Origin of the sequence: Aliterella atlantica CENA595 (assembly GCF_000952155.1) — a bacterium.
In the GTDB taxonomy this organism is placed as follows: Bacteria; Cyanobacteriota; Cyanobacteriia; order Cyanobacteriales; family Chroococcidiopsidaceae; genus Aliterella; species Aliterella atlantica.
In genome coordinates, this window is record NZ_JYON01000033.1 from 1 (window position 1) to 55,969 (window position 55,969).

The window sequence follows — 55,969 nt, forward strand, 5'->3', positions numbered from 1 at the left end:
GATATTGGTAAGACTTACCTTTAACTTTAAACTCGTAGACTATCATGGTTATCGACCTATCACCATTTTTATGCTAACACGAACAGCACAAAAAAGATTCGCTATCGCGATAGTTTATTTTGTTGGTGCGCCACGTTTGCGGGAGCGAGCTTTCGGGGAGCGAGCTTTCGGGAGAGAGGACTCTCTCCCGAAACGTCGCGTCAAAGAATCCTCTTTCCCGAAACGTCGCGTCAGGGAGTATTCCCGCCGCAAAGCTGGCTTCGCAATTCATCATCCCGTTAATCCTGTCAGATGTAACGGGAGTCTTCTTGCTTCATTGAGATAAAGCAAGTAATTTAAACTTGACTATTTTCTTCATAATGCCCAAATTTTATACATTTTTTTAGCTAGAATAAGCCTCCATCGGCAAGCAAGAACAGACAAAATTGCGATCGCCAAAGGCATTATCTATTCTTCCCACCGCAGCCCAAAACTTATGTTCTCGCGTCCAAGGTGCGGGATAAGCAGCTTGCTTGCGGCTATAAGGATGCTCCCATTCGTCAGCAGTTAATACTTCTGCCGTGTGCGGTGCATTTTTCAAGACATTATCTTTCATGTCTGCGTTTCCTGCTTCAATTTCCGCTATTTCGCGGCGAATTGAACTCATCGCCTCGCAAAAACGGTCTAATTCTGCCTTAGACTCGCTTTCTGTTGGTTCTACCATCATAGTTCCAGCTACGGGCCAAGAAACAGTAGGCGCATGAAAGCCGTAATCCATCAGCCGCTTGGCAATATCATCTACTTCAATGCCTGCACTTTTTTTCAAACCGCGCAAATCTAAAATACACTCGTGGGCAACTAATCCGGTTTTGCCTTTATACAACACAGGGTAATCAGCATTGAGCTTGTGGGCAATGTAGTTAGCATTGAGAATTGCAACTTTGGTAGCTTCCGTTAAGCCCATAGCGCCCATCATGGCAATATACATCCAAGAAATAGTTAAAATGCTCGCACTACCCCAAGGAGCAGCCGCTACAGCCCCGATCGCTTGTTCGTCGCCTATTGAAACTACCGAGTGTCCTGGCAAAAACGGCACGAGATGAGACATCACCCCAATTGGTCCCATTCCTGGACCGCCGCCACCATGAGGAATGCAGAAAGTTTTGTGCAAGTTCAAGTGACAAACATCCGCACCAAAGTCGCCTGGACGGCATAAACCTACTTGGGCGTTCATATTTGCCCCGTCCATATACACTTGTCCGCCTTGGGCGTGAACGATCGCGCATATATCCTTTATCTGCTCCTCAAATACGCCGTGAGTAGAAGGATAAGTCACCATCAAAGCCGCAAGTTCGTGGCTGTGCTTTTGGGCTTTAGCTTGGAGGTCATTTACATCTACATTACCTTGCTCATCGCAAGCAACTGGTACTACTTTCATCCCACACATTACCGCACTCGCCGGATTTGTACCGTGAGCAGAAGTAGGAATCAAGCAAACATTGCGGTGTCCTTCGCCTCTTTGTTCGTGGTATTGGCGAATTACCAATAAGCCTGTATATTCACCTTGAGATCCGGCATTTGGTTGCAAAGAAACACCTGCAAAACCAGTAATTTCAGCTAACCATTGCTCAAGTTGGGCAAATAAGATTTGGTAGCCCTTAGTTTGCGATCGCGGCGCAAACGGATGAATATTGCCAAATTCTGCCCAAGTTACAGGCATCATTTCGGCTGTGGCATTGAGCTTCATCGTACACGAACCCAAGGGAATCATTGATGTTGTCAATGACAAGTCCTTAGCTTGCAAGCGATAAATGTAGCGCAAAAGCTCAGTTTCCGAGTGGTAGGAGTTAAATACAGGATGAGTGAGATAGCTGCTAGAACGGGCGAGGAAAGGAACGTTATTACCTGCTAACTCAGTAGCTAATTGCTCAACTGCAAAAGGTAAATTGCGATCGCCTGCAAAAATTGCTAATAAGTCCTCCACGTCTTGTAATGTAGTAGTCTCATCTAAAGAGATGCCTACAGTTGTCTCATTCACAACGCGCAGATTAATTTCTCGCGCTTGGGCAGCTTTAAGAATGTCTACTAAATTATCTTTGCCCAACTCTACGCCCACAGTATCAAAAAACTGTTCGGAAATAATGCTGTAACCTAACTGCTTTAACCCTGTTGCCAAAACTTGCGTCAACAAGTAGATATTTTCCGCAATTTGTTTTAGTCCTTGCGGTCCGTGATAGACAGCGTACATACTAGCCATTACAGCTAGTAACACTTGGGCTGTACAAATATTACTGGTGGCTTTATCGCGTCTAATATGTTGTTCGCGGGTTTGCAGTGCCAAACGCAGCGCAGTTTTACCGCTGACATCTTTGGAAACGCCCACAATTCGCCCTGGTACTTGACGCTTGTATTCTTCCTTGGTGGCAAAGTAAGCTGCATGAGGTCCCCCATAGCCTAGAGGTACGCCAAAGCGCTGAGTGCTTCCTACAGCTATATCTGCCCCAAATTCGCCTGGGGGTGTAAGTAAGGTTAAGCTCAAAATATCAGCCGCTACAGTGACTAATGCCCCTGCTTGATGAGCTTGTTCGACAAAAGCGCGATAGTCATAAATTACGCCATTGCTAGCTGGATATTGGAGTAAAACGCCAAAAACTGGTTGCTCGAAGTTAAACTTGTGGCGATCGCCGATAATTATTTCAATCCCTAAAGCTTTCGCGCGAGTTTGCACTACTTCAATTGTCTGGGGATGGCAATCATCACTAACAAAGAATGCTTTGGCTTTATTTTTGCTGATGCCGTAGCTCATTGTCATTGCTTCGGCGGCGGCGGTAGCTTCATCTAACAAAGAAGCATTGGCAATTTCTAGCCCTGTAAGGTCAATAATCGTTGTCTGAAAATTTAACAGCGCCTCTAACCGCCCTTGAGAAATTTCTGGCTGATAGGGAGTATAAGCAGTATACCAGCCAGGATTTTCTAAAATATTGCGTTGAATTACTGGCGGGGTAATGCAGTTGTAATAACCCATGCCAATAAACGAGCGAAATACCTGGTTTTTGGCGGCAATTGCTTTTAATTGGGCTAAAGCTGCACTTTCGCTCAAAGGTGGTAGTAGTTCTAACAGCCGTTTTTGCCGAATCGACTGCGGGACAGTTTTGGCGATCAACTCATCTAGGCTTTCTAAGCCTAATACATCAAGCATTTGTTGGACTTGGGCTGTATTCGGTCCAATATGCCTGGAAATAAATGAATTGGGCGATCGCTCTTCTTGTTGAAGCTGTTCGCCGATAATCTGAGTACGAGGGCTATCAACTACCACAAATTGCTCTCCAGACAATACTTACTAAATATTCTGCAACATTTTTTTGCAAATAGGGACTATCTTATTTAATATTTTTTAGTACAAATTTATACATCTTATAGTCCCTATTCATGAGTCAACTAACAACTGGTCACTGGTCACTGGTCACTGTTAGCTGCCTTCTACCTGAGCGCGGTACGCATCGGCTGTTAAAGTTTCCTCATCAGCTTCGCCTGCATCGCTGACGCGCACTTTGAGCAACCAACCTTCACCATACGGATCGCTAGCAACCTGTTCTGGGGCTTCTACTACCGCCTCATTGCGTTCGATTACCGTACCGCTAACTGCGGGATAAAGGTCTTCAACTGCTTTAACTGATTCTACCGAGCCAAAAGTTTCACCTTTAGTGACAACATCGCCAACTTCTGGTAATTCCAAAAACACAATATCGCCTAGTTGGTCTACAGCAAAAGCACTAATGCCAATTGTGGCAATATCGCCATCCATCCGCACGTACTCGTGAGAGTCTAGGTATTTAAGATCGTCTGGGTATTCTAAAGCCATATTATTGTTGTACCAAAGTTAAGAAACACACGAGCGGCGATCTACAGTTTACCGAGCGAGTAAGGCTTGCAAGCGCGATCGCCCTAAATAAAAATAGCAATATCGCTCTCAAATTAACAGTAGGAATCTGGCATAAAGAAAGCTAAAGGTAAGAACTTTTCGGTAACTTGCACAGATTTTGAGCAGTTTTAGGCATAGCGATCGCTGGATCGATTCGCCCTGAACTTAACCAATTGCGTTTGTTGAAAAGAAAAGTTTCTGCTACTGTCGCATCAACTGGTGGCGAGAAAAAATAGCCCTGTCCGTATTCGCAGCCTAATTTCTTCAGTTTGTGTAGTTGCTCTACTTTTTCGATGCCTTCGGCTGTAACTTGCATCCCCAAATTGTGAGCTAGGGTAATAATTGTCTGCACAATCGCTGAAGTTTCGTTGTCTAACTCCATTAAATTGATAAAAGAGCGGTCAATCTTCAACCGTTCAATCGGGAAGCGGTGCAGATAACTCAAGGAAGAATAACCCGTACCAAAGTCATCCATATACAACTGGATGTTCATGGCTTTGATTTGCTCTAAAATTGCTACTGAGCATTCAGCATTTTCCATCAGGATGCTTTCTGTCAGTTCTAGCTTCAAGCTATTGGGATCGAGTCCTGTTTCTTGCAAAACTTGGCTAATTTGGTAGCTCAAATCTGGTTGAGCAAACTGTTTCGCCGAAATATTGATGCTAATACTGAGCGGTGGATGGGAGGGAAACTGTTTTTGCCATTGACAAATTTGCTCTGCTGCTTGGCGTAGAACCCAGTTGCCAATAGGAATAATAGCTCCAGTTTCTTCTGCGATCGGAATAAAATCTACTGGCGATATTAGCCCTTTTTGCGGGTGTCGCCAGCGAATCAAAGCTTCAAAGCCATTAAGCCAACCAGTAGTTAGCGAGACAATCGGCTGATAGTACAAGCAAAATTCTTCGCGTTCGATCGCTAGGTGCAAATCGGTTTCTAACTGCAACAGCGCGATCGCCCGATTGTGCATATTGACTTTGAATACTTCGCACCGCGCCTTCCCTAAAGCTTTAGCGCGGTACATGGCAATATCGGCGTGGCGCAAGATATCTTCAGCGCGATCGCATTCTGTATCGCCAACAACAATGCCTATGCTTGCTGTCGTAAATATTTCTTGCCTACCTAGCTCAAAACTCGGTCGCAATTGGGCTTGGATGCGATCGGCAACTTGCATAGCATCATTGGTATCTTTAATGCCTTCTAGCAAAATTGTAAATTCGTCACCGCTAAAACGTGCTAGCGTGTCTCCAGGGCGCAGGCAAGGTTTGAGGCGGCTGGCAATTTCTAGGAGCAGTTGGTCGCCTAATGTGTGTCCTAGACTGTCGTTGATAACTTTAAAGCGGTCTAAATCGATAAATAAAACAGCAAATTGATAGTTTTCGTGTCGTTTGGCGTGTTCGACTGCCCGCCGCAACCGATCCATTAATAAAGCCCGATTGGGCAACCCTGTCAAGGGATCGTGAAAAGCATTATGAAGTAATTGTGCTTCGACGCGCTTGCGCTCGGTAATATCACGAGTATTAATTGCCATGCCTCTAACTGATGGATCGGCAAGTAGATTGCTTACGGTAGATTCGAGATAGCGCCAAGAACCATCTTGATGCCGAAAACGAAACTCTACACTCCAAGTATTGCTAGTATCTTGCATTGCCTGAGTAAAGACATGAAGAGCGCTGTTGACATCTTCTGGGTGAATAAAATCAAAAGCGTTTTTGCCCATCAAATAGCTAGGTGAGTAGCCCAAAATTCTTTCATGAGAGGGACTAGAATACTGCATTACCCCATCAGGTTCGAGGATGCAGATCATATCTGAGCTATTTTGAATTAGCGAACGGAATTTAGCTTCGGCGATCGCTAGTAGTTCTTCTGTACGTTTGCGTTTGGTAATGTCGTGAATTACAAATACAGCGCTAGTTTGTTGCTGCTTAAATTGAACGCAAGCCCACGATATTTCTAAAAATAACTGGCGATCGCCTTGTTTGTATTCATAAATGTCTGAGCCGTCTTTTTGCTCGTTTAGTACCCGATTGAGGGGATGAACTTCGCGAGCGATAGTTCTACCTTGTTGTTGCAAAGGTAATAATTCTAATATATCTGCTGCTAAAACTTGAAATCTTTGCCGCTCGACTAGGCGATCGAAGGTGGCATTTGACCATTGAATTTTGCCTTCACTGTCAGTCCAGGCGATCGCTTCACCAATAACTCCAAGCGCCACTTCCATTTTGCCTAAAGTAGTGCGTAACTGACTGAGCAAATTATCTAAATTACCTGTCATACAATTCTAGTCGAGCAAGGCTGCTAGGTACTATGAGTGGAGGGGACGAAGGGTAGCTGCAAATATCCATTGCCCTTGTTGTTGCTCGGCAACAATATAATGCTCTGATTCAATTTCTCTGCCATCTTTGGTTACAGCCATAAGCTTGAGAGGATGATTGAGTAGGGTTGCCTGTTCTGTCATCGCAAAACGAGAAAAACCCAGATGGTGCGAATCGTGATAACTATGAGGAATTACAGCTTCTAAGCTACGACCGAGGATTTCTTCAGCTTGCCAACCAAAAGCTAGGTTAAATGGTTCATTTACATATACAATCAAGCCCTGACAATCTGCAATCAAAACTGGTAAGTTGCTTTCAAGCTTCATCTCGTCGATTGTTTTCATATCTAAATTAATAGTTTGAGTTACTCAACTTTTTTAACTCCACTGCTACAAGACAAAGCAAATGTTTACTTTGCAAAAAATTTAATCAAAATAGCTCGGATTGCTTGCTACCAAGCATTTTGCATTTATTATTAGCAAGCATTAATAAAAGTTTACGCTGTGCGATCGCTTTACGCATAATGCTTACGGGAGAAAAGTTAACAAAAGTGAATATAAATCTAAGGTAATTTATCTTGTTAATACTTTTTGCTGTAGAAAATACGGAATCAATTGTAAATAGTTAAATAAGTTACCTAACTTGCTATATGTCGTTACCTATCATCTTGCAACCTGGAGAAGGGCAATCTGTCCAAATACGCACAAGTACCTGCACTTTCAAAGCCACAGGTAAAGATACCAAAGGACAATTTGGACTATTTGAGTTCGTAATGGAACCAGGAAGTACGGGCGCAAGTCCGCATATCCACAAGCAACTAACCGAAATGTTCTACGTGGTAGAAGGATTAGTTGAGATGGTATTAAGCGATCGCACTGTTGCAGCACAACCAGGAGCATTTATACTCGTACCAGAAAACACTCCGCATGGTTTTTCTAACCCAGGACAAACGCCAGCAAAGTTATTAATTATGTTTTGTCCAGCCGATTCTAGGGAGCAGTATTTTGAGGGTTTAGCCGAGTTAACGAAAGATGGAAGGCAACCTAGTCAGAAAGAATTACTAGAATTGATGCAGCAGTTCGATCAGTACCCCGTTCCCTAACAATCGATTGATGATATTTTAACTCACCAACAGGAATGATTTTTGCAATATCTTCATCGCAAACAGGCATTTTAGCTAGAGTTGAAGCTGAACAGTTGTCTGCTTAATTCTCCATGCATTCGCCTATTAGTACAGAAATTAAAGAATCCCTTCATCTGACTATTCCTTTAGCCAGCGCTCAAATTGCCCAAGCTGCGACAGGATTTGTTGATACGGTAATGATGGGTTGGTTAGGACAAGAAACTCTAGCAGGAGGAGGAATAGCTGCAACAACCTTTACAACGCTGCTAGTAATTGCTACAGGAATTGTAATTGGAGTTAGCCCGCTAATTGCTGAAGCGTATGGAGCAGGTAATAAACTAAAAATTCAACAGCTAACGCGCCAGGGAATCTGGTTATCTTTGCTCCTCGCAATTCCTGGAATGTTGCTACTTGGGCAAATAAATAGGCTGATGCGATTTGGACTTGCAGAAAATATTGTCATAATAGCAACGACCTTTTTGAACACAATACTATGGGGATTTTTGCCAGCTTTGATGTTTGCAATGTTCAAAAGCGTTGTGTCTTCTCTATCTCAGCCGCGAGTTATTACGCTTGTAGTTGTAATTGGTACGCTCTTTAATGCCATTGGCAATTACATTTTAGGTTTTGGTAAGTTGGGCTTTCCAGCATTGGGGGTTCAAGGTATTGCTTGGGCAAGCGTGTTGTCTAATTGGTTAATGCTGGTGCTATTAATTGTTTATGTTTGCCAGGACAAACAACTAAAAACTTACAATTTCTTCGAGCAGTTAGATGGAATCGATCTCAAAATACTTAGAGAATTAGTTTGGTTAGGAGTACCGATCGCAATTTCCTTTGCTTTTGAAATTGGCTTATTTACTACTACAACTTACCTCATGGGTATTTTGGGAACAGATATACTAGCAGCGCACCAAATTGTCTTTCAAACGATCGCTGTGATATTTATGATTCCTTTGGGGATGTCATTTGCGACAACTATTCGCGTCGGACAGTGGATGGGACAGCAAAATGTTGCAGGTGCGAAGCGGGCAGCTTATGTCAGTATGGGGATGGGAGGATTATTCATGACGGTAATGGCGATCGCTCTATTGTTATTTCCTCGCCACATAATTGCTCTGTATCTAGATATTGACAACCCTGAAAATGCACGAGCAATATCTCTTGCTACCTCGATGTTGAGTATTGCAGCTATTTCGCAAATTTTAGATGGAGTACAAACAACTGCTGCTGGTGCATTGCGTGGACTCCAAGATACTCGCGTACCTATGTTGCTTAGTTTCTTAGCATTTTGGGGAATTGGTTTAACTTGTGGTTACTTATTAGGATTTCGCTTCGGTTTTGGTGGTGTTGGTTTGTGGTGGGGACAATTAATTGGTGTAGCTGTAGCTGCATGGTTATTTGTTTGGCGTTTTCTTAGAGTAATATCCTCCTCAAGAGCAGATGCAGCAACCAGTTGAGTACATTAAATTAGATATATTGCAGTTAACTATTTTTCTGACTATAGGGCATGAATCTACCCAATCTGGAGCCTGAAGCTATCGATCGCATTGTCGAAATGGCATGGGAAGATCGTACTCCCTTTGAAGCGATCGCTTTACAATTTGGATTGCAAGAACCTCAAGTTATTGAGTTAATGCGCCAACAAATGCAAGCATCTAGTTTCAAAATGTGGCGCAAGCGAGTCAGCGGACGCAAAACTAAACACCTCAAACAGCGGGATTTTGATAATGGGCGCTTTCGTTCGCAAAATCAAAAAGGTTCGTAATTAGTAAGCCCTCTTATAGAAAGGTTTTTTGACTACCAATGCTGGGTAAGTCTTACCTCTAATTTCTACTTCTAACTGTTGACCTACTTTTGCTAATTCTGTAGGCACATAAGCAAGCGCAACTGGATAACCTAAAGTTGGCGATATCGTACCGCTAGTAATTTCTCCAACTATGCGTCCATTTGATAATACTTGGTAGCCATGACGGGCAATGTTACGCCCCTGCATTTGCAAACCAATTAGTCGTCTTGGCACTCCCTCTTGCTTTTGCTGTTCTAATACGCTGCGTCCAATAAAATCGCCTTTAGTATCTAAATGCACTAACCAGCCTAAACCAGCTTCCAAGGGTGTAGTAGTTTCATCAATATCCTGCCCGTAGAGTGCCATTGCAGCCTCTAAGCGCAGTGTATCTCTTGCACCCAATCCACAGGGAACAACACCAGCTTCAAACAGCTTTTGCCACAGTTTCACGCCTAACTCTGGCTCAACCATGACTTCAAATCCATCTTCACCTGTATAACCCGTCCGCGCTATAAAACCAGGTTCGCCTAGTACCGTCGCTTGTAAATGTCCAAATGATTTTATTTGGCTCAAATCTTCTTGTATTAGGGACTGTAAATGATGAACGGCTTTCGGTCCTTGAATAGCTAGCAAAACTCGTGCTGACAAATCTTGCAACTGGACTAAATTAGCATCGAGGTGTTGCAATAACCAAGCTTTATCTTTAGCAGTAGTTGCGGCATTGACAATAATTATCCCTTGCTGATTGCCCGTATCATCTTCACCTTGGTAATAAAAGATAATATCGTCAATAATTCCAGCGCGATCGCTTAATAGTACAGTGTACTGAGCTTGTCCTGGTTGCAGCCGACTTAAATCGGAAGGAACTAATCGTTGAAGTTGGGTAATTAATTCTTTACCCTTGCAGGCAAATTTACCCATGTGAGAAATATCAAACATTCCCGCCGCCGTTCGCACTGCTTGGTGTTCTTGCCCAATTCCGACAAATTGTACCGGCATTTCCCAACCGCCAAAGCTAGTTAGCCGAGCTTTGAGTTCTACTGCTAGTTGAAATAATGGGGTTTGCGCTAGAGGTAGGATGAATTCTTCTTTTGCCACAGGTAGTTCTTGGATTTCAGGTAAACACTACCTTATATATTCCCTCAAATATGCAAAATGAAGAGAACTCTAACTCCCCTAAGCAACCCACTCCAGCCCCGCCTTGAGTAGACTTCGCAGCATTAGTAGGCAAAGCTCTATAAATTAGCAATCCTATCTTTATCTCCCTTGTTCCCCTGTCCTCCTTGTCTCCCTTGTCCCCCTGTCTCCCTTGTCCCCCTGTCCTCCTTGTCTCCCTTGTCCGTTGAAATCATGTACTTATGCAAGAGGTCTTTCGTCTCTCCATCTATCAACTCAGATTAAGAGAGCGTTGAATTGTTCGTCGTTGTGTCTCCCACAGGCTGCTCTCCTCTGCTCGGAAATTTTCTACAACCTCAACGTTAGCCGTTTGTGGGGAGCCGCATTGAAACATAGGTGAGGGGGCGTATTCTAGCGACAATTGAATCTCTTGAGCTACCTTTTCCCCATACAATTTGGCTGCAAGCACTAAGCCGAAGTCAAGTGCTGCGGTAACTCCTGCCCCTGTAATCCGACTGCGATCGATAACAACTCGCTCTGCAACTGCCTCAACACCAAACAGTTTTAATAAATCCATAGCAAACCAGTGAGTAGTAGCGCGGTATCCTTGGAGTAAACCTGCGGCGGCTAGTAAGAGCGAACCAGTACAAACTGAAGTTACGTAAAGAGCGCGATCGCCTTGTGTTTTGAGAAAATGGAGAAATGCAGCATCTTCTATCCTGGCATTAACGCCTAAACCACCTGGAACGAACAACACATCTAAGGCTGGAGAACGTTCAAAACTCGTATTGGGCAAGAGGCAAAAACCAGACTCAGTGTAAACCGGATCGAGAGTTGGAGCTAACAGATAAACTTTGGCACTAGGTAAACGAGAAAAAACTTCATAAGCGGCTGTAAAATTCAATAAAGTCAAGTTGGGAAATAGTATCATGCCAATCGAGAACGATCTATTGCGTGGTTGAGTTATCATTTTTTATTTCTGCTTTTAATAAAGTGTGGTATTACCTGCTACCGCAACCGAATTATTCGATTTTCCTTATCTCAGTTGCTAAACTTGCCAAGCGATGCTCCTGTCTCCACGCAGAGCCTTCACTATAGCCTTGACGCTCCTGTCTTAGTTTGTGATGGAAACAATGTTTTTATGTGTTGGTTTCAAGCCGCAAGGCGGCAATTCGGATTATTTTGGTCAATATAGCGATGCCAACACTTTATCTACTGCGGCTCTAAATGCCGTTGCTGCGCCTGCACTCATATCGCGAGGCGCACAGATGCGATTTCTGACATAAGCGAGGGCGATCGCTCCCACAGCAGACGGAGACGGGAATGGTTCGAGGGCGCGTTTTGTCCCCACCTTACCCCAAGGTAAAAGAACTTTATCTCCATGCAAGAGATACGCGGCTACCAATCTGAGGTGCAAGTCAATTGCATCTTCAACAGCGGACACACCTACACTACTGAAGAGTGCTTTGATGCCAGAATTTTTGAGAATATCTGAAATCGCTGCTTCATAGTTATCGCTCAATCGTTCAGCCGCTTCGGCTCGATATTCCAGCTTTGTACTTACTGTAGGATCTAGAGGAGGTAAATTCGCGATCGGTTCTGCACCCCAAAGACGACAAAACATTAAGTTGTTGGTAATTGCATCTGACTTAACGCGATGATAAGCAGGGCGCTCGTAGATCGCGTCCAACCAAGCATTGATACGTGGAAAGCGAGGATGATTTCTAATCGAGAAGCCTTGATAAACAGGTAAGCACGATGCCAAGCGATCGAGATGCGGGCTATACATAATATCGACGAGGCTAAACGTACTTAAAAAGTAAACCCCTGGATATTTAGCGAGAGTTTGTTCGAGTTCGTCTAATTTTGCTACAAATGTAGCTTGATTATTGGCAACTTCATCAGGGTTGTCATGGCGTTGGAGTAAAAACTTGTAGCCTGCTGCTGGCAATCCGTTAGTTTCAGCTTCTTCAATCCACGATCGGGCAACAGTCTGCTCTTCTCGTTGCTTGGGCAGCAATGTTTTGCCAAAATGTTCTTCCAACTGTAGCAGGATTTCTTTAGACTCATAGACTAGCTTACCCTTAATTTTTGCCGTAGGTACAAGGGCTGTCGGTACGAGATTGGTAAACCATTTGGGTTTGTTCGCTAAGTCGATAAACTCTGTCTCAAACGGAATTTGCTTTTCTTCTAGAGCGAACCAAACTCGTTCGCAAAAAGGACACCAAGAGTTTTTATCGCGGTAAAGCAAGACAGGTACAACTACATCAGGCGGCATTTTATGCACGCTGCTAGGAATTGGTGCAGTAGAAGGCGATTTTCCTAATCTCCGCACTCGCCGAGTTGATGTGTTGTTTCTGGCAATCTCTTGCAATAGCTCCCAACTAGATACACTAGATGCAATGTCCCTTGACATATTTTACCTCTTGAATTGCTGCAAATTTTTGGAGAACTCCCGTAAGTAAGGGATTAAATCGTTTGGATGTGGTGTAAAGATGATAAATTAGCTGCCTAACGCGATCGCCAATTTATCGCCATACCTGCATAAGTTAGTAAAGCGCGTTTTTAAATTGCGACTAGCCGCTCGATGTTTCAACAAGAGATTGTTGGCAAAGAAAAACCTGACCTTCTCAAGGCTTCAAACTTGCCTCTAGAAGTGAGACACAATGCTACTTTAGGGTTAATTTTGTAATATCCCGCCAAAAATTCTAGATAGTCTGTACTAAAAAAGGTAAAGGTAGGATGACTCAAAGTCTGCACTGAAATTTCTGTTTGGGCAAGACCAAACGGAGGATTGCTTAGCAATCGCCAGAATGGTTGACGAGCATCTATGTTGTGCAGTGGGTTAAGAAAGCGATCTCTAAAGCACTGTACGATAACTTTGCCAGCAATAAAAGCTTCTCCAGCAAGACTAATAATATCACCATCGATGATGTAGTGGGTAACATCTAAATTAGCTCCTCCATGTTGGATAAATTTAGCGGCGATATCGCGGCTTGTACCAGGAGAACTAAACGTCACTACTTCTTCAATCCAATCGAGCAGTTCTGTTGCTACAATTTGAGCGATCGCACCTCCCAAACAATGTCCGATGACAACCACTTTTTGGTGAGTTATTTGTGCAGCGTGAATCAACCATGTTGCTAGCTCATTTTGATACTTGACAAAGTGGCTAAGTCCGATTGCTTTACGGCAATCGCGAGCAATGTCATCAATTGCTTTATTTGTACCGCGCAAAACGAGTATAGGCGACCTTTCTCCTCCACTCGGTAGCAGCCCAAAAGCTCGAAATTCAATATCTGGAGCGCTAAAAACTCGGTCTAACACGTACCCTATATTGCTGAAAAATTCATTTACAGGTTTGTTAAACTCAGGATTGTCAAATATGTAAGCGATTTCTTTTGCTAAAATTTCGTAAATTGAATGTTGTGCTGTCATGTTATAGTTCCCACTCTGTAGTCTCTCCTAAACTTTCGGACTAATAAGTAAACGTTTGCTCAAAAAAGATGCGGTGGAAAGTAAAAGAGACAATCTATGAAGGCAGCCGAGTATTTAATATCTGCCCACAGGGTTGAAGATGGATAAATGATGTTGGTTCGTACTAGAACGAACGCGGGTTATGAATACTGCCAACGCCAATTAATAGCACGAGGCTTTTGATAAGGTTGAGGCGGTGGAGTATTACGCTCGTAAGTATTGCCTTGATAAATTAGAGTTACTGTTTGCCAATCTGTTTACTCCTCGGCGGATACTACAGGACGTGGAATGTAGTCGAAGGTGTTACCGCGATAGATGAGTTTAAGTTTGCAACTCTCTCTAGAATCATCATTAGCAGTGTAGTTAGCTTTGCTGTAAAAGAAAGATTTCATTATGCAAACTCCTTGTAGATTTAATTTTGAGTTAGCTGCAAGGTCGAATTGATTGCTGTCAAGGAGCGATCGCTTGTTGCTTCATAATTGCTTTGTAGTAGGAGATACTGCTAGCGATTAGTTGCGAATAAACTTCCCCCAATACCGCACAACTAAAAACAACAGAACTACCAACGATCGCTATGCCCAGAAATAGCAAAAACATCTTTTTGATAGCTTGTGTGGGATTATTAACAGACATACTTTCCTCAAAAAAGCGAACAAAACCTGGATATTTCAATTGGTATCGGTCTAAAAGCTCAAAACTTAATATTCAACTTGTTTCTCATTAGCCAATAGTGGCTGCGCTTGCTGACACGAGCATCTCGTCCAAAGCCTCAACTGTAACCAATATCTCAACCGCCAAAGTTTATAAGAGTGGTTTGTCTGCCAGCCGAGACGAGAGTTTTGGCGATGGCGATCGCCACTTGTAGGCGATTCTATTGGGCTGATTTCTGGCGAATTATCCGATTGGATCTCTCGGCTGTAAAATACGCCTTGATAGTGCAATACTGGCTGCGAAACAGCTTCAGTTTGAGCTAGATGGTACTCGTACAGAACACCTCGATAGCGAAATTTCATGGCTTTTCCTCACATTAGTCAAAAGCTAAAAAGACTGCATCTTTTCCAGAGTCTTGCTAACTGCCAAAATTCCTTTAGCACCAATTCAATTGCAAGTGCGATCGCAATTTAGGTCTTCTGCTTTCTTTTGATAGCAAGCAATGCAAACCACGCAACTCCAAGTGTAGCGGCGGCACTGCTACTCGGTTCTGGCACTGGTTTAGCGCTGATACTAAGTGCGTTGATACCAAAGGCTCTGTTGTCGGCAGAAGTGCTAAATACTAATTTTGAGATATTGGCAGTATCGCTACTAATGCCTAAAAATTGTGCAGAATTGTCTAGCACCTGTGAGGAAGTTCCAGGAAATGAAAAGCGACCCAATAAATTATCGTTGTTATCAAATGCCGCGACCGAGCCGACAAAATTACGAGTGCCATTTACCGCAATTTGCGCCCCAGCACCCAACACAGGTTGCTCGAAAGCAATGGTCAAAGGTTCAGCATTACCATTGGGAGGAAACGTTCCAGGTTCATAACCTGTAAATAAGATAAAGTCACCACTAGCAAAGTTGGTCGGAATACCAGTAGCAAAGCTAACTGGAATACCAGGCGAGGCAGGCAAAGTCTGAAACACAACTGGCGGTGTAATCTGGGGACTGAGAGCCTGCGGGATTTGGACATTTAGCTTTAATCCTTGCTCGGAAGTGGTGGAGAAGTTGTTGGGCAATACCTTAAATGTGGACTCGCCTACTAGATTAGACCAGTCCACTTGGTCATTACCTTGTAGTTCAGCGCGATCGCCTATAAATGAAGCGGCTTGACTTGAAGTGGGAGCGATCGCCAGCAACGCTGTGAGTGCAATGTTGGCTACTAACAATAACTTACTGCTCGAACCTTGCCCTGCGTAAGGAACCGATTTAGGAGCTTTTCTTGAAATATTAGGCAAATAGGAAAACTGTTTCAAGCAACTCGTAGAAGAAGAGTGAAAAATCATCAAGTAAAGTCCGCCTTGCTAGCTAATACATCTAAACTAATGCGCTGCCAGCTACAAAACGCACCAGTTGCAAATAAGCAGTGAAATAAATTAGAACAATTTAGAGATTCTTCAGGTGAATGTGCTAAAGTCGTTCGCAGCCATACCTTAATCGTGAGTAACTAACCAGGATTGGATTCAAGAACTAGAAGTGAGAGATTGTCAGAGCATCAGAGTTAAAACGGTATGTAAGCAGTGAAATCCTCATAATTAGCACCAAGTTCTATTACTTAGGAGCAGTTAAAATTGCTTTGGGTCGCTTGGCATCAAATAAAGAAGCATTAAGGAGAATAACAATACTAGCGCTCTCATTTTTGCCATAATGTACCATCCCTCCTGGTTCAATCAATGAATCTCCAACTTTGAGTAGGGTTGTTTGTCCGGCTTGGAGAGTTTCCTCGCTGCGATTGGCTCTAATAATTTTGGCGGCTCCTCTCACAACAGTATAAGTAAGCGTGCCAAACTCAACTCGCCCAATCTGCATTCCTGGATGGGTATGAGGTGGAAGTTTAACTCCTGATGGGATAGTGTAACGCACCAACTCCAGAATACGACCTTGAGCATCGCTAGGATAACCGCTAGCTAAAACTTCACGGGTCACAGATTGAGTGCGAGCATTAACAGGTGGAGGTGTTGTCTGACATCTGGCTATCTCCACTGTCCCCAACAATGTCAATGTCATCAGAGGGAAGAATGAGCCGAATTTTTTTAGTAGTTGCATTGCTGTTTCTCTTGTGCTGTAAATAGAAACTCTAGCTAGCATAGTGCGCTCGTAAGAAGTACAAGTTTAAGATGTAGTCAAACTTCAGCTTTCCAACGCCAAAATGCTGTTTTCAGTTGTATCAATAAGTCTGGTTAGGTAATTCGGGACTTGTTCGGGCGAAGGTAGGAATAGTTCGGAAGGTAGCTTGGTGGCGAAGGATCGCTCTACTGAAAATGCCGATCGTTGGTCAAGACGCTCGACACTCAGGGATGCATTGTGCCATCTATACTGCTGATGACTATGCAAACCCCTCTGAACCGAATGCTACCAATAGATGCAGCAGATTTTTTAGGTCTTATTAGACAATTAGCCGCAACTATTTTCACTCAATTTTTCTTTAATAGCTTCCGCAATTAAAGGTTGCAAGGTATACATCAGCGTGGAGGGATTGGCTGAGGTGGGTTCGATTATCTCGATTAGCGATCGCCGATTGAGCGATACCAATGCATTTTGCAACTGCGCTTGAGAAATTGAGGGCAACAAATTTGCTTCTAGCTGTACCAATGTTATAGGCTGGTGATGAATAGTTATGCAGAACATTACTTGCCATTCTATCTCACTGAGACGATTCAACTGCTGTGCTAACAACTGCCCAATGTCCTTAAACAATAGAGTTTTTTGCGCTAAGAACAAGATAATATTGCTATTGAATGACTCTTTAATTAGCGTTGCCGCGATCGCTAACATTTGTGGGTTGCCTTGGTAGCGGTCAAATAATTGCTGCACCTGGGCTCGCTCAACTGGGAATAGCCCTTTGGCTGCTAAGATTTGTTCTCCTGCCTCAATCGACAAAGGTTCTAGCTGTAGTAATCGTACCGCAGCCCTTGGTGCTGACAAAGTGGCAATCTCTGGCGGCAGTTCGCGACTTGTCAGCAAAATGGTACTCTGGTGCTGCCCTTCGCCTAACTGCTGAAACAGCCACTCATAGTCTTCGTAGCCCGGTCGGTAAGTACCCACCAATTCGCTACCTTGCAGAACTGCCTCCACGCCATCGAGAATCAGTAAATAGCGATGGTAGCGCAACTGCTCTAGCAACAGACGCATCATCGCATCAGGCTGTAGCCCAGGGGACTGCCCAGGTGCGATCGCATTTAATAACTCGGTGAGAAAATTGTTGAAGGGCGGAGCTTGTCTTAGGCTCCGCCACACCACAACCTCGAATAGCTCTGTATCAGCAAGCTGCTGTGCAAACTTGGTCACTAGCATTGTTTTGCCGATGCCAACCATGCCTGCGATGGTGACTAATCGACAATGTTCTTGTATCACCCACTGCTTTAGCGTTGCTAGTTGTGCAGCTCGTCCGCTAAACTGGCAAGTATTAGGTGCTTCTCCCCAATCTAGACGCTTGTGCTGCGACAATGCAGATAGATTGGTTCTGCAACTATTTTGAATATACTGCGCTAGAGCATTGCGTAAGTTGTGTTTTCTTATTTTCATTCCTAATGCTTGCGAAAGCAGTTGCCATAGTTCTGCACCCACGTCTTTTATATACGAATACGAGTGATTCAGTTTTCTTGCAATCTTGGTGTAACTCTGCTCGTGCCAAGATCGCTGAAACACACCGATTTGCAATGGGTTTAGACGTTGTGGCGCTAAAGCTCCGGTGACAATATTCAATGCTTCTTCGTAGATCATCATTAATTTTCCTTTAGGAATAATCTATGGGGACGTTCTTCAGTAGTGGTAGTGTTAGGGATGTAAAACAGTTGGGTTGGTCAAATGCAACATGGCTTGGAAACGCGATCGCACAGTCAAACTTTTAGTACATTTTCTATTGCTGTCTCAGCGATAAAACCGCCTGTGGGTTTTATAAATTGATGTCGAGAAAAGCGCTCTAATATAATAATTGCGCCACGCTTGATTGACTTTAAACTTTTCTTGTAGATCGGCTTTAAAAGAATTAGCACAATAGATCTTAATCACCATATTTCCTTATTTCCTCTTGGATCGCTTTAAGCAAGGTACTAAATTTGGTTGGCTTAATTAAATAGCGGTTTGCTCCTAAATCAAGCGCATGTTGTTGCTGGTGGTTAAAAGCAAGTCCTGAAAGTACAATTACCGGAATGTTTTGCCATTGCGGAGCTTGTTGGCGTTGTTCGAGTAAAGCGTAGCCATCAACATCGGGCATCATGAGATCGAGTAAAATTAAATGCGGTTGGAAATCGTCTAGTGTTTTAAAAAAATAAGCTCCGCAATCTAGACCTTTTACTTGATATCCAGAAATACTCAAATAGTCAATTAGTAGTTCTCGAAGTATTCGATTGTCCTCGACTACTAAAACCCGCTTGCACTCCAACATTTAGTTTTCAGATAGATGTAATTGAAAGAAGTTTGGAGTAGCTAATTTTAAAGAATCTAGAAGAACTGCTCGGCAGCACATTCTCAAGACTCAGGTTTGTTTATGAAGAATCATTGCTGTGTTTATTGATACTCGGACAGTCGCTAGAAAGCTCGTAACTCTCTAAATTTTGAAGTATTGAAGCTGATTTGTCTACAAAAAAAGCAGGGAAATATTCCGAACATCTCACTACTTTTAACCAAAAAGTAGTGAGATTTAGTAAGGCGTGTCTACGAACCTTTTTGTCTACAAAAAAAGCAGGGAAATATTCCGAACATCTCACTACTTTTAACCAAAAAGTAGTGAGATTTAGTAAGGCGTGTCTACGAACCTTTGCTACTCTAGAAAAAATAATTATGGGTAGCTAGTTGATGAAATGGCGCGATGACAGCGGTCAAGCGATTTAACTGATAAGCAACAGCAGCAGTTTCGACTATTGTTGCCACCCCAAAAAGCTCGTACAGGTCAGCTAGCTCTCAATCGTCGTTATATTCCCAATAGGGTTATGTAGATTCGTCAGATTACTACTTTGTAGTGGGGTGTTTTAGAATGCTATGGTGTAGCCTATCAAATGACAATTACTCTGAGCGCCGCGTTAATTACTCGCCAAACGCGATCGCCTCTTCGGGAAAATGCCTAATTGAGTTTTAGCCTACGCTTCACCCAATGCAAGCTATAACTCAATACCTTTTAGGTATCAAGCAGCAGATAACTTTTGGCAACTTGTTCTGAGTCGAATATTCATTGAAACTTTGGCAAAATTTCTCTTGAAAAGCTTGATAGCCTGAAAGCCACTTAAATAAGAATTTTAGCTAACGCTCGTTCTTAGCATTACCTTCCACAACACTACCCCAATATGTTAAAGTGTCCAATAAATTCTGGAGAGTCCCTAGTTCTGAATTTATAAACTTTAGCTAGGTAAGTATTCGTGTAACTGGGATTTAAGTCACTGAACAAAATTTCTTTCAAAGGTGGCATGAAGAAGGCTATCTGGGTCTAGAGCCAGCCACTTGTCGCATTTAGGTCTGCCAACCGATCTTCCAAATCTTCCTACCTTATCCACAAAATCATAACTTCAAGCCATGACATCTATGCCACCTCTTAGTTATGAAGAAATCAGAGACGTAATAAACACAATTTTAACTAAGGATTCTCAAAAAGAGCTAGATCATATAGACCAGAACATATTAAAGGGAACATGTGACAAGCTAGAATATGAGGAAATTGCCGAAACATATCGTATCCATAATACACAAGGTTATAAGGACAACGGAAAGAAGTTATTTGATAGGATTAACAGAGCGCTCAGAAATTCCGGTTCCCGTCGTTTGAAAGTAAATAAGTCAAATGTTGTGGATAGAATTACACTGTATGCGGAGATTTTAAATTCACAAGTTCTCGATCCACAAAGGTCTACTCCTATTCTTGATCAAACGTGGGAAATACCGGAAATAGATGGAGCGACTGAAAAGCTTGTTGTAGACCTAAACACAAATTTAAAAAATATTATAGAGTATATTTTAAACTTCAACTCACATACTTCACGGCGTAGCTTAAAAATATTAGATAATTGCAAAAAATTGTTCGGAGGCGATCTTATTATTGTTGTTATTGTCCAAACAGGCAGATTTAGAATAATTTTAAGAGGTCGTGAAGAGGATATAAACCGGATTACATATAAAATGCAATCAGGTGAACTAAGGAAAATAAATGGGTTTCGTATTGAAAGTTATAAGTTAAGTGATGAAGAAACTGTAGTTCTATTTTCTCGTCAAAGGGCTTTGTTGAAATGGCTCGTCAGGCAAGTCGCTAGGATAATAAGGTTGTTAAGGCGGATTACTATTCAAGTTGCTAGGACGATAATGTATTCGCCAAGATGGCTCGTAAGTGAAGACTTTAAGAATATTCTACTGGTTACTGCGCTGGTGGTTGCAGTAGTTCTAACTTCTAGGGCAGTTCTCGCTAACTGGGATTCTATAGTATCAAAAACAAAAGAAACGATAAAGTCAACAACAGAAGAAATAAGAGAGAATCTAGATTCTCCGCCTCGTCCGATAAGTCCTCCAATAAGGCGTTTTCCGCGCCGATTCTAATTATCCTCACTATCCCAATCATATAGGCAGAAATTGCAGTAGGCAAAATTTGAGATGGTAGTATAAAAGTCTGGCGTATAGTTCTCAGATGTTGTTGACTTACCTTCTATTTATTATTTTGGAAAGTAAAATATATCATTACTTTCGAGAGTAAAATAGGGAATCTGCTGTAAACAAAAATTTTAGTAAAATCGCTAATTGCTATCTGTGTTTTAAAGTGAAGATCCCAGCATTGAGACATAAGTAAAAATATAACAATAGAAGGTAAACCTCTTGATGCGATCGCTAAAATAGTCAGCAACGGAAATTTAGATTTGAAAACTTATGTAGCAAATCTGAACTTATGAGCATTCTAAACGATACGGAAGAAGGGCTGGCAAATATCTGGAAGAAAATGTTTTTATCTGAGGAATAATTTTACTCTTTAAATTCTAAATCAAACTTTAGTGATGCAACTGTGTTTGTCGGCAGCACAGAGTGGTAAGTCATCAAGCGGGTTAACAGCCCGCAGCGTGAAACCCATGAGAGAATAGTCGCAACTTTTAAAAATCCTGTTATGATGCAATCCACCCATCGGCTGTCCATTGATCGGATCGAACAGGCTGCTAAGATCGTCGATCCAGTATTTCTCAACTCACCGCAGTTTGTGTGCGAACCTCTGAGTGAACAACTTGGCACGCGGCTGGCACTCAAAATTGAAACACTTAATCCGATCCGTTCGTTCAAAGGACGGGGAGCAGATTTCCTAGTGTCGCAGATTCGAGAGGGTGACAAGCGCTTGGTTTGTGCCAGTGCTGGTAATTTTGGTCAGGCAATGGCATATGCTTGCCGTAAGCGGGGTGTGAATCTAATCGTTTATGCTAGTACGGGTGCAAATCCATTAAAAGTTGAACGGATGCGATCGCTCGGAGCAACTGTAATTTTGCAGGGGGAAGATTTCGATGCAGCAAAACAAGCAGCAAAACGTGCTGCACTCGAACAGAATTACCGATTTATCGAGGATAGTCGTGACGTTGAAACTGCCGAAGGAGCAGGAACAATAGGCTTGGAATGGCTAAATTTCCCCGAACCCTTGGATGCTCTACTCATACCGTTGGGCAATGGGGCAATGCTCAACGGCATTGCTAGAGTAATGAAAGCCCGTAGACCCAAAACTCGAATTATCGCCATCCAGGCGGCTGGCGCACCAGCTATGATTGAGTCTTGGCGTGCCGGACGAGTAATTATGCACGAGCAAATCCACACGATCGCCGATGGGATTGGCGTGCGCGTACCTGTGCCGGAAGCACTTGAAGATATGCGCGGTTTGGTTGATGAGGCAATTTTAGTGAGTGAGGAAGCGATCGTCCAAGCGATGCGTCTAATACATTGTCATGCTGGAATTGTCGCCGAGCCTTCTGGCGCGGTCGGAGTTGCGGCAATTCTTGAGCAACCAGAACTGTTCGATCGACAGTGTATAGGCACGACTATCTGCGGTGGCAATCTAACAGTGGAGCAAATGCAAGCATGGTTATATTAGTCATAAAATGCTTAGAAAAACTGTGCTTGCAGGTTGGTAACGTAGAATAACTTCAGACTATTAGCCCAGTTATAGTAGTTAAAATAATGTCATAGCTGATTGTACTCCATATGATGCCAGCAACAGCTTGCAAGCATTCACGAGCAATATAGGGTTAACACTTATCTAGATATGGAGGATAGCGGTCTCGAACCGCTGACCTCTACAATGCCATTGTAGCGCTCTACCAACTGAGCTAATCCCCCGTAACACTTACCTAGCGATAGTTATAGTTTATTTTGAAGACTTTCTTATTGCCTTGTACGAACTTTTAATGTCATTAAAGTGCTTCGCTATTATCTTTTAACAGTTGTACTTTCGTCAAGTCCCTAAATGAGAACTATTAAAACAAAATTAAGATAAGTTCGTAAAATAACTAATACAGTTATTCATCAGAAAATAAACTACCAACGTGCCAGCCGCAGCAAAGGCAACTAAAGTTCCGGCTAGCATTAATGAGAACTCTTTCGTCTGCACTGCCGCTTCCATTAAATGCAGCGACCAAGCCACTAATGCCACATCAAAAACTAAAATAGTAAGCAGCATATGTTAAAAAATTAAATTTAATTAATTTATCTTAACATATCTACAAAAAACTGGTGGCGGCGCTCATTAAGCGATCGCGCGGATAGGGCAAGAGCGATCGCGCAAGTAGTTTTTGATTTCGGCGACACTCAAATGCCCGTAGTGTAACAATGAAGCAAGCAGAGCAGCTTCCGCCTTACCTTCAGTAAGTGCTTCGTAGATATGCTGGCAATTGCCCGCCCCACCAGAAGCAATTACAGGGATTTGCACGGAGCTTGCGATCGCTTTTGTTAATTCTAGGTCATAACCAGCTTGCGTGCCGTCGGCATCCATACTTGTAACTAACAATTCTCCAGCACCGCGTTGTTCGACTTCTTTAGCCCACGCTAAAGCATCTAAACCAGTGTTCTCGCGTCCGCCGCGTACAAATACATCCCAACCAGGATTAGTTGGATCTTGACGCTTCCTAGCATCAATAGCAACGACTATACACTGATTGCCAAAGCGATCGCTGGCTCGATTAATAAAGTCTGGTTGACGTACAGCGGAAGAATTGATACTAACTTTATCGGCTCCTGCCCTTAACAAATTTTTAATATGTTCTAATGATTGAATACCACCACCTACAGTAAGAGGAATAAACACCTGTTCGGCAGTACGGTAGACGACATCAATAATCGTGTCTCTAGCTTCGTGAGTTGCCGTAATATCCAAAAACACCAATTCATCCGCCCCAGCCTCGTTGTAGACCTTAGCTAGTTCCACAGGGTCGCCAGCATCAATTAAATTGACAAAGTTAACACCCTTGACCACTCTGCCAGCATTCACATCCAAGCAAGGTAAGATTCTTTTAGCAAGCATGATTTAAAGCTACTTAATAAAAACTCTGCTTATACTTACACAAAAATTGTCTATCTGTATCTAGTCCCTATCAACGGGAGTTAATTGAAATTTTAGTAGCTAGCAATATGGCAATTATTTCTTCTAAACAAGACCCTATTGAACCAAACGATCGACGCATCGAACCAAAAAGAAGCGATCGCCCAGCCCAATCTGAACCTCTCCTCAAGCCCGAAGTTACCCCAGACGAACAAGATAAACAAGAAGATCGCATTCGTCCCCACCGCTTTGCTGACTACATCGGGCAAAAGGATTTAAAACAGGTACTCGATATTGCCATTCAAGCGGCTAAAGCTAGAGGCGAAACGTTGGATCACTTGCTACTATATGGTCCTCCAGGATTAGGGAAAACCACAATGGCGCTAATTTTAGCCTCAGAAATGGGGGTAAACTGCAAAGTTACCAGCGCACCAGCCTTAGAACGTCCGCGAGATATTGTCGGGTTATTAAATAGCCTCAAAGTAGGAGATGTTTTATTTATTGATGAGATTCACCGCTTATCTAAGATGGCAGAAGAGATTCTGTATCCAGCAATGGAGGATTTTCGCTTAGATATTACGCTTGGTAAAGGTCAAAGTGCTAAAACTCGCTCTTTACCACTACCAAAATACACTTTAGTAGGAGCAACAACTAGGGTTGGGGCGCTATCTTCACCATTACGCGATCGCTTTGGCTTAATTCAGCAGCTACGTTTCTACGCCCAAGACGAACTCAGCCAAATTGTCCTCCGAACTGCCCAAATCTTGCAAACTGATGTATCTGAAGATGGTGCAGCAGAAATTGCTCGTCGCGCTCGCGGTACACCTAGAATTGCTAATAGACTCTTAAAAAGAGTACGCGACTACGCCCAAGTCAAAGCCGCAGGCACAATTAATCGATATATAGCCGCAGAAGCTTTAGAACTATTCCAAGTAGACCCTTGCGGACTAGATTGGACAGATAGAAGAATGTTAAGCGTGATGATTGAAAACTTCAATGGCGGTCCGGTAGGCTTGGAAACGATGGCAGCAGCGACAGGAGAAGACACGCAAACAATTGAAGAAGTATACGAACCGTATTTAATGCAAATTGGTTACTTAAACCGCACTCCTCGCGGACGGGTTGCTACCGCAGCAGCATACAAACACTTGGGTTTCACCCCACCAAATCAACAATTGTCCTTACTAAAATGAAGCGTCTAATTTTCCTATTTTTGCTGATTGCGTTGCTGATATTTAGTGCGCCAAATCCTGTCTGGGCAGAATCTCAACCTACACCAGAACAGTTACAACAGCTAGACTCCTTGGCTCAAAAAGCTATCACGGCTACTAATAAAGGAGATTTTGCCACAGCAGAAAACTACTGGACGCAGATTATTGATATATTTCCTGACAATCCAGCAGCATTAAGCAATCGCGGCAATGCGCGAGTAAGTCAGAACAAGTTAACAGAAGCGATCGCCGATTACAACCAAGCCATTGAACTTGCACCCACAGCAACCGACCCTTATCTCAATCGCGGTACGGCTTTAGAAGGCTTAGGCAAGTGGAATGAAGCGATCGCCGATTACAACACTCTCTTAGCCATCGATTCTAAAGACGCGATGGCGTATAACAACAGAGGTAATGCGGAAGCAGGATTAGGAGAATGGGAAAAAGCGATCGCCGACTACCGTACCGCCGCAGATTTAGCGCCAAACTTTGCCTTTGCGCGGGCAAATTATGCGATCGCTCTTTATGAAACAGGTCAAGTTGACGAAGCTATCCGCAACTGGCGGAACATCGCCCGCAAATATCCTAACTTCGCTGATGTGCGGGCGGCGCTGACTGCTGCATATTGGGAAGAAGGTAAGCAAGGAGAAGCCGAGAGCAATTGGGTAGCTGCTATAGGACTAGATAGGCGTTATCAAGACCTAGACTGGGTAAAAAACGTCCGCCGTTGGTCGCCTAAAATGGTAATAGCCTTAGAAAAATTCCAAAAACTCCAGTAGTTTAGACTTTAATTCGTAATTCGTAATTCGTAATTACAGGGGGATTGGTCAAATGACTACTAATTGCTCAATCTGCGCTGGAGTTAAATCTTGCACGTTATCCAACACAACTATTGCTCCCGCAGCCTTAAGAGTTGCACTATAAGCTTGACGGCGTTGGGCGGTTACTTGAACGTGCGGCGGGAGAACGCCTACACCCAGCCACATCCTCGAAGGATCGTGCGATCGCGCCCTTTCCACCGCATACATATCGCCGACTGTATCGCCTACATATAGTATTGGTGCTGTTTTTTCTAGGTTAAATTGTTGCTCTAATTGCTCGACTGCTGCCAAAAGTCCTGTCGGATCTGGCTTACCTGGCGCATCTTCCATCGCAATCAGTACAGGCGATCGCAAACCCAAACGTTTTGATAAGACGTAATTAGCCGAGGCGCGAGTCGCACCGCTAAAAAAGCCCCAAGGAATCCCCGCCTTACTCAATTGTTCGAGATAGTAAGGTTCTAGCAATAATGGTTCGTCGCAGATATAGCCTGTCCAATTTTCAGGATCTAAGCCTCGGTAACGCGATTGAAAAAAAGCAACAATTTCTTGATAATTAAGCTTAAAATCGGAGCGCCTTGTTCCTTGAGTTTCAAAATAACGATATATCAACTCTTGAGAAGCTTCCCAATCATTGTTCCAAATCCCTTCAGATTTAAGCTCGTCTATATCTACTTCTGTAGGGCGATAAGCATGATGAGTAAATTGCTCTACCGTATCTGCTAGCGCCCGTCGGTAAGAATTGCCCACATCGCGGATTACGCCATCAATATCAAAAATTACGATCGCTGAAGTCAATTTGTGTATGCACCTTGTAACTAAGATTGTTCGGCAGAAACCGTCTGTATGAGTTAAAATAAGCGATCGCATAGTTTTAAGCAAGTACCGTACATACAGGCGGAGGAAAGATTTGACGAAGTTTATCTTGAAGATTCTCTGGTTAGACGAAAACGTAGCCCTAGCAGTAGATCAAATCGTTGGCAAAGGAACTAGCCCTTTGACTCGTTACTTTTTTTGGCCGCGTAACGATGCTTGGGAAGAGTTAAAAAATGAGCTAGAAGCCAAACATTGGATTGCCGAACAAGATCGAGTCTCGATCCTCAATCAAGCCACAGAAGTAATTAACTACTGGCAAGAAGAAGGTAGAAGACGACCAATTGCTGAAGCCCAAGCCAAGTTTCCCGAAGTTGCTTTTACAGGTAGTGCTTAATCGCCGATTTGTCTAGATCGCTATTGTTATTTAGCGATCGCATCCTTCCTACTGCTAGAAAGTAGTTAGATAAAAGTGCGATCGCCTTAAATAACCAAATTTTAATTACTTTCTAGCATTTCCTTAGCTCTATTAACGTTTTGCCGCACTGCTGCGGCTGAAGTATGCAGCGCTGCCAATTCTGTATCTGTAAGTTTCAGTTCCCAAACTTTGCCAATACCACCGCAGCTTAAGCTACAAGGAACGCCGATAAATATATCTTCCAACCCATACTCGCCTTGAAGATAAGCCGCTACAGGCAATAAACGCGATTGATTGAGTAGTATTGACTCTACCATCAAACAAGTAGACGCTGCTGGGGCAAAATAGGCACTACCTGTCTGCATCAATTCTACAATTTCCGCGCCGCCGTTACGAGTTCTTGCTACCAAGCGATCGATTGCCTGTGCATCCATCAATTCAGTAATTGGCACGCCAGCAACGGTCGCATAACGCGCTACAGGAACCATCAAGTCGCCGTGACTGCCTAGTACCATCGTCTGCACGTCCATCACCGATACGCCCAGTTCCATCGCGATAAAGGCTTGAAACCTAGCAGAATCCAATACGCCAGCCATACCCATTATTCGATCGCGCGGTAAGTCTGTAGCTTGCCATGCTAAATATGTCATTACATCTAAAGGATTGGTGACAACAATCAAAATTGCTTGGGGAGATTGGGCGATCGCTTTTTTTGCCGCTTCGACAACTATTTTGGCATTCGTCTTCATCAAGTCGTCTCGACTCATGCCTGGTTTACGTGGGATTCCGGCTGTAATTACTACGACATCAGAATTAGCGGTATCGGCATAATCTGTCGTACCGCTAATCCGGCGATCGTGCAAAGAAATTCCCTTTGCTTCCAATAAATCCAGCGCCAATCCTTGAGGCATTCCTTGCACTACATCTAGCAACACTACATCAGCTAAATTTTTCTCAGCGATGCGTTGGGCTAAAGTGCTGCCAACTTTACCTGCACCAATCACGGTGACGCGGGGAGAGTGACAGACAAGGGGATTAACGTCTGTTGGCATCATAGGAAAGCGATCGCGTTTACTTAAGTAAGTAAATACTACTTAAATTCTTCCAACTGGTCTACACGCAGCCAAATATTAGGCGTAGGTACTTGCCCAAACATTACTAGCGCGTAATCGCCGCGAATATCTAATACTTGCCCTTTGGTTTCAAATATATAAGCAGGAAAGCGTACGTCACTAGCTTTTGCTTCTAGACTATTTTCTAACTTTTCGCGGACAGCACGAACCGCATCACCTTTTTTGACTGGCATAATTTATTTTATTTGACCTCTTAATCGCTATCTGAGAATTTTAAAGTGTTTGCGGGATTAGTCAAGTAGGAAATGTCACTTCCTCTATCAGCCTTTTCCCTGACTCTAAAACTAAAAATTCAATTATTTAGGGGCTATCTACCTCTAAATTTAGCTACAAAGCAAAAATTACGAATTACGCATTATCAATTACGAATTATTCTGGCACTGGGGGCAAAAGTGAGACGATCGCCCGGCTAACCTGATCCGTTCAATTGGCGTACTGCAAATTTGGCATGGTTCGCCTGTACGATTGTAGACCCAAGCTACACCACTATAGTTTCCATTTATACCTTGTATATTTACAAAATCACTAAAAGTAGTGCCACCAACAGCAATACTTGCTGCTAACACCTGAATAATCGCTGCGTGTAACTTTTCTACTTGACTAATTTGCAAGTTTGTACATAAGGTGCTTGGCAAAATATTAGCGATAAATAAAGCTTCATCAGCATAGATATTGCCAATCCCAGCCACGATCGCTTGATCCAACAATGCAGCTTTAATCGAACGGCGGCTATTTTTGAGTTTTGCGGCTAGATAATCTACCGTAAACGCGCTACTAAAAGGATCTAGCCCTAATTTGGCAAGTCCCGTAATTACTGAGGCGATCGCCATATTAGGCGGAACCCACCACATTTGTCCAAAAGTGCGCTGATCGACAAACCGCAGTTCTCGCCCTGCATCAAAAAATAATCTTACCCGCGTATGCTTGTGTAATGGCTCATTTGGGTGCATCCATAGCAATTGTCCCGTCATGCGTAAATGCACGCCCAAATAGCTGCTATCGTCCATCTGCGCTAGCAAATACTTACCGCGACGCTGCCACTGAGTAAATGCTTTACCTTTGATTCCAGCTATAAATTCGTCCACAGAAAGCGGGTAGGCGATCGTGCGACTTAATAGCACGTCCCCACCCGTAACTTTTTGGTTTAGGGTTACTCCCTCTAAACCGCACCGGACTGTTTCGACTTCAGGCAGTTCTGGCACAATTAACTAACGACTTTCCGTTCCCTGGTTAGCATCTCCGACTACAGTAGCACTACTGTCTCCAGATTCGGGCGCTGCGGCGGGGTTAGATGTCTTAGGACTAGATGGCGTACCTTGACCTGTTTTGCGGGTACGTTCGTCGAGAGTAGTTTGTTTGCCACCAGTTGCAGCGGTAGAAGCTTTTTTCGCTTTCGCTGTTGGTTTGGCAACTTCTACTAACTCGTGCAGGGCAAAGTTATTTGTATTTACGCCAGCATAGTTTAGGTTATTAAAGCGAACGATGACTGGATAGCGAATTCCACTTTGGTCAATAGAAGCAACTAATCCTGTGTCTTGAAACCAGTAGGATTCTGGTCTGAGAATCCGCACTTTAGAACCACGTTCAACCATGATTATCTTCCCTTTGATTTATTAATTGCCAACAAATAGGGCTAATTGTTCTCACTCTACAACCCGATCGCAACCCTCTGGGCTGTTTGGTCTTTAAGTTTTGTTGCGCTATTCTACCCAACGCACTGCAACAAAATGGGCTTTTTGCCCCCATTCATCGCGTCTAGCTGTAATATTTTCAATTTCTAAGTTCAAAGGCACAGCCGTTGTAATATACCTTTGGGCGAGGCTACCTACATCTGGCGCTAATTGAGATGCTGCTTGTGCTGCAATCCCAAAGCCAATTAATTGCTCAATTATTCCTCTAGGTAATAGCAGATGCATACTCACAGCAAAAGTAGCTGTCAGTAGCATTTCTACAGATACATTTGTGCCGCAACGAGGATGAATAGCTAAATTGTCTTCCCCATGAGTAAGTCTGCGTAAGGCGAGGCGAACTGCCCGTTGCAAGTCGATAAGATTTACCTCACCGTAGATATAAAACCCTTTATCTGTAGATAAACCACCCAAGAGAGGAGAAGATGATGGCGATTCGCTCAAAACCCAAACCGTAGCGTGTTCTAAAGCGTGAATTTGCCGCAGCATGAGAATTTCCTTTAATCCGACAACAAAAGGTAATTGCCTGAGCAAATCTGCATCTTCTATAGGTTGATTAGGCAGATAGAAGCTAAAATCAAACGCAGCAGACATAGCAGCACCAATCCTTAGCCGCTAGCTAAAAGAAACATTTGTTTAACTTTAACCTTTGCAGCCAAAAATCTTAGATAATCGTTATTACCATTATCTCAACTTCATTTAGCAGTAGAAATACTCTTTTTCAAAGTAGTGCTATAGGGAAAAAGCTAAAGAATGTGCTAGGACGAAATCGTTTTAGAAAGTTTGCTACACCCTAGAGCCTCTATATTGACAATTTTCACTGCATTGGTTCTGAAGTAAGTAGATATTTTTTTATAATTTATCCAGCACGATTTCGGTTTGATTCATGAAGTCTTATCTTGCCGCAGCAATTCAAATGACTAGCCTGCCTAACTTAGAGAAGAATCTAGTTCAGGCTGAAGAACTGATCGAACTTGCCAAAAGGCAGGGTGCAGAGCTAATTACACTACCGGAAAACTTTTCTTTTTTGGGGGAAGAAGTAGACAAAATTTCTCAAGCAGAAGCGATCGCCCAACAGAGCGAAAAATTCCTCAAAACTATGGCGCAGCGCTTCCAGGTAACAATTTTGGGTGGTGGTTTTCCCGTCCCAGTAGATGCTGATAAAGTCTATAACACGGCTTTATTAATTGACCCTAACGGTGAGGAAATAGCTCGCTATCAAAAAGTCCATTTATTTGATGTCAATTTGCCTGATGGCAATACCTATCGCGAATCAAAGACAGTCATGGCAGGGACTTCAATGCCAAAGGTTCACGCTTCCAAAGAATTAGGCAATCTTGGCTTATCTGTATGCTATGACGTTCGCTTTCCCGAACTGTACCGCCATTTGGCGCAAAAAGGAGCCGATGTCGTATTTATTCCGGCGGCTTTTACGGCTTATACAGGTAAAGATCATTGGCAAATTCTTCTGCAAGCAAGAGCGATTGAAAACACCTGCTACGTCATCGCCCCAGCCCAGACAGGACAACACTACTCTTTGCGCCAAACTCACGGTCACGCCATGATTATCGACCCTTGGGGAGCGATTTTAGCAGATGCAGGCGATCGCCCTGGAGTTGCGATCGCGGAAATTTCTCCGACTCGTTTGCAGCAAGTGCGCCGTCAAATGCCTTCATTGCAGCACCGCGTATTTATCTAAAAAAATCGGGTAGCAACAGCTACCCGAAGTTATTTAAACTTACTAATAATTAAGCTTTGACAGCTTGCTTAGTAATGGCATTCAATTCGCCTTTAGCATACTTAGCAGCAAAATCATCTAAGGAGATTTGCTTGATTTTGCTACCTTGACCAGCAGATTCAAATTGCTTGTAGCGATCGCCACAAACTTTCTGCATATATACAATTGAAGGCTTGAGGAAGTGACGGGGGTCAAATTCCTTGGGATTAGCCATCAATGCTTCGCGCACCGCAGCAGTAATCGCCAAACGGTTATCGGTATCGATATTTACCTTACGCACGCCGCTCTTGATCCCTTTTTGAATTTCTTCAACAGGTACGCCGTAAGTTTCAGGGATTTGTCCGCCGTTTTGGTTGATGATGGCAAGTAAATCTTCAGGTACAGAAGAAGAACCGTGCATAACTAAGTGAGTATTAGGCAAGCGGCGGTGGATTTCTTCAATCCGGCTAATTGCCAAAATTTCCCCAGTCGGCTTGCGAGTAAACTTGTAAGCGCCGTGACTTGTGCCAATTGCTACAGCCAAAGCATCTACTTGTGTTTGCTCTACGAATGCTACAGCTTCGTCGGGGTCAGTTAATAGCTGGTCGTGGGATAGAACGCCCTCAGCACCGTGACCGTCTTCTTTGTCACCCATACCAGTTTCTAGTGAACCCAAGCAACCGAGTTCGCCTTCAACACTAACGCCAATTGCGTGAGCTACATCGACAACTTTGCGAGTTACTTCAACGTTGTACTCGAAGCTAGCTGGGGTTTTGGCATCAGCTTCTAAAGAACCATCCATCATCACGCTAGTGAAGCCATGACTCATTGCTGAGTAGCAAGTCGCTGGGCTATTGCCGTGATCTTGGTGCATGGCAATGGGAATATGGGGGTATGTCTCTACCGCCGCCAAAATTAGGTGACGCAGAAACGACTCGCCTGCATACTTACGAGCGCCACGAGAAGCCTGAAGAATCACGGGGCTATCTAGTTCATGGGCAGCTTGCATGATTGCTTGGATCTGCTCCATGTTATTAACGTTGTAAGCTGGGATGCCGTAGCCATTCTCAGCCGCATGATCTAAAAGCAGCCGCATTGGTACGAGCGCCATAGAAAGTCCTCCTAATTTGGTTGTCAGCTAGTGTTATCGACAAGCGTTGTATTACGCTAATCTTAAGATAATTTTCAACTTTATCAAAAATTATATCTGTGTATGCTACCAAAGCTTACACTTGAGCAAGTATTTCATCTTATTCTAGAGCTTATCTGCAATGTGCTGGGCAGCTTCGGCTGAAGTACGTACTGGGATAATTTCAAAATGACCCAAGTCTTGCCAAGCTTCAATCCAAGTATCAAATAAGGCGCGATCGCTTGTCCGCATCAGTTGAAAGCAGCGAGAATACTCTAAATCTACCCAGCTATCTATATACTCAAGCCCAGGTGGTAATTGACGACCGCGATCGCGGGCGCGGCGATAGATCTCAACAGCCGCACCTGCGTTGAAATACTCAATCACCATGTACAGCATGATTTTAACCTCGTGCGATCGTTTTTTTGCTTCTAAAAATAGATTTTCTTATTCTAAACTAGGTGGGTGTTCTCCCATTTTCACCCACATCCGACGCACACGAATTAACTCAGGACGATTCATCTTTAAGGTAACAATAGTAGCTCTATCTATTGGTGTCAGTCCAATTATTTCTGTAAAAGCTTCATTCCAAGCAAAATGTTCTGTCCACTTTTGCAAATGAGGGTGAAATATAGAAACTGTATTTTGAGTTTGAGGATCTATTACTTGTTGGCGATTTGACTTGTATCGATTGCACATTGGACAAGCCAAACACAAATTTTCAAAAACTGTTTTTCCACCAACTGAACGAGGAATAATATGTTCGCACTCAAAGGTAACAGGCATTAAAGCATTAGCAGTAAGGCAGTATGCACAACAACTATTGAAGCGACTGTAAACCTGTCTTTTTAATTCTTCGTTAATATACTCGCTCATTAAACAGGTAGCAGTGCATCCATCTTCTTTAAGGTATATCTAGCTCTAGTCCTCAGAATTGTTAATTTATCAACTTGAGATAAAATAACGTCTAAAACAATAGTTTCTTGAGCAGATAATTGCCCTTCAGAATTTTGTATAAGCAGGCTGTTTAACTGTTCTTGTTGAGATGTAGATAATACACTTTCTGCTAAAGCTTCTAATTCATCTCGACTCAAACCAATTAAGCATTCAGGATCTTTTTCTAGCGGATTTTTTAGTTGATAGTTAGTTTCCAAGTTTATTTTATTAATGAAATCTTTAAATAACAGAGCTAACTGTATGCCATCTATATTCAAAATTCTTTGGCTTTCATAAGAAAGATTATGACTCAATAAAGTTTCATCTGTTGCTTCAAGTGTTTTACCTGCTATATAGTTGTTTTGCAAGTAAATATACATCTCCTGATATAGTTGGTTTAGTCTGCGATTATTTTGAGCTATCGCATTTAAATCTTCTAAAAGGTCAGTAATATTTTCAGCAATTTTTTCTAACTGCTTTTGTTCTGCTTCTAAAAGTGGTGCTTCTAGTTGTTCTAGTGCAATCAAAAATGCTTTTAAAGTAATTTCATCTGCTTGTTTCATAATTGACTACTATGGAATATGAAGGGCATTGACTACAATCGCAGGTCTTACTTTAGAACTGGATAAGTCAGAAAAAGGGTATCTTACGCAAGATGATGTCATTTTTCAAGTAGCTGGGCATAAACATCATCCTCTGTGTTATTCCACACAGCGTAAGAGCGATACTTGACTTGTCTGAACCCAAAATGCAGATTCATCTTCAGGTAAAAGAGTAACTAAAATCCTCGTGCTTTCAGGAATTTCAGTTTACTCTAATAGTTCAATTTTGCCTTGACGAACGATCGCCCAAAGTGTCTTCAGCATACTAAAAAGTAATGAGCGTGAGGCTTTTAGACAATTATATATTTATGGGTCGCCTGGGATTCGAACCCAGAACTATTCGGTTAAAAGCCGAGTACTCTACCGTTGAGTTAGCGACCCTTGAGTTATTGGCGTTTTTAAGACCGTTTTCAACTGTAACACGCCTGTCAATAAAACACAATACTTTTATAAAAAAGTCACGTTCATGCTCACCCAAGTCTGCAAAGTTTCCCCTGGTGGCAGCATTACTAAGTCTTCACCTGTATTTAGCGCGTTGCGAGGAGCGCTCCAAGGCTCTAAACAGTAGAAGTCTTTACCTTTTAACGTCCAAAAGACTAATGTGCCGTAGTAAGCGTTATTCCACTCCATATTTAATTGCAATTGACGGCTAATATCGCTGACTGTGGCTGAATCTCCTGATAATTTCCTAAATGCAGCATCAATTTCATCGCTGTTGAGGTCAAAGCCATTAAAAGGGTGACTTGTCTTAGTTTTCTGGTCTTGAAACTCGCTACTAGGAATATGAAACTCTAAACTAGCCTTATCTTGGACGCAGAAGTAGGGATGCAAGCCTACAGAAAAAGGCATCGGCTCATTTGAGCGATTGGTAAAATTTTGATAAATCACTAAACTATTACCCCATAGCCGATAGCTAAAACTTAGCTGAAAGTCAAACGGGTAGACTGCTTTAGTCTCTTCGTTGCTATCTAAAATTAAGGTAATACTGGCACAATCGTCAGTTGCTTGTTCGGCAACTTGCCAAGGTAAATCGCGAGCAAAACCATGTTGCTTTAAGGTGTATTGCTGACCTTGGTAAGTGTAGGTGTTATCTGGTAAATTGCCGCAGATCGGGAACAATATAGGAATGCCGCCACGAACGCTTAATTCGGGGTGGGAAAAGCGATCGCGATCTAAGTACAATATTTCTTGCCCTTGAATCCGCCACTGGGTAATAATTCCACCACGTTCGGGTACAACTTCCAACTCCGATTGCGCGTAAGAATCAGAGAGAGTATAGGTTTTGTACTGTTGTTGACTAGATGCGATCGCAAACATAAATAATTTCCTAAATCCTACTGGTCTTCAGCAAACACGAAGCGGTACAACTCATTAGCTGCTGGTTCTGGGCTTTCTTCAGCAAACTTTACAGCTTCGTCGATAAGTTGGCTAATTTTGCGCTCAATTTCCTTAAGTTCTGACTCGGTAGCTAAATTATGCTCTGTGAGATAATTTGCTAACTTCTTAATCGGATCGCGACTAAACCAAAACTCTTTTTCTTCCTTCGAGCGCAATTCGTCGGGATCGGCAAGTGAGTGTCCGCGAAAACGATAAGTCAAGGCTTCAATGACAGTCGGACCTTCGCCAGCCCGCGCCCGCTCTACAGCTTCTTTAGCCACTGCTCTTACTGCTAGTACATCCATCCCATCTACTTCTACCCCAGCCATACCGAAGGCATGAGCTTTTTTATAGATTTGAGGATCGGAAGTTGCGCGATCGTGAGCCATACCGATCGCCCACTTATTATTCTCAACTACATATATAATTGGTAATTTCCATAAAGCTGCCATATTTAGGCATTCAAAAAACTGCCCGTTATTGGCTGCGCCATCGCCAAAAAAGCAAGCCGTTACTTGATCGGCATAGTTTTCATCTTTTAAAGCTTCGCGGCGATATTTAGTTTGAAAAGCAGCGCCCGTCGCTACCGGAATACCTTCGGCAACAAACGCATAACCGCCTAATAACTTATGTTCGTGAGAAAACATATGCATAGAACCGCCGCGTCCTTTGCTGCATCCTGTGGCTTTGCCAAACAACTCAGCCATTACTTCTTTGGCTGGTACTCCAGCACTCAAAGCATGGACGTGATCGCGGTAGGTACTGCAAACATAGTCTTCTCCTGGACGCATTGCTTGAATTACGCCAGTCGAAACTGCTTCTTGACCGTTATACAAGTGGACAAAACCGAACATTTTGCCCCTGTAGTACATTTCGGCGCATTTATCTTCAAAATACCGCCCCAAAATCATGTCTTCGTAAAGCCTTAAGCCTACATCTGGGGTAATTTCGCTGGAAGTAGCAACAAAAGTGGGTAATGCTCTCTCTTGAACCATTGAGGTGTTTTGTCCTTGTAGTAATAGTCTTTATGGCTAATAATGTTAGGCAAACATTAATAATACTGTTACCAAACGCAATGTAAGTGTGAAGGTCACAAGTTATTATAGTGTCACGGTTTGACTGACCTGATAAACGCTTTTGATTGTAGGTCAATTTTGTTGTTCGCGGTACAGGGGAAGTAGGCTGTGCGGATTCCACTCGATTATTACCGAATTTTAGGGTTGCCGATCCAAGCAAGTGCAGACCAGTTGCAGCAAGCTTATCGCGATCGCTTGTTGCAGTTGCCTAGACGCGAGTATTCAGAAAAAGCGATCGCTGCCCGCAAACAAATTTTAGAAGTTGCTTATGCCGTTTTAGCCGATCCCAAGCAGCGCCAACGTTACGATAGCAACTATTTTTCCACGTACGGGGAGCCGGAATCTGACAGCGACACAATTGCCGTCGATACGCTTGCACCTAGTATTGAAATTTCTGACGATCAATTTATTGGCGCGTTGTCAATTTTACAAGAGTTAGGCGAGTACGAACTTGTATTAACTTTAAGCAATCCTTATCTGCACCAAGATCCCGCATCAGCACAAAATACCGATCCCGATATTGTTTTAACAGTCGCTCTTGCTTGCTTAGAGTTAGGCAGAGAACAATGGCAGCAAGGTCAATACGAAAAGGCAGCTTATTCGTTAGAACAAGGACATAATTTACTGATCAATACGCAGTTGTTTGCTGGACTTAGCAGCGAAATTCAAGCAGATTTATATAAACTTCGCCCTTACAGAATCTTAGAACTACTATCGCAACCAGAACATAATCTAGTCGAACGTCGGCAAGGTTTGCGCTTGCTGCAAGAAATGCTAGAACAACGCGGCGGAATCGATGGTACTGGCGAAGATGGATCGGGTTTAGCTTTAGATGACTTTTTGCGGTTTATTCAACAGTTGCGGAGTTATTTAACTTCTAGAGAACAACAAGACTTATTTGAAGCTGAAAGCCAACGCCCGTCGGCAGTAGCAAACTATTTGGCTGTATATGCGGCGATCGCGCGCGGATTCGCCGAAAGAATGCCTGTATTTATTCGCAAAGCTAAATTGCACCTGATGCGGCTAGGTAAACGTCAAGACGTGCATTTAGAACAAGCAGTATGTTCGTTGCTACTAGGGCAAACGGCAGAAGCAAGTAGAGCTTTAGAACTTTCCCAAGAATACGAAACTCTAGCATTTATTCAAGAAAATTCTCAAGGCGCTCCCGATTTACTGCCAGGATTATGCTTGTATAGCGAACGCTGGTTGCAAAATGAAGTATTCGTCCAATTTAGGGATTTAGCTGACGAGCAAGTTTCGCTCAAAGATTACTTCGCAAACGAGCAAGTTCAAGCTTATTTAGAAGCACTCCCGACAGAAGCAGAAGCAACAAATGAATGGGATGCTGTAGCAGTTGCATCGCCGACACACGCCCAAGCTAGCCAAGAAGATAGTCAAGGCTCGACTATTACCCGCACTTCTGGAGGAGCGATCGCTTTAGCAGATAGAAATGTAGCAAATAGTAGTACATTAGTTGCGATCGAGCCATCCGCGCGTCCAAAAAAACGCCAGCGCCGTTTTAGAAGTGGTGGTGCAGGTACAAAACCAATGCGCCTCATTTTACTAGGGCTAGGTGGTTTATTAGGAGTCTTATTTTTAGGATTTTTGGCAACTAAAACTTACGGGTGGTTGCAACAAAGTCTAAATCCTGCTCCGCTCCTCGAAGGAGAACAACCAGTAGTACAGCTAAACGAGCCATTATTTACTGATGCAAGCTTGCAAGCACCATCAGCAGACGGTTTATTAACCAAAGAAAGCGCTCAAGATGTGATTCAAGAGTGGTTAGTTACCAAATCCCTCGCTTTTAGTTCGCGGCATCAAGCTGATGAGTTGAAACAAATTTTAGCAGAACCAGCATTGTCCCAATGGCAGCAAAGAGTAGAACGCGATCGCACAAGCAACCGCTACAGACAGTTTAAGCACGAATTGACAGTAAACTCAGTAGAAACTGATGCCACAAATAGCGATCGCGCCCAAGTGATAGCTACAGTAAATGAAGTAGCTCAAGTTTATACTGGCGATCGGCTCGACGAAAATATGTCTTACGACGAAAAATTGCAAGTAAGATATAACTTAGTGCGGCAAAGCGATCGCTGGCAAATTCAAGATATGGCTGTACTAAAGTAGTTTTTGCTCTCACTATCTTTTTATATAGCTATCCATAGCTAAAAAATTAGTCCAATCGACAACAAAGCCGCGTACAATTAATTGCACGTATTTTCTTAACGCAGGGGCAAAACAAATGCCAGCAGCAGTGGGAACAATAGAAACATTAGGTTTTCCGGCGGTGCTAGCAGCAGCGGATGCAATGGTAAAAGCTGGCTCAGTAACGCTGGTTTATTATGGTTTGGCAGAAAGCGGACAATTTATTGTGAGCGTCCGAGGTAGAGTATCTGAAGTTAAAATTGCTGTGGCGGCTGGGATTGAGGCAGGAGAGGCGGCTTACGGCGGGCAAGTAATTACCCACTACATCATTCCTAACCCGACTGAAAACGTAGAGGATGTTTTGCCAATTGAGTACACGGCAAAAGTAGAACGATTTAGAGAGTAAGGCGCACTGACGAGTATCGGCTTACAATTATTTCTTGGCTTCAATTAATTCATTTTTTGGGAGAATTGCTAATGTCGGCACAGGCAGTTGGTTCGATTGAGACAAAGGGTTTTCCGGCTGTACTTGCAGCGGCAGACGCAATGGTAAAAGCAGGTAGAGTAACTTTAGTTGGCTATATCAGAGTTGGTAGCGCTCGGTTTACAGTCAACATCAGGGGAGATGTTTCTGAGGTCAAAACTGCTATGGCGGCTGGAATTGATGCCGTAGAGAAGGTTTATGGCGGTACTCTAGAATCTTGGGTAATTATCCCTCGCCCCCATGAGAACGTAGAAACAGTATTGCCGATCGCCTATACAGATGAAGTTGAAGTTTATCGAGATGCTGTAGAACAGCCGATCGTTAGACATAGATAGAACAGTGACCAGTGACCAGTGACCAGTGACCAGTTAAAGAGTTAACTGTTAGTACAGTTAACTGTGGCTAGCCAGTATGTCTTAAATGGTTACTGCATAACTGCTTACTGTCTAAAACCTGGTCACTGTTTACCTAGTTGCTGATTCAAATGTGTTCTGTTTCGATTATTATTCCGACTCTAAATGAGGCAAGCTGTTTGGGACGTACTTTACGTCAGTTGAGTATTCTTAATCCAGCACCTTGGGAAGTATTGGTAGTAGATGGCGGGAGTTCTGATGAAACGCTCGCCATCGCTCAATTGGCGGGAGTAAATGTAGTCGATTGCCAACAATGCGGGCGATCGCCGCAAATGAATCAAGGGGCAAAAATTGCTACAGGGGAAATTTTGTGTTTTCTCCATGCCGATACTTATGTACCTGACGATTTGGTCGCAGCAATTGAGACAACTTTGGCTGATAAAACTGTTGCTGGAGGTGGTTTTATCTCGCTGATGGCTGGTTCTCAAACTACGCGCTGGGGTGTATCGCTGCATAATTACTTAAAAACTTACTATGCTCCTTTACTATTTCGCCCGCACTTATTTTTTAAGGGATTGCGTTTGTTGTTTGGCGATCAGGTAATGTTTTGTCGCCGCGCTGATTTTTGGGAGTGTGGTGGCTTTGATGATGTACCAATATTGGAAGAAGCAGATTTGTGTCTTAAATTAGTCCGGCGCGGAAAAATTCGCCAGGTAAATAGAGTCGTGCAAAGTAGCGATCGCCGCGTAGCTCATTGGGGTGCGCTTAAAGCTACAGGTATATACCTCTATATCGGTTTTTTGTGGGGTCTGGGCGTATCGCCAAACTATCTCAAAAAGTTTTATGAGGATATTCGTTCAAATTGAGTTTCAACGGCTCCTAAAGCTTTGAGCGTGGATATTTGAGCAGGTGTTAAGCCTTTAATTTGAGTAATATTCATGTTTTCATAAGGACGAGGCGATCGCATAGTTAGCAATTCGCCAGTTTCTAAATCCCAGCGCTTAATTACTTCATCAAAGCTACTGCTAATAACCATACTTCCCTGGGGTGTCTGCCGAGAGGAAAGCGAATATATTAATCCTGTATGTCCTGTTAATGTTTGGATGCATTGCCCAGTAGACAAATCCCAAACGCGGATAGTGCGATCGAAGCTACCACTTAGTAACTTATCCTTATCAGCATAAGCGATCGCCGTTACAGGTGCAGTATGTCCTTGTAATACTTGCACGCACTCTCCAGTGCTAACATCCCAGATGCGGATAGTGCGATCGAAACTGCAACTAGCTAACTGTTTGCCATCAAAGTTGAAAGCTACTGACCAAACACTATTAGTATGTGCTTTTAAAGTAAAAATACATTCTCCACTACTAACTTCCCAAACTTTGATACTTTGGTCAAAGCTACTACTAGCAAGATACAAACCATCAGGACTAAAAGCAACCGCAGTTACAGAAGCAGTATGTTCTTGCCAAGTTTTGATACATTTACCAGTATTTAGATCCCAAAGCTTGACAGTTTGATCGTAGCTAGCACTAGCAAGAGTTAAACCATCAGGACTAAAGGCAACACACCAAACCCAACTAGAATGTCCTTGTAAAGTGCTAAGACACTGCCCAGTTTGATAATCCCATAACTTAATAGTGCGATCGGCACTGCCTGTAGCAAGAATTTCTGATTGGGGGGCAAAAGCAACAGACCACACTCGGTTAGTGTGTGCTTGAATAGTTTGCAGACATTCGCCCGTATTAGGATTCCATAGTCTGACACATTGATCTTCGTGTCCGCTAGCTAAGATGTGGCAACTTGGGCTGAGAGATACTGATAAAACCGAATTAGTATGTCCTTGAATAGTTTTATTGCACTGCCCTGTTTTAATATCCCAGATTTTCGTAGCATGGTCGTCACCACCGCTAGCTAAGTATTGGCTGTCAGGACTAAAAGCAACACTCCAAACTCTATTGGTATGACCGATAAAAGTCTGCTTGCATTGTCTTGTTTGCACATCCCACAGTTTAATATTATGGTCGTAACTGCTACTAGCTAACCATTGACCGTCATTACTAAAACTCAAAGCAGTAATTACATTGCTGTGGGCTGGAATAACTTGCAAACATTGACTTGTTAACACATTCCACATTCTAATTGTCCAATCGTAGCCGCCACTAGCTAGAGTTTGTCCATCGGGGCTAAATGCAATAGTTTTCACCCATTTGCTATGTCCTGTTAGAGTTTGGTAGCATTCACCTGTAGTTGTATCCCATAACTTAATTGTCAAATCCTCCGAACTACTTGCAATAGTTCCCCCATCTGGACTAAATGCAACTGCCCATACGCGCTGAGTATGTTCTAGCAATAAACGCGGCGGAGAATTTAAATTAGTTAGATCCCAAAGCCGGATACTGGTGTCTTGAGAGCTAGTTGCCAAAGTTCGCCCATCAGGACTAAATGCAACAGCGTTTACAGAATAAGTATGTCCTGTTAGTGTTGTTAGGCAATTTCCAGTTGTGACATCCCAGAGTTTTACTAAATAATCATCGGCTACGCTTGCTAGCATTTTGCCATCAGGACTAAATACGACTTGCCAAGCCCAATGACTGTGTTCTTTGCAGCTTGCTAATTGTTTGCCATCTTCAACTTGCCATATTTGAATTTCGCCGCTAGTATCGCTAGTTGCTAGGATTTGACCGTTGGGACTAAAAGCAACGGTAGTAATACCACCAAAGGTTTCCGCAAAAACGCAGCGATCGATCGCTGCACCAGAGAAGTTAAGATCGTGCAAACTACACTCAGCTAAGTATGCTTGGCGGATAGTTAAGGCAGAAAAGTCGCATAAAGCTTTATCTTTACTACAAGCATTGCTTAAGTCTATTTGCAGTTGCCAGTACAAATTAAGTAAATTGCCTGCAACGTAACCATGTTGGTAGGTACTTTGATGTTGTAATTTCAGTAAAATTTGGTTGAGATGCGCTTGCAGCGTTTGCCTATTTTTAAATGTACTTAACAGCGCAGTGCAGACAGGTCGCAAAATTAGCAGAATTTGAGCTTGGCGGATGTAGTCTCTACTGGTAGCTTTAATCAAAGCATGGCTGTGAAGTAGGTGCAACTGTTGGCTGGAGATTTCAGTAGAAAACTGCTTGACTAAAAGTCCCGTTACGTACTCCATAACAGCAGGTTGTTGAGTGCAGCCAAAACTACTTGTTTCAATAAGCGATCGCCCTTTGAGTGCTTCTATTGCTTGCAGTAGTTCCCTCTGCAATACTTTGGGGATAATATCTGCCTGCAATTGCTCTAGTCTTACCCATTCGCGGCTAATTGCTAGCCAGGACATTACTTGTTTTTCTAAGTGCGATAGGCGGCTAAATTGTTGTGAGAGTAAATCCCAAATATCGCCAAATACACTCGTACCTTGGCTTAAGAAGGCTTGAATATCTCCCCCAAATAAGGATGAGATCGTTGATGCAGCAATTTTGAGTGCTAAGGGATTACCAGCATACAGGTTATTTAGCTGTTCGTATTCTAATTGGGAGCTAGCTATTTGTTTTGTTTGCAGGATACTTTGTCCTGCCGCTGGTTGCAATCCTGTTAGTCTATGCGATCGCACTGGTAAAGTTGCACCTTCTCTTGCGGCTAATCCTACGGGCTTTTCTCGGCTTGTGACAATTAAGCAACTTTGGTGACGTTCGTCAGCGATGCGTCTTAGTAGTTGTCCGTATCCTTCACAACCTGGGCGGTATTGTCCGAATTCGTCACTTTGCAAGATTGTTTCCGCATTGTCGAGTATTAGTAGACAGCGGGAAGAACGCAGGTATTCGATTAATGAAGAAATGCGATCGTCAATACTCACCGATTGTTCGGCGGCTTGTTGGCAAGAAACAAATAATATTAATTCTGATAGCAGATTTTCAATTGTGGGGGCGTTACGCAGACTACGCCAAATTAAAAAATCAAAATTTGCCTGTACCTGTTCTGCTAGCTTTACTGCTAGGGCAGTTTTGCCGATACCGCCCATACCAAGGATGGTAATTAAACGGCAGCGATCGCTTATTACCCACTGTGATAAAGTTGTCAGTTCGGGCGATCGTCCGTAGAAGATAGATGCATCAATTGCTTCACCCCAATCAATTTGAGGAGTCGGTGAATTTGAGTTAGCAACTATTGTGCTGTTATTTCTTTGTACTGCCCGTTTTAGCACTGCTTGGAAGTTATTTTTAGTAACTTTTTCGCCCAATGCTAGGGAGAGTTGCTGCCACAACTTAGAGCCAGTATCTCTGATATAGCCTAGGTCGTAACCAGAGCTTTTAGCTATCTGGGCGTACGATTGTTCTACCCATGCTTGCCGAAACACTACTACCTGAATTTTGTTAAAACTCTTCTCTATAACTTGTTGAGCGAGTTCTAACGCCTCTTCAACGGTCATTTATTTTTTAAAGTTTATTTGCTAATTTTTTCCATAAAAACACACTTTTTCTGACTTTCATCAAACCTTCGTCAGTTGTTGTTGATTATACCAAATATTTATCTTCGCTTAAAGTAAAACTGCAATGAAACAATTTAGAGGAATTTTGCTTCTGAGCATTCAAGGTATAAATGGACTCAAGAAAGCTAACTATGAGAATCAAACAAGTTAAAAGCTTCACTATTGCAGCTACATCTGTTGCCCTTATTGGTACGGCATTTCCGTTTTTGATACCTGTTCAGGCAAATCCTGGTTGCACTACTGGAGTAGGAACCCTCGATCCCATGTGTCCTGGAGGTATTACCAGAGGACGCAAAAAGTATGGTAGAGAATCAGAAAGAAGCGATCGCAATTATCAGCGCCAGGGAAGGTTTATCGGCAATCAACTATCGGGAAAGTGTATAGACGTGTCTGGCGAACCTGGGGAAATTAACAGCGCACCCTTACTACTTTGGGATTGCGAAACATCTGGGCGCAATGCTCGTAATGGCTCACCTACGGATCAAAGATGGGTAATGGTAGATGGTGGTTTTATCAAGAACACATTATCGGGAAAGTGTATAGATGTATCCGGCGCACCTGGAGAACATAATGGTACACCGCTAATACTATGGGAATGTGAAACATCTGGGCGCAATGCTGACAATGGTTCGCCTACAGATCAAAGATGGGAATTTACATCTGAAGGATTTATCAGAAATAAGCTATCAGGCAAATGCATTGATGTGTCTGGCGCTCCTGGTGATACCAATAGCGCACATTTATTACTGTGGGATTGCGAAACATCTGGGCATAATGCTGAAAACGGTTCGCCTACAGATCAAATGTGGAGTTTTGGGCAGAGAAGGTATTAAGAGACTTGCTTGATAGATTAGTTTGAGGAGAAAAGGAGGACAAGGAGAAATTAAATTGCTAATTTTTAGAGCGATCGCCTATTTCTGCAAGCAGTCTAATCTGTAAAGCTAGATATTTGGCTTGCAGATTATGAGCTAAAGCTTTGGTAATTGTCGCTGCTTTAAGGTCTGAGCTTCACAAGGCTAAAAACACAATTACCATTTATTTTTTCTTACTCGCCTCTTGGTAATAATGAAAGAGGCTGGCACAATTTCAGCTAGCTTGCGTCATAGTAACTGGGGATAGGAATGCTGCTGGCGATCGCTATAAGATGACAAGTTGGGTAATGGTTAATTGTTAATAATGAGAACAATAGTTAGTATGAACGGTCTAAAAAATAGTTTACTGATAATTACATCAGTTTTATTAACTTCTAGTATTGCAGCGAAAGTAGGAGCAGAACTCGCAATCAAAAATAACGTACAAGCTCAAGCGCAGCCTGCATTACCTTCATTACCGCCAACGCCTGCACCCTTACCAAATAATACTGTTCCACCTCCTACACCCCCATCACCTGCACCCTTACCACCAAATATTCCACCTCAAGTTCAAGCTGCACCCTCATCGCCTGCTGACGCGATCTCTCAAGTAGTTGCGGCGGGATTGATGAGTAACCTTGCTGACGGACAATTTCACCCCGAATTATTTGTTAGTCGTGCTGAATTAGCATCAATATTAGTGCGCTCTTTTGGGTTGGATAAAAGAGCCGCAGCCACTCAAGCAGGCACAATTGAAGTTGAAGATGTACCTAGTTCGCACTGGGCTTACAAAGACATTCAAACAGTGCTAAGAACTGGAATTATGAAAGGGTATCGAGGTAATACATTCTTTCCCAATCAAAAGGTAACAAGAGCAGAAGCACTAGCTATTTTTGCTCAAGCTTATGGTGTATTTCAGTTTCCCGACAATACAGTAGAAGAAATCTTATCCCAATATCCAGATGCCGCTTCTATTCCTGCTTGGGCAAGAAAATCCTTGGCTACTGCATTAAATGTTGGATTTGTCAATACAGATACCCAAAATAATATAAATCCGTTGCAGCCAATGACTCGTGCAGACATGGCTTACGCATTGAGTCAGTATTTGGCAAGTAGTAATAGGACTGCAAATACTCAAAGTCCTGCTAAGTAGTAGAAAGCTTGCAAGCCAAACAGCAAACACATAAACTTTGGCAGGAAAGCAAGAAAATGCCAAAGTATTTATAACTTTACCAAAGGGCGCGAATTGGTTGCTGCGGTTGAGTTGGCGCTGGTTGTTCGACTGGAACTGCTGCTGGTTCTGGTTGTGCAACTGGCGCTGCAGTTGTTGGTTCAGGTGCTTGAAGTTGAACGCTTCTTTATCTGGAGCAAATTTGTTTATACACTTGTCGTACTCGTTCAACCGCCTCAATTTCTCCTGCAGACATTTCTGTAGGAGTTTGTTGCACGTTTTCTTCAGTTTGAGTATTTTGGGCTAACACGGCGTTAACTGCAACTCGCTCAAACGGGCATTTACGTTTAGTAGCAGTTTCGCTACCAGGATGAGTTGTTTCGTGGGAAGCAATAGTTGGTGATGAAACACCTACGATTAGCAAGCTTGTAACTGACACTATTTTGCAAGTCCTACTGAGGTCAAAGCGCATAATTAGGCTACCTTTATAAAACTTTTGTGGACAAAAACGAGCAATCCAAAGTTAAAAAATAAACACAAATTTTGGAAATCTAGTTACTAGAAATACTTCTCAATCAAAGTAATTACAAAATTATATGACTAAGTATTTTTTCCGTCAATAAATGCAGCAAGTAGCGCTCCTGAGCTTGTTTAAAGTTTAACCTTGTCCAATTTTCTTAGTTATATAGCTTTTAAATTTGCTGCAAATCTCAGGTATGACGAGTGAGGTAATTAAACTGCGTGTATTTAAGTATATTTTGATACATTAGCGTTTTACCGATAACTTATATTTATTTACCTTTTCAAGGAGAAACGTAACAATCCGCAAACAACTAAGTTGAGTGTTTAAATTTAGTTATCAAAGGGATGTTTAAGTTGACTAATGTATAGGTCTACTGACTTTTGCCTGACTTTTTCCTGACCTTTTACCGACTGACAAAGCTAATAGTGAATAGCTATTTTTAGATTAAATGGCACGGTGATATAGATCGAAGTGCTCTAGTAAAATTTTTGTTTTTTTAAGGAATTTAGTTATGTCTTGGGTTAGAAGTACGAAACAAGCACTTTATTTGATGGACAATGACAGCTATTTAGATAAAGTTGAATATCAGGTTGATAATACAGGTGATTTAAGAGCCGATCTACCATTACCCTGGTTCAATCAGAATGAGCCACCAAAAACATTGGTTATAGAACTTAATGGTAGTACCGAGCCAGCTTCAATAAATGAAAGTAGCAATGGTTCATCTAACTCTAAAATATCTGCCCAGCGATATGCTTTTTTAGATTTAATTGCTTATGCAGAAGGCACGGATCGCAACATCAATGGACAGCGAGATGGTTACAATATTATGTTCTCTTTTAAAACCTTTAGTAATAATTTTGTCGATCATCCTCGCCAAATCATTCATGCAAATGGATACTCTTCTAGTGCAGCAGGTCGGTATCAGTTTATTAACCATACTTGGGATGAATGCAAACAAAAGTTAAAGTTATCTGATTTTAGCCCTGGAAACCAAGACATAGCAGCGCTATATTTAATTCAAAAACGAAGTGCTATGAGTGATGTAGATCGAGGTGATATTCGTGGTGCTTGCGAAAGTTTATCTTGGGAATGGGCTTCACTACCTTATAACGATCGAGGAGATGGTCGTTATGGTCAACCAGTTGTTAAATTTAAAGACCTAGAGCGCGTTTATCAAGAAGCACTTAAGCATTACACAGGCAACAATGTTACAGAAGCGGGAAATATTAATCTAAAAGTTCCTTATCTTAGCCAACGAAATAATGAAACAGATCCAGATAAAACCTGTAATGTAACTTGTGTAGCGATGGTTCTTAAATACTTTGGTATTCACGGTAATACCTCAACACCGCAATTAGAAGATGAATTAGATTCATACATGAAAAATAAAGGTTGGAATCGCTATCTTCATAGCGATTTAGTAAAATTACAAGAAGCCTATGGAATAAAGAGTAGATTCACAACAACAGCTAAATGGAGTGAGATTAAAGCTCATCTTGCCAGTGGTAATCCAGTAATTATGAGTGGTAAATTTACCGCATCTGGTCATATCATTGTATTGCGCGGGTACGATGCTACTGGGTTTTGGGTTAACGATCCTTATGGAGAATGGTGGTCATCGGGATACGATCGCAATCGACCTAATTTAAACGATAAGAAAGGAGAAAACTTACACTACTCTTACAATCTATGTAGTCGGGTTAGTTACTCTGGCGCTAATACTACTTGGGCACATTTCCCTAGCAAGAGCTAGTTTTGCCTAACTTCATTAACTTGGTAACTTACGCAACAAGACTTTACCAAATTTTGTTTTAATCAAGAATGTTTTGACAAAACTTATTTCAGACTTTTTGTTGAAATGAATATTGAAAGCGATCGCTCATCATTTCCTAATCCTAAATCGGGCGCGATCGCTCTAAATAGTAAGTTTTTACTAGGACAAACTATTAAAAACTCGTACCAAAATTGTTTCTTATTCATCCGAAAAATTTGCCCTGCTAACTACAAACTATTAAAAATGGAGAATAATCTATGGCAGTTCCACTCGTTGCGATCGGTGATAGCCTAACTCACGGCGTTACTAGCGGGGGTGTTTGTCGTACAGATATTGCCTATCCTGCTTTAATTGCCCGTTGTCTTGGCGATCCAGACTTAAAGCAATTCAAACGTCCTGATTTCACAGGTGAAGGTGGTTTACCCCTAAATATAGAACAATTATTACGCCTGCTAGTTGACAAATTTGGAAATAAAATTGATTTTTTTGAAATTCCTCGTGCCTTACTAGCAGTACAAAATAAACTCGATCGCGTAGAAGATTTTTGGGAAAGAGGAGAAGGAACTAAAGCTTCCGATACGGGTACTTTACATCACAACTTAGGTGTTTTAGGATTTCAGCTAGGAGACTTTGACACTCTAACAGACGCAGTTTGCCGTCGTGTTTTGCAGAAAAAACAGAGAAATAATTTATTGCAACAACTGCCTGAACTAGCAATGTATCGCGCTACAAGACGAACATTAAATCCGAGTTTGGATCGTAATTTCGAGTGGTATTCACAATTTACTGCCGCTAAAGAAGTAGCTCGAACACAAAATGGGATTGAAAATTTAATTTTTTGGTTAGGAGCGAACAATTGTTTAGGTACAGTTATTAGCTTAAAGATTAACTGGTCTAAGCCCCAAGACATTGATAACCTAGCGTACGAGAGAAGCTGCAATCTTTGGCAGCCAGAACACTTTCGCAAGATACTTGACAGAATTGTTCTTCAAATTAGAGCTATAAATGCTACAAATGTTTTTCTAGCAACTATTCCTCATGTTACGATTCCTCCTGTAAGTCGCGGAATTACTCCTGGAAGAACAGGAACAGATGCACTCACTGCAGATGGATATTATGAGTTTTATACTCATTTTTGGATTTGGGATGATGAATTTAGCAAAAATCCTGAACAATATCCACATTTAGTAGGTGCAGAAGCCAAATTAATAGATAGTGTTATTGACCAGTACAATCAAGCTATTAAAGATGTCGCTGATAGGGAAGGATTTCATGTTGTCGATCTGTGTGAAAAACTGGACCAATTAGCATTCCGTCGCCGAGGAGGACAAGTTACCTATCCCTTTCCACAAGAATTAATTGACGCATTACAAACTAATGGGCTTCCCCACAGAATAGCTGCGTCAGGAAGACCTTTACTAGACACTCGGTATATTCGCCTAACCCCTAACGACAATAATCAAGAAAATAGGTATAGAGGAGGACTTATTGGTTTAGATGGATTTCATCCGACACCTGTGTGTTATGGATTAATTGCTGATGAGTTTTTGCTCAAAATGAACTATATTGGTGTTACCATTAATCGCCCACAAAATTGGTGGAGCGATATTGTAAGGTCAGACGGACTTTTGATGGAGCCTCCTGAGAACCTAGAGCATTTAGAAAATACGTTGGGTTTTCTTTATCACCATACACCTGTAAAAAAAATACTCGATATTCTTAGAGGTACTTCCTAATAAGAATTAGTATTTTTTACGCTTAAGTAGTAAAACGATAGCTTTGAATACCATAGAGGATCGCCATCATGACCCAAACTATTGACCAAGAAATAAAATCTCAACTCAAAAGATGGCATTATAGTGCAATAAGCTTACACTCAACTTATATAGCTTTATGAGTAGTTTCAGTAGTATCATCTGTGATAGTCGCTACTTTTACAGATGAACTTGAGCCATCTTGGATAAAAGTCTTGGCTGCCACAAGTGCCACCTCAGTAGCATTGATTAAAACTACTGATGTAGGACGCAAAGGTAATGGTTTTCGCCAAGCGCATAGACATCTAAAAGCGGCAAATATGCGACGATTTGACATAGGTGAAAAACCTAATCAAGATGTAATTAGGACATTTGTAGAAGCTGAATTAATGATAGGAGATGTAGTAGTTGCAGTCCAAGACTTACCGGAAGAAAAAATAATATACCACGTTTCTTTACCTAGGAAATTATGCAAACAACTGTTAGAGCAAATAATCTGAATTTCTATGTAGAAACCTTTGGTAATTCCTCTCATCCCCCAGTTCTGTTAATTATGGGATTGGCTTCCCAGTGCTTAAATTGGTTTCCTTACTTCTACGAACCAATTGTCGAACAGGACTACTATGTAATTCGCTTTGATAATAGGGATATTGGGCTTTCTGAGTGGATAGAGGCTCCAGAATGGCAAAGCAATCCGTATTCTTTGGAAGATATGGCTCAAGATGCAGTGGAATTGCTTGCTGCATTAAAAATTGATAAAGCGCATATAGTTGGCGTATCTATGGGAGGTGCGATCGCCCAAAGGATAGCCATTAGTCATCCCGATCGCGTCCTTTCCCTGACTTGTTTACTCTCGTTTGCTGATGCTGCAACTCTTACCAGCAACTTAGAACTACCTTCAACAGCTACAAATGAAACACCATCTTTGGAGATGCAACTTAGCTCTTGGCGGATGTTTGCTGGCAGCGGATACCCGTTTGATGAAGAACTATATAAGGAACTCTATCATGAAGGCTTTGAAGTGCGTAAAGGATACAACCCTAACTGCATTCAACATCAATTAGCAGCTATTAGTATTTCTGGTTCGAGACTAGATGAACTCAATAAAATTGCTGCACCTACCCTTGTAGTTCATGGTAAAGAAGATGCTCTCGTACCTGTAAAGTCTGCATCGGAGTATGCTAGCAAAATTCCAGGAGCAAAATTACTTTTGTTAGATGGCGTAGGGCATGAAATTCCCCAAGGTGCAAGCGATCGCGTTCATCAAGAAATGTTCAACTTATTTGCAACACTAGAGGAAATAGCTCATGTCAGATGAAGATGATGTTCTAGAAACCTTCAAAAAATACAGTTCAACTTTTGAATTACTTAGCGCTAAAGCATTACTGCATTTCTACCACTACCCATGCATCCTAATTAGCCAAGATAAATCTGCTGCTTTAAGAAATCAAATAGAAGCGTGGATCGCCCTGAAAAAAGTAATAGCTGACTTGAAGCAAGAAAATTATAAGAAAAGTTGGATGCGCGATCTTCAAGTCAAGTTGCAAAGCAGCAACCTCGCAACAATTACTGGTATAGCCGAGCGTTTGCGAAAAGATGGCTCGGTAATTATAGAATTTGGTTTTACTTACACGCTACGTAAAGTAAGCAGTGAATGGAAAATTATTGTCGGTATCATTCACGATGTTTTACCTCCTAACTAATGCGATCGCGCCCCGCAGATAGCTTTAAATTCAAGATAGATAAGCCCAAAATTACCAAAAATAGCACTAACCCAATTGTGCAAGCATAGCTAATTTCCAGGTTTTGAAAGGCTTGTTCGTAGAGATAATAAACTATCGTTTTAGAGCTATTACGCGGTCCTCCTTGCGTCATAATGTAAATTTCCTCAAAAACCTTGGTAGCAGATATTGCCGAGATGACAGCTACCAAAACTAAGTAAGGACGCATTAAAGGAACTGTAATATCCCAATGCTTGGAGATACCGTCAGAACCATCTATGGCTGCGGCTTCGTACAAGTCTGCGGGAATAGATTGCAAGCCTGCAAGGTAAATTACCATGTAATAGCCTAAGCCTTTCCAGATCGTTACTGCCATGACGCTGAATAAGGCAAATTGCGGGCTAGTTAACCAGGGAATACCTTCTTTAACTGCAAATACATTTTTGATTAACTGATTGAGCAAGCCATTTTCTGCATACAACCAGCGCCACGCAATCCCAGCTACTACCATAGAAATAATCACAGGCGTATAAAAAGCTGCCCGAAACCAGTGCATACCGCGTAGTTTCTGGTTGACTAAAATAGCGATCGCTAAAGGAGCAATTACTAAAACTGGTACGACCCCAATTAAGTACAATATCGTATTTTGCAAAGTCTGCCAAAAAACGCGATCGCCAAATAAACGTCGAAAATTAGCCAATCCTATCCACTGCGGCGCTTGGGTAATATCGTACTCGTAGCGGGTAAAGCTGAGATAAAAAGCTTGCATTGCAGGCAAAAATACCGTTAGCCCCAAGATTAACAGCGCAGGTAGCAAAAACAGGTATGGAGTTAAGCGCCTTTGCATCAACGCCCAGTTTTTCGGGAGGTTTTTTTGCATGAGTTGTGTCGGATCAAGATGAGCTACAAGTTTTACTGCTTGTCTTTTGACTATGCGGAAAAGTTCACCTCAAAATTGATTTTAGTATTAGTGCATTTTGCACGATTTGAGGAGAACTATGAAGAAAATATTATCAGTCCTACTGCTAGTTGCGTTTACTTTTGCCTTCACTTCCCCAGCTACAGCAGCAGACAGCGCCAACGGAGCAAAGATATTTACAGCCAATTGCACTGCTTGTCATTTGGGCGGGCGTAACGTTGTGGCTGCTGCTAAAACTTTAAAGCAAGATGCCTTAGATAAAAATAATATGAATTCTCTTGAGGCAATTATTACGCAGGTGCATAATGGCAAAAATGCCATGCCTGCTTTTAAAAGTCGGTTAAATGACCAACAAATTGAAGATGTAGCTACTTACGTATTAGAGCAAGCAGCAAAAGATTGGAGCTAAGTACATTTTAGAGCAAGCAGCGAAAGATTGGAGTCAGGCATGAATTACTTCTATCGATATATCTTTGGTTTGATAATTGCGATCGCATTTTTTTGTTACTCTTCGCTAGTAGCACAAGCACAGGGAGTATTTGAGCTTAAAGATACCAATCTGGAGCGCTGTTTTGCCAGTATTGAGCTAGCAGATTATCAGATGGCTGTTGCTGATTGTACTAAAGCAGTTTCCTTGAATAAGGATAATCCAGAATTGCTGCTAAATCGTGCTATTGCCTATTACCGCCAAGGTGATTATCAAGCTGCGATTGCTGACAATAACAAAGTAATTAGCCTCAAACCTGGTGACTTTCGTGCTTACTATAATCGAGCTTTGGCTGAAGCTGGATGGGGAAATTATCAAAAGGCGATCGCATCTTACAATCGAGCTTTAGGGCAAATTCCTAGCAATTCTAGTTCCCTATTAGCTGATATTTACACAGATAGAGGACTTGCTCGGTTTGAATTAGCAGATTTTCCCGCTGCTATGGCAGATTTCTCTTTGGCTATTCGCCTTAATGCTCGTAACCCCAGGGCTTATTATAATCGCGGCTGTATTTGCTTCCATCATGGCGATTATCTGCTTGCCATCAATGACTTTACTCAATCATTGCAACTTAATCCAGCAAATATTCAAGCTTATGTCAATCGGGGTGTGGCGAGACATCAACTAGGCTACCAACAAGCGGCTATTGCTGACTTACAGCAAGCAGTTAAGGGCTTTAGCCGCCAAAACGAGCAAGTAGCTTATCAAAAAACTATCGCCTTACTCAAACGAATTCAACACATACTTGCATCAGATGTAGAAATAGCCGATGCATAAATATATCTGCGTTTTTATATTGGTAGGGTGCGTTTTCAAAGCGCACCCTTGTATCTTAGAGAGTAGTAGACCGTCGCACCCTAGGTCAAATCGGACCGATTTGTAGCATGGGTTACTACAAAAATTTCTTTAAGAGAACTCGAACAGTCGCCAGGGACAAAACTTTAAATACAGAGAAATAAAGGATACAGCCCGGATCGGGCAAGGAAGAGTGAAATCAAGGGGCAAAATCAAACACAGCATCACCTTCATTGAGTGAGAGTGAAACAGGGAAAATATTGGTCAATGAGTAGGCATTGATATCAGCAAAGCCACACTGGATATTTATCTACGTCCAATGGGTAAAGCATTACAAGTGGCAAATATACAAACAGCGATATGTAATCTAATCGCTCGATTGGTTGGTGTTGCTCCGATTAATCATGATAGCGATCGATATAAAGGTAAGCGGATGATTCATGGTGGTCGCCAATTGCTTGACTTTTAAGACAGTCGCTACCAATCAACATCAATTAGAAAATAATGTCTAACTTACCAACATTCAAAAATCCAGAACTGTTACGTTGCGCCCTAACTCATAGCACGTATATGAATGAATATCCAGAAATAAAAACAAGTAACGAACGTTTAGAGTTTTTAGGCGATGCTTTATTAGGCTTAGTGGTTGCTAAGTTACTCTACGAGCAATATCCAGAAATGAATGAAGGAAAACTTTCTAAATTACGTTCTGCATTAGTAGATGAAGAACAACTAGCTAAATTTGCTGAAAATCTGAATTTAGGCAGTCAAATGCTATTAGGTAAAGGAGAAAAGTTAAAAGGAGGTGTTCATAGTCCCAACTTGCTCAGTAGCACTTTTGAAGCGGTAATAGGAGCTTATTTTCTTGATTCTGGACTCGATAGCGTTAATAATTTCATTAAGCCACTTTTTATAGATGTTGCTAAACATTTGGTGGAAAGGAAATTTGATAAAAACTTTAAAAGTATATTACAAGAATGGTCGCTAGCAACTTTTAAAGAATTACCCAAATACAATCTTATCAGCGAATCAGGACCAGATCATAACAAAGTTTTCCTTGTTGAAGTATGTATTCAAAACAACATATATGGAGAGGGAGAAGGTAACAGCAAAAAAGAAGCTGAAAAAAGTGCGGCTGAGGCGGCTTTGAAAAAGCTAGGGTTAATATAAAATAGAAGCGATCGCTCTTGTACTCATTTAAGGCGATCGCAATAATTAATTTTAAAATTTTGATTAAAATAAAGTTGATAGCAGGATCGTTCCTACAAGAACTAATTTGCACAAAAGAGCTATTTTTACTTCCTCAAGTTCTCTAGAAAAAATCATGATTTCACCGTTTGTTAGTTTGCTTTAAAACTGTTCAGCCGCTATAAATTAATTATAATTTTTACTAATAGCTGTTCAAACTGTGGAAATTACTGAAATAAATATAAAGATTTTGCAAGCTTTGAAAATCTAGGTATAGCAAGCAAACAAAGATTACATCTAGCTACTGAGGAGTTAAGTTAGGTAAAAACTTTACAGGAAATTCATGTACTGCGAAATAGAAATGCGATCGCATTTACGTAACTCATACCAATTTAATGTGAAGATAAACTTAATACAGCATCAGTAATAAACTCCCAACCTGTAAGCGAAGCAATCAATTCTGGAGTTAAGTCTTTGAGAATGTCAGACAATCTCCGTCGCAATTGTGTCA

At 42.2% G+C, this 55,969-nt stretch carries 56 protein-coding genes, 2 tRNA genes and 3 pseudogenes; 24 read left to right on the plus strand and 37 right to left on the minus strand.

Features of this window, described 5'->3' with window-relative positions; translation table 11 throughout:
- Positions 1 to 382: 382 nt before the first annotated feature.
- The 4 genes from gcvP to UH38_RS21485 form a co-directional block, all read right to left on the minus strand.
- A complete protein-coding gene (gcvP, locus tag UH38_RS21470; protein ID WP_045056788.1) occupies positions 383 to 3,295 on the minus strand; it encodes an aminomethyl-transferring glycine dehydrogenase in 2,913 nt (970 codons plus the stop codon).
- Between the two features lie 153 nt (positions 3,296 to 3,448).
- The gene (gcvH, locus tag UH38_RS21475; RefSeq protein ID WP_045056745.1) at positions 3,449 to 3,841 is read right to left on the minus strand and encodes a glycine cleavage system protein GcvH; all 393 of its coding nucleotides are present in this window, start codon (positions 3,839 to 3,841) and stop codon (positions 3,449 to 3,451) included.
- Positions 3,842 to 3,983: 142 nt separating this feature from the next.
- Positions 3,984 to 6,173, minus strand: a complete 2,190-nt coding sequence (locus UH38_RS21480) for a putative bifunctional diguanylate cyclase/phosphodiesterase (protein WP_072044968.1) — start codon at positions 6,171 to 6,173, stop codon at positions 3,984 to 3,986.
- A 30-nt stretch (positions 6,174 to 6,203) separates the two neighbouring features.
- Positions 6,204 to 6,557, minus strand: a complete 354-nt coding sequence (locus UH38_RS21485; protein WP_045056746.1) for a PAS domain-containing protein — start codon at positions 6,555 to 6,557, stop codon at positions 6,204 to 6,206.
- 305 nt (positions 6,558 to 6,862) lie between these two features.
- Here UH38_RS21485 and UH38_RS21490 point away from each other — a divergent pair, with 305 nt between their 5' ends.
- From UH38_RS21490 to UH38_RS21500, 3 genes are all read left to right on the plus strand, one after another.
- Positions 6,863 to 7,315 (plus strand): cupin domain-containing protein, encoded by a 453-nt coding sequence (locus UH38_RS21490; protein ID WP_045056747.1) that lies wholly within the window; start codon positions 6,863 to 6,865, stop codon positions 7,313 to 7,315.
- Positions 7,316 to 7,428: 113 nt separating this feature from the next.
- On the plus strand, positions 7,429 to 8,793 hold the full coding sequence (locus UH38_RS21495) for an MATE family efflux transporter (protein WP_045056748.1): 1,365 nt from the start codon (positions 7,429 to 7,431) through the stop codon (positions 8,791 to 8,793).
- A 50-nt stretch (positions 8,794 to 8,843) separates the two neighbouring features.
- The gene (locus UH38_RS21500; RefSeq protein ID WP_045056749.1) at positions 8,844 to 9,101 is read left to right on the plus strand and encodes a TIGR03643 family protein; all 258 of its coding nucleotides are present in this window, start codon (positions 8,844 to 8,846) and stop codon (positions 9,099 to 9,101) included.
- On the opposite strand, the gene gcvT is transcribed toward UH38_RS21500, so the two are convergent.
- The 11 genes from gcvT to UH38_RS21550 all read right to left on the minus strand — a co-directional run bounded on the left by gcvT (position 9,102) and on the right by UH38_RS21550 (position 18,801).
- Positions 9,102 to 10,220, minus strand: coding sequence for a glycine cleavage system aminomethyltransferase GcvT (gcvT, locus tag UH38_RS21505; RefSeq protein WP_045056750.1), 1,119 nt, complete (start codon positions 10,218 to 10,220; stop codon positions 9,102 to 9,104).
- Positions 10,221 to 10,509: 289 nt separating this feature from the next.
- On the minus strand, positions 10,510 to 11,208 hold the full coding sequence (locus UH38_RS21510) for a DJ-1/PfpI family protein (protein ID WP_045056751.1): 699 nt from the start codon (positions 11,206 to 11,208) through the stop codon (positions 10,510 to 10,512).
- A 216-nt stretch (positions 11,209 to 11,424) separates the two neighbouring features.
- Positions 11,425 to 12,654, minus strand: coding sequence for a glutathione S-transferase family protein (locus tag UH38_RS21515; RefSeq protein ID WP_045056752.1), 1,230 nt, complete (start codon positions 12,652 to 12,654; stop codon positions 11,425 to 11,427).
- 176 nt (positions 12,655 to 12,830) lie between these two features.
- A complete protein-coding gene (locus tag UH38_RS21520; RefSeq protein ID WP_045056790.1) occupies positions 12,831 to 13,676 on the minus strand; it encodes a lipase family protein in 846 nt (281 codons plus the stop codon).
- 296 nt (positions 13,677 to 13,972) lie between these two features.
- Positions 13,973 to 14,107: a hypothetical protein gene (locus tag UH38_RS27965; protein ID WP_268748909.1), complete on the minus strand. Its 135-nt coding sequence runs from the start codon at positions 14,105 to 14,107 to the stop codon at positions 13,973 to 13,975.
- 58 nt (positions 14,108 to 14,165) lie between these two features.
- Positions 14,166 to 14,348 carry a hypothetical protein gene (locus tag UH38_RS21525; RefSeq protein ID WP_045056753.1) on the minus strand — a complete coding sequence of 61 codons (183 nt, stop codon included), beginning with the start codon at positions 14,346 to 14,348 and terminating at the stop codon, positions 14,166 to 14,168.
- A gap of 65 nt (positions 14,349 to 14,413) precedes the next feature.
- Positions 14,414 to 14,728 carry a hypothetical protein gene (locus UH38_RS21530; RefSeq protein WP_045056754.1) on the minus strand — a complete coding sequence of 105 codons (315 nt, stop codon included), beginning with the start codon at positions 14,726 to 14,728 and terminating at the stop codon, positions 14,414 to 14,416.
- 108 nt (positions 14,729 to 14,836) lie between these two features.
- Positions 14,837 to 15,652, minus strand: coding sequence for a hypothetical protein (locus UH38_RS21535; protein WP_200892563.1), 816 nt, complete (start codon positions 15,650 to 15,652; stop codon positions 14,837 to 14,839).
- Between the two features lie 313 nt (positions 15,653 to 15,965).
- Entirely contained in the window at positions 15,966 to 16,502 is a 537-nt protein-coding gene (locus UH38_RS21540) for a cupin domain-containing protein (protein ID WP_235355371.1), read from the minus strand.
- A 306-nt stretch (positions 16,503 to 16,808) separates the two neighbouring features.
- A complete protein-coding gene (locus tag UH38_RS21545; RefSeq protein ID WP_082065473.1) occupies positions 16,809 to 18,140 on the minus strand; it encodes an NACHT domain-containing protein in 1,332 nt (443 codons plus the stop codon).
- 277 nt (positions 18,141 to 18,417) lie between these two features.
- On the minus strand, positions 18,418 to 18,801 hold the full coding sequence (locus tag UH38_RS21550; RefSeq protein ID WP_045056755.1) for a response regulator: 384 nt from the start codon (positions 18,799 to 18,801) through the stop codon (positions 18,418 to 18,420).
- 1,130 nt (positions 18,802 to 19,931) lie between these two features.
- Here UH38_RS21550 and UH38_RS21555 point away from each other — a divergent pair.
- Positions 19,932 to 20,933 carry a hypothetical protein gene (locus UH38_RS21555; RefSeq protein ID WP_045056756.1) on the plus strand — a complete coding sequence of 334 codons (1,002 nt, stop codon included), beginning with the start codon at positions 19,932 to 19,934 and terminating at the stop codon, positions 20,931 to 20,933.
- Positions 20,934 to 21,489: 556 nt separating this feature from the next.
- Positions 21,490 to 22,452, plus strand: a complete 963-nt coding sequence (locus UH38_RS21560) for a threonine ammonia-lyase (RefSeq protein ID WP_052672508.1) — start codon at positions 21,490 to 21,492, stop codon at positions 22,450 to 22,452.
- Between the two features lie 172 nt (positions 22,453 to 22,624).
- Here UH38_RS21560 and UH38_RS21565 read toward each other — a convergent pair.
- The 3 genes from UH38_RS21565 to hisF all read right to left on the minus strand — a co-directional run bounded on the left by UH38_RS21565 (position 22,625) and on the right by hisF (position 23,877).
- A tRNA-Ala gene (locus tag UH38_RS21565) sits at positions 22,625 to 22,697 on the minus strand.
- A gap of 148 nt (positions 22,698 to 22,845) precedes the next feature.
- Complete coding sequence (locus UH38_RS21570; protein WP_045056757.1) at positions 22,846 to 23,037, minus strand: hypothetical protein; 192 nt, start codon at positions 23,035 to 23,037, stop codon at positions 22,846 to 22,848.
- Between the two features lie 66 nt (positions 23,038 to 23,103).
- Positions 23,104 to 23,877, minus strand: coding sequence for an imidazole glycerol phosphate synthase subunit HisF (gene hisF, locus UH38_RS21575; protein ID WP_045056758.1), 774 nt, complete (start codon positions 23,875 to 23,877; stop codon positions 23,104 to 23,106).
- A gap of 107 nt (positions 23,878 to 23,984) precedes the next feature.
- Here hisF and ruvB point away from each other — a divergent pair, with 107 nt between their 5' ends.
- Positions 23,985 to 25,088, plus strand: a complete 1,104-nt coding sequence (gene ruvB / locus UH38_RS21580) for a Holliday junction branch migration DNA helicase RuvB (RefSeq protein WP_045056759.1) — start codon at positions 23,985 to 23,987, stop codon at positions 25,086 to 25,088.
- The gene (locus UH38_RS21585) at positions 25,085 to 25,885 is read left to right on the plus strand and encodes a tetratricopeptide repeat protein (RefSeq protein WP_045056760.1); all 801 of its coding nucleotides are present in this window, start codon (positions 25,085 to 25,087) and stop codon (positions 25,883 to 25,885) included. Before ruvB ends, UH38_RS21585 begins: the two co-directional genes overlap by 4 nt.
- Before the next feature lie 48 nt (positions 25,886 to 25,933).
- Here UH38_RS21585 and UH38_RS21590 read toward each other — a convergent pair whose 3' ends face one another.
- The gene (locus UH38_RS21590; protein WP_045056761.1) at positions 25,934 to 26,722 is read right to left on the minus strand and encodes a TIGR01548 family HAD-type hydrolase; all 789 of its coding nucleotides are present in this window, start codon (positions 26,720 to 26,722) and stop codon (positions 25,934 to 25,936) included.
- Between the two features lie 70 nt (positions 26,723 to 26,792).
- On the opposite strand from UH38_RS21590, the gene UH38_RS21595 reads away from it, so the two are divergent.
- Positions 26,793 to 27,134 (plus strand): 30S ribosomal protein PSRP-3, encoded by a 342-nt coding sequence (locus tag UH38_RS21595; protein ID WP_072044969.1) that lies wholly within the window; start codon positions 26,793 to 26,795, stop codon positions 27,132 to 27,134.
- 101 nt (positions 27,135 to 27,235) lie between these two features.
- Here UH38_RS21595 and mdh read toward each other — a convergent pair whose 3' ends face one another.
- The 5 genes from mdh to UH38_RS21620 form a co-directional block, all read right to left on the minus strand.
- Complete coding sequence (mdh, locus tag UH38_RS21600) at positions 27,236 to 28,210, minus strand: malate dehydrogenase (protein WP_045056763.1); 975 nt, start codon at positions 28,208 to 28,210, stop codon at positions 27,236 to 27,238.
- A 35-nt stretch (positions 28,211 to 28,245) separates the two neighbouring features.
- The gene (gene ndhO, locus UH38_RS21605) at positions 28,246 to 28,461 is read right to left on the minus strand and encodes an NAD(P)H-quinone oxidoreductase subunit O (RefSeq protein WP_045056764.1); all 216 of its coding nucleotides are present in this window, start codon (positions 28,459 to 28,461) and stop codon (positions 28,246 to 28,248) included.
- A gap of 189 nt (positions 28,462 to 28,650) precedes the next feature.
- A complete protein-coding gene (locus UH38_RS21610) occupies positions 28,651 to 29,490 on the minus strand; it encodes a DNA-formamidopyrimidine glycosylase (RefSeq protein ID WP_045056765.1) in 840 nt (279 codons plus the stop codon).
- A gap of 6 nt (positions 29,491 to 29,496) precedes the next feature.
- Entirely contained in the window at positions 29,497 to 29,880 is a 384-nt protein-coding gene (locus UH38_RS21615) for a photosystem I reaction center subunit IV (protein WP_045056766.1), read from the minus strand.
- Positions 29,881 to 29,988: 108 nt separating this feature from the next.
- A complete protein-coding gene (locus UH38_RS21620) occupies positions 29,989 to 30,570 on the minus strand; it encodes a DUF6391 domain-containing protein (RefSeq protein ID WP_045056767.1) in 582 nt (193 codons plus the stop codon).
- 292 nt (positions 30,571 to 30,862) lie between these two features.
- Here UH38_RS21620 and UH38_RS21625 point away from each other — a divergent pair, with 292 nt between their 5' ends.
- Entirely contained in the window at positions 30,863 to 31,675 is an 813-nt protein-coding gene (locus UH38_RS21625; protein ID WP_045056768.1) for a carbon-nitrogen hydrolase family protein, read from the plus strand.
- Positions 31,676 to 31,724: 49 nt separating this feature from the next.
- On the opposite strand, the gene fba is transcribed toward UH38_RS21625, so the two are convergent.
- From fba to pdhA, 9 genes and pseudogenes are all read right to left on the minus strand, one after another.
- Complete coding sequence (gene fba / locus UH38_RS21630; protein ID WP_045056769.1) at positions 31,725 to 32,804, minus strand: class II fructose-bisphosphate aldolase; 1,080 nt, start codon at positions 32,802 to 32,804, stop codon at positions 31,725 to 31,727.
- A gap of 144 nt (positions 32,805 to 32,948) precedes the next feature.
- Complete coding sequence (locus tag UH38_RS21635; RefSeq protein ID WP_045056770.1) at positions 32,949 to 33,221, minus strand: DUF3303 domain-containing protein; 273 nt, start codon at positions 33,219 to 33,221, stop codon at positions 32,949 to 32,951.
- Between the two features lie 48 nt (positions 33,222 to 33,269).
- Positions 33,270 to 33,698: an HNH endonuclease gene (locus UH38_RS21640; protein WP_045056771.1), complete on the minus strand. Its 429-nt coding sequence runs from the start codon at positions 33,696 to 33,698 to the stop codon at positions 33,270 to 33,272.
- On the minus strand, positions 33,698 to 34,321 hold the full coding sequence (locus tag UH38_RS27480; protein ID WP_200892564.1) for a hypothetical protein: 624 nt from the start codon (positions 34,319 to 34,321) through the stop codon (positions 33,698 to 33,700). The genes UH38_RS21640 and UH38_RS27480 overlap by 1 nt, the downstream gene beginning before the upstream one ends.
- Positions 34,322 to 34,339: 18 nt before the next feature.
- A pseudogene (locus UH38_RS28360) lies at positions 34,340 to 34,442 on the minus strand (type II toxin-antitoxin system PemK/MazF family toxin); the annotation flags it as partial.
- Positions 34,420 to 34,624, minus strand: a pseudogene (locus UH38_RS28365) (hypothetical protein). The pseudogenes UH38_RS28360 and UH38_RS28365, both read right to left, overlap by 23 nt.
- A 45-nt stretch (positions 34,625 to 34,669) precedes the next feature.
- A tRNA-Lys gene (locus UH38_RS21650) sits at positions 34,670 to 34,741 on the minus strand.
- 66 nt (positions 34,742 to 34,807) lie between these two features.
- The gene (locus tag UH38_RS21655; RefSeq protein ID WP_045056772.1) at positions 34,808 to 35,677 is read right to left on the minus strand and encodes an aldose epimerase family protein; all 870 of its coding nucleotides are present in this window, start codon (positions 35,675 to 35,677) and stop codon (positions 34,808 to 34,810) included.
- A 17-nt stretch (positions 35,678 to 35,694) separates the two neighbouring features.
- The gene (gene pdhA / locus UH38_RS21660) at positions 35,695 to 36,732 is read right to left on the minus strand and encodes a pyruvate dehydrogenase (acetyl-transferring) E1 component subunit alpha (RefSeq protein WP_045056773.1); all 1,038 of its coding nucleotides are present in this window, start codon (positions 36,730 to 36,732) and stop codon (positions 35,695 to 35,697) included.
- 189 nt (positions 36,733 to 36,921) lie between these two features.
- Between pdhA and UH38_RS21665 the strand changes: the two genes are divergently transcribed.
- The 4 genes from UH38_RS21665 (at position 36,922) to UH38_RS21680 (ending at position 40,661) form a co-directional block, all read left to right on the plus strand.
- Complete coding sequence (locus UH38_RS21665; RefSeq protein WP_045056774.1) at positions 36,922 to 38,940, plus strand: IMS domain-containing protein; 2,019 nt, start codon at positions 36,922 to 36,924, stop codon at positions 38,938 to 38,940.
- A 115-nt stretch (positions 38,941 to 39,055) separates the two neighbouring features.
- A complete protein-coding gene (locus tag UH38_RS21670) occupies positions 39,056 to 39,364 on the plus strand; it encodes a carbon dioxide-concentrating mechanism protein CcmK (RefSeq protein ID WP_045056775.1) in 309 nt (102 codons plus the stop codon).
- A gap of 71 nt (positions 39,365 to 39,435) precedes the next feature.
- Positions 39,436 to 39,777, plus strand: coding sequence for a carbon dioxide-concentrating mechanism protein CcmK (locus tag UH38_RS21675; protein ID WP_045056776.1), 342 nt, complete (start codon positions 39,436 to 39,438; stop codon positions 39,775 to 39,777).
- 149 nt (positions 39,778 to 39,926) lie between these two features.
- Positions 39,927 to 40,661, plus strand: a complete 735-nt coding sequence (locus UH38_RS21680) for a TIGR04283 family arsenosugar biosynthesis glycosyltransferase (RefSeq protein ID WP_045056777.1) — start codon at positions 39,927 to 39,929, stop codon at positions 40,659 to 40,661.
- On the opposite strand, the gene UH38_RS21685 is transcribed toward UH38_RS21680, so the two are convergent.
- Positions 40,637 to 44,212 (minus strand): WD40 repeat domain-containing protein, encoded by a 3,576-nt coding sequence (locus UH38_RS21685; protein WP_045056778.1) that lies wholly within the window; start codon positions 44,210 to 44,212, stop codon positions 40,637 to 40,639. The genes UH38_RS21680 and UH38_RS21685 overlap by 25 nt on opposite strands.
- A 191-nt stretch (positions 44,213 to 44,403) precedes the next feature.
- Between UH38_RS21685 and UH38_RS21690 the strand changes: the two genes are divergently transcribed.
- Together UH38_RS21690 and UH38_RS21695 are read left to right on the plus strand one after the other, a co-directional pair.
- Positions 44,404 to 45,105 (plus strand): RICIN domain-containing protein, encoded by a 702-nt coding sequence (locus UH38_RS21690; RefSeq protein ID WP_045056779.1) that lies wholly within the window; start codon positions 44,404 to 44,406, stop codon positions 45,103 to 45,105.
- A gap of 361 nt (positions 45,106 to 45,466) precedes the next feature.
- Positions 45,467 to 46,276, plus strand: coding sequence for an S-layer homology domain-containing protein (locus tag UH38_RS21695; RefSeq protein WP_082065478.1), 810 nt, complete (start codon positions 45,467 to 45,469; stop codon positions 46,274 to 46,276).
- A gap of 205 nt (positions 46,277 to 46,481) precedes the next feature.
- Here UH38_RS21695 and UH38_RS21700 read toward each other — a convergent pair whose 3' ends face one another.
- Positions 46,482 to 46,733 carry a hypothetical protein gene (locus tag UH38_RS21700; RefSeq protein ID WP_144405740.1) on the minus strand — a complete coding sequence of 84 codons (252 nt, stop codon included), beginning with the start codon at positions 46,731 to 46,733 and terminating at the stop codon, positions 46,482 to 46,484.
- 595 nt (positions 46,734 to 47,328) lie between these two features.
- Between UH38_RS21700 and UH38_RS25040 the strand changes: the two genes are divergently transcribed.
- Positions 47,329 to 48,573 carry a C39 family peptidase gene (locus UH38_RS25040; RefSeq protein ID WP_052672509.1) on the plus strand — a complete coding sequence of 415 codons (1,245 nt, stop codon included), beginning with the start codon at positions 47,329 to 47,331 and terminating at the stop codon, positions 48,571 to 48,573.
- Positions 48,574 to 48,656: 83 nt separating this feature from the next.
- On the opposite strand, the gene UH38_RS26925 is transcribed toward UH38_RS25040, so the two are convergent.
- Positions 48,657 to 48,800, minus strand: coding sequence for a hypothetical protein (locus UH38_RS26925; RefSeq protein ID WP_160296008.1), 144 nt, complete (start codon positions 48,798 to 48,800; stop codon positions 48,657 to 48,659).
- A gap of 51 nt (positions 48,801 to 48,851) precedes the next feature.
- On the opposite strand from UH38_RS26925, the gene UH38_RS21715 reads away from it, so the two are divergent.
- The 4 genes from UH38_RS21715 to UH38_RS21730 all read left to right on the plus strand — a co-directional run bounded on the left by UH38_RS21715 (position 48,852) and on the right by UH38_RS21730 (position 52,051).
- Complete coding sequence (locus tag UH38_RS21715) at positions 48,852 to 50,330, plus strand: SGNH/GDSL hydrolase family protein (RefSeq protein ID WP_045056781.1); 1,479 nt, start codon at positions 48,852 to 48,854, stop codon at positions 50,328 to 50,330.
- Positions 50,331 to 50,512: 182 nt separating this feature from the next.
- Complete coding sequence (locus UH38_RS21720; protein ID WP_045056782.1) at positions 50,513 to 50,848, plus strand: hypothetical protein; 336 nt, start codon at positions 50,513 to 50,515, stop codon at positions 50,846 to 50,848.
- Positions 50,818 to 51,666 carry an alpha/beta fold hydrolase gene (locus tag UH38_RS21725; protein WP_052672510.1) on the plus strand — a complete coding sequence of 283 codons (849 nt, stop codon included), beginning with the start codon at positions 50,818 to 50,820 and terminating at the stop codon, positions 51,664 to 51,666. Before UH38_RS21720 ends, UH38_RS21725 begins: the two co-directional genes overlap by 31 nt.
- Positions 51,656 to 52,051, plus strand: a complete 396-nt coding sequence (locus UH38_RS21730) for a DUF6841 family protein (protein WP_045056783.1) — start codon at positions 51,656 to 51,658, stop codon at positions 52,049 to 52,051. The genes UH38_RS21725 and UH38_RS21730 overlap by 11 nt, the downstream gene beginning before the upstream one ends.
- Here UH38_RS21730 and UH38_RS21735 read toward each other — a convergent pair.
- Positions 52,044 to 52,949, minus strand: coding sequence for a carbohydrate ABC transporter permease (locus UH38_RS21735; protein ID WP_045056784.1), 906 nt, complete (start codon positions 52,947 to 52,949; stop codon positions 52,044 to 52,046). The genes UH38_RS21730 and UH38_RS21735 overlap by 8 nt on opposite strands.
- 118 nt (positions 52,950 to 53,067) lie before the next feature.
- On the opposite strand from UH38_RS21735, the gene petJ reads away from it, so the two are divergent.
- The 4 genes and pseudogenes from petJ to rnc all read left to right on the plus strand — a co-directional run bounded on the left by petJ (position 53,068) and on the right by rnc (position 55,440).
- Positions 53,068 to 53,397, plus strand: coding sequence for a cytochrome c6 PetJ (gene petJ / locus UH38_RS21740; RefSeq protein ID WP_045056785.1), 330 nt, complete (start codon positions 53,068 to 53,070; stop codon positions 53,395 to 53,397).
- A gap of 39 nt (positions 53,398 to 53,436) precedes the next feature.
- Positions 53,437 to 54,252, plus strand: coding sequence for a tetratricopeptide repeat protein (locus UH38_RS21745; RefSeq protein WP_045056786.1), 816 nt, complete (start codon positions 53,437 to 53,439; stop codon positions 54,250 to 54,252).
- A 295-nt stretch (positions 54,253 to 54,547) separates the two neighbouring features.
- Positions 54,548 to 54,652, plus strand: a pseudogene (locus tag UH38_RS28450) (IS110 family transposase); the annotation flags it as partial.
- 122 nt (positions 54,653 to 54,774) lie between these two features.
- Positions 54,775 to 55,440 carry a ribonuclease III gene (gene rnc, locus UH38_RS21750; RefSeq protein WP_045056787.1) on the plus strand — a complete coding sequence of 222 codons (666 nt, stop codon included), beginning with the start codon at positions 54,775 to 54,777 and terminating at the stop codon, positions 55,438 to 55,440.
- The last annotated feature ends 529 nt before the right edge of the window (positions 55,441 to 55,969 follow it).

Coding starts and splice junctions, on each gene's coding strand:
- gcvH (WP_045056745.1), bottom strand. CDS start 3,841: ATGGCTTTAGAATACCCAGACGATCTTAAATACCTAGACTCTCACGAG.
- UH38_RS21480 (WP_072044968.1), bottom strand. CDS start 6,173: ATGACAGGTAATTTAGATAATTTGCTCAGTCAGTTACGCACTACTTTA.
- UH38_RS21485 (WP_045056746.1), bottom strand. CDS start 6,557: ATGAAAACAATCGACGAGATGAAGCTTGAAAGCAACTTACCAGTTTTG.
- UH38_RS21490 (WP_045056747.1), top strand. CDS start 6,863: ATGTCGTTACCTATCATCTTGCAACCTGGAGAAGGGCAATCTGTCCAA.
- UH38_RS21495 (WP_045056748.1), top strand. CDS start 7,429: ATGCATTCGCCTATTAGTACAGAAATTAAAGAATCCCTTCATCTGACT.
- UH38_RS21500 (WP_045056749.1), top strand. CDS start 8,844: ATGAATCTACCCAATCTGGAGCCTGAAGCTATCGATCGCATTGTCGAA.
- UH38_RS21510 (WP_045056751.1), bottom strand. CDS start 11,208: ATGATAACTCAACCACGCAATAGATCGTTCTCGATTGGCATGATACTA.
- UH38_RS21515 (WP_045056752.1), bottom strand. CDS start 12,654: ATGTCAAGGGACATTGCATCTAGTGTATCTAGTTGGGAGCTATTGCAA.
- UH38_RS21520 (WP_045056790.1), bottom strand. CDS start 13,676: ATGACAGCACAACATTCAATTTACGAAATTTTAGCAAAAGAAATCGCT.
- UH38_RS27965 (WP_268748909.1), bottom strand. CDS start 14,107: ATGAAATCTTTCTTTTACAGCAAAGCTAACTACACTGCTAATGATGAT.
- UH38_RS21525 (WP_045056753.1), bottom strand. CDS start 14,348: ATGTCTGTTAATAATCCCACACAAGCTATCAAAAAGATGTTTTTGCTA.
- UH38_RS21530 (WP_045056754.1), bottom strand. CDS start 14,728: ATGAAATTTCGCTATCGAGGTGTTCTGTACGAGTACCATCTAGCTCAA.
- UH38_RS21540 (WP_235355371.1), bottom strand. CDS start 16,502: ATGCTAGCTAGAGTTTCTATTTACAGCACAAGAGAAACAGCAATGCAA.
- UH38_RS21545 (WP_082065473.1), bottom strand. CDS start 18,140: ATGATGATCTACGAAGAAGCATTGAATATTGTCACCGGAGCTTTAGCG.
- UH38_RS21550 (WP_045056755.1), bottom strand. CDS start 18,801: ATGTTGGAGTGCAAGCGGGTTTTAGTAGTCGAGGACAATCGAATACTT.
- UH38_RS21555 (WP_045056756.1), top strand. CDS start 19,932: ATGCCACCTCTTAGTTATGAAGAAATCAGAGACGTAATAAACACAATT.
- UH38_RS21560 (WP_052672508.1), top strand. CDS start 21,490: ATGATGCAATCCACCCATCGGCTGTCCATTGATCGGATCGAACAGGCT.
- UH38_RS21570 (WP_045056757.1), bottom strand. CDS start 23,037: ATGCTGCTTACTATTTTAGTTTTTGATGTGGCATTAGTGGCTTGGTCG.
- hisF (WP_045056758.1), bottom strand. CDS start 23,877: ATGCTTGCTAAAAGAATCTTACCTTGCTTGGATGTGAATGCTGGCAGA.
- ruvB (WP_045056759.1), top strand. CDS start 23,985: ATGGCAATTATTTCTTCTAAACAAGACCCTATTGAACCAAACGATCGA.
- UH38_RS21585 (WP_045056760.1), top strand. CDS start 25,085: ATGAAGCGTCTAATTTTCCTATTTTTGCTGATTGCGTTGCTGATATTT.
- mdh (WP_045056763.1), bottom strand. CDS start 28,210: ATGATGCCAACAGACGTTAATCCCCTTGTCTGTCACTCTCCCCGCGTC.
- ndhO (WP_045056764.1), bottom strand. CDS start 28,461: ATGCCAGTCAAAAAAGGTGATGCGGTTCGTGCTGTCCGCGAAAAGTTA.
- UH38_RS21615 (WP_045056766.1), bottom strand. CDS start 29,880: ATGGTTGAACGTGGTTCTAAAGTGCGGATTCTCAGACCAGAATCCTAC.
- UH38_RS21620 (WP_045056767.1), bottom strand. CDS start 30,570: ATGTCTGCTGCGTTTGATTTTAGCTTCTATCTGCCTAATCAACCTATA.
- UH38_RS21625 (WP_045056768.1), top strand. CDS start 30,863: ATGAAGTCTTATCTTGCCGCAGCAATTCAAATGACTAGCCTGCCTAAC.
- fba (WP_045056769.1), bottom strand. CDS start 32,804: ATGGCGCTCGTACCAATGCGGCTGCTTTTAGATCATGCGGCTGAGAAT.
- UH38_RS21635 (WP_045056770.1), bottom strand. CDS start 33,221: ATGCTGTACATGGTGATTGAGTATTTCAACGCAGGTGCGGCTGTTGAG.
- UH38_RS21640 (WP_045056771.1), bottom strand. CDS start 33,698: ATGAGCGAGTATATTAACGAAGAATTAAAAAGACAGGTTTACAGTCGC.
- UH38_RS27480 (WP_200892564.1), bottom strand. CDS start 34,321: ATGAAACAAGCAGATGAAATTACTTTAAAAGCATTTTTGATTGCACTA.
- UH38_RS21655 (WP_045056772.1), bottom strand. CDS start 35,677: ATGTTTGCGATCGCATCTAGTCAACAACAGTACAAAACCTATACTCTC.
- pdhA (WP_045056773.1), bottom strand. CDS start 36,732: ATGGTTCAAGAGAGAGCATTACCCACTTTTGTTGCTACTTCCAGCGAA.
- UH38_RS21670 (WP_045056775.1), top strand. CDS start 39,056: ATGCCAGCAGCAGTGGGAACAATAGAAACATTAGGTTTTCCGGCGGTG.
- UH38_RS21675 (WP_045056776.1), top strand. CDS start 39,436: ATGTCGGCACAGGCAGTTGGTTCGATTGAGACAAAGGGTTTTCCGGCT.
- UH38_RS21680 (WP_045056777.1), top strand. CDS start 39,927: ATGTGTTCTGTTTCGATTATTATTCCGACTCTAAATGAGGCAAGCTGT.
- UH38_RS21685 (WP_045056778.1), bottom strand. CDS start 44,212: ATGACCGTTGAAGAGGCGTTAGAACTCGCTCAACAAGTTATAGAGAAG.
- UH38_RS21690 (WP_045056779.1), top strand. CDS start 44,404: ATGAGAATCAAACAAGTTAAAAGCTTCACTATTGCAGCTACATCTGTT.
- UH38_RS21695 (WP_082065478.1), top strand. CDS start 45,467: ATGAACGGTCTAAAAAATAGTTTACTGATAATTACATCAGTTTTATTA.
- UH38_RS25040 (WP_052672509.1), top strand. CDS start 47,329: ATGTCTTGGGTTAGAAGTACGAAACAAGCACTTTATTTGATGGACAAT.
- UH38_RS26925 (WP_160296008.1), bottom strand. CDS start 48,800: ATGAATAAGAAACAATTTTGGTACGAGTTTTTAATAGTTTGTCCTAGT.
- UH38_RS21715 (WP_045056781.1), top strand. CDS start 48,852: ATGGCAGTTCCACTCGTTGCGATCGGTGATAGCCTAACTCACGGCGTT.
- UH38_RS21725 (WP_052672510.1), top strand. CDS start 50,818: ATGCAAACAACTGTTAGAGCAAATAATCTGAATTTCTATGTAGAAACC.
- UH38_RS21730 (WP_045056783.1), top strand. CDS start 51,656: ATGTCAGATGAAGATGATGTTCTAGAAACCTTCAAAAAATACAGTTCA.
- UH38_RS21735 (WP_045056784.1), bottom strand. CDS start 52,949: ATGCAAAAAAACCTCCCGAAAAACTGGGCGTTGATGCAAAGGCGCTTA.
- petJ (WP_045056785.1), top strand. CDS start 53,068: ATGAAGAAAATATTATCAGTCCTACTGCTAGTTGCGTTTACTTTTGCC.
- UH38_RS21745 (WP_045056786.1), top strand. CDS start 53,437: ATGAATTACTTCTATCGATATATCTTTGGTTTGATAATTGCGATCGCA.
- rnc (WP_045056787.1), top strand. CDS start 54,775: ATGTCTAACTTACCAACATTCAAAAATCCAGAACTGTTACGTTGCGCC.